The 47900-nt window shown below is 72.9% G+C and carries 34 protein-coding genes, 2 tRNA genes and 1 pseudogene; 25 read left to right on the forward strand and 12 right to left on the reverse strand.

Features of this window, described 5'->3' with window-relative positions:
• Positions 1–587 precede the first annotated feature (587 nt).
• From IG02_RS0130100 to moeZ, 3 genes are all read left to right on the forward strand, one after another.
• A complete protein-coding gene (locus tag IG02_RS0130100; protein ID WP_030754864.1) occupies positions 588–1592 on the forward strand; it encodes an NAD-dependent epimerase/dehydratase family protein in 1005 nt (334 codons plus the stop codon).
• The gene (locus tag IG02_RS39945; protein WP_030754866.1) at positions 1580–2497 is read left to right on the forward strand and encodes a spherulation-specific family 4 protein; all 918 of its coding nucleotides are present in this window, start codon (positions 1580–1582) and stop codon (positions 2495–2497) included. Before IG02_RS0130100 ends, IG02_RS39945 begins: the two co-directional genes overlap by 13 nt.
• Before the next feature lie 73 nt (positions 2498–2570).
• Positions 2571–3749, forward strand: a complete 1179-nt coding sequence (gene moeZ, locus IG02_RS0130110) for an adenylyltransferase/sulfurtransferase MoeZ (RefSeq protein WP_030754872.1) — start codon at positions 2571–2573, stop codon at positions 3747–3749.
• 224 nt (positions 3750–3973) lie between these two features.
• On the opposite strand, the gene IG02_RS0130115 is transcribed toward moeZ, so the two are convergent.
• Positions 3974–5584, reverse strand: a complete 1611-nt coding sequence (locus IG02_RS0130115; protein WP_078854949.1) for an alpha/beta hydrolase — start codon at positions 5582–5584, stop codon at positions 3974–3976.
• Positions 5585–5795: 211 nt separating this feature from the next.
• Positions 5796–8561: a lysylphosphatidylglycerol synthase domain-containing protein gene (locus IG02_RS0130120; protein WP_420707806.1), complete on the reverse strand. Its 2766-nt coding sequence runs from the start codon at positions 8559–8561 to the stop codon at positions 5796–5798.
• A 455-nt stretch (positions 8562–9016) separates the two neighbouring features.
• On the opposite strand from IG02_RS0130120, the gene IG02_RS0130125 reads away from it, so the two are divergent.
• Both IG02_RS0130125 and IG02_RS0130130 read left to right on the forward strand, forming a co-directional pair.
• On the forward strand, positions 9017–9412 hold the full coding sequence (locus IG02_RS0130125) for an MGMT family protein (protein ID WP_030754879.1): 396 nt from the start codon (positions 9017–9019) through the stop codon (positions 9410–9412).
• A 429-nt stretch (positions 9413–9841) separates the two neighbouring features.
• The gene (locus IG02_RS0130130) at positions 9842–13375 is read left to right on the forward strand and encodes an ATP-dependent helicase (RefSeq protein ID WP_063756871.1); all 3534 of its coding nucleotides are present in this window, start codon (positions 9842–9844) and stop codon (positions 13373–13375) included.
• 92 nt (positions 13376–13467) lie between these two features.
• Here the strand turns inward: IG02_RS0130130 and IG02_RS0130135 are convergent, their stop codons facing one another.
• Positions 13468–13878 (reverse strand): type II toxin-antitoxin system VapC family toxin, encoded by a 411-nt coding sequence (locus IG02_RS0130135; protein ID WP_234314962.1) that lies wholly within the window; start codon positions 13876–13878, stop codon positions 13468–13470.
• Positions 13872–14150 carry a type II toxin-antitoxin system Phd/YefM family antitoxin gene (locus tag IG02_RS0130140; RefSeq protein ID WP_030754888.1) on the reverse strand — a complete coding sequence of 93 codons (279 nt, stop codon included), beginning with the start codon at positions 14148–14150 and terminating at the stop codon, positions 13872–13874. Before IG02_RS0130140 ends, IG02_RS0130135 begins: the two co-directional genes overlap by 7 nt.
• A gap of 178 nt (positions 14151–14328) precedes the next feature.
• On the opposite strand from IG02_RS0130140, the pseudogene IG02_RS0130145 reads away from it, so the two are divergent.
• The 3 genes and pseudogenes from IG02_RS0130145 to nudC form a co-directional block, all read left to right on the forward strand.
• Positions 14329–18150 (forward strand): annotated as a pseudogene (locus tag IG02_RS0130145) (UvrD-helicase domain-containing protein); the annotation flags it as partial.
• Positions 18151–18355: 205 nt separating this feature from the next.
• Entirely contained in the window at positions 18356–19750 is a 1395-nt protein-coding gene (locus IG02_RS0130150; protein WP_030754894.1) for a dipeptidase, read from the forward strand.
• 97 nt (positions 19751–19847) lie between these two features.
• Positions 19848–20783 (forward strand): NAD(+) diphosphatase, encoded by a 936-nt coding sequence (nudC, locus tag IG02_RS0130155; RefSeq protein WP_420707807.1) that lies wholly within the window; start codon positions 19848–19850, stop codon positions 20781–20783.
• A 151-nt stretch (positions 20784–20934) separates the two neighbouring features.
• On the opposite strand, the gene IG02_RS0130160 is transcribed toward nudC, so the two are convergent.
• Positions 20935–21177: a mycoredoxin gene (locus IG02_RS0130160; RefSeq protein ID WP_030754899.1), complete on the reverse strand. Its 243-nt coding sequence runs from the start codon at positions 21175–21177 to the stop codon at positions 20935–20937.
• A 250-nt stretch (positions 21178–21427) separates the two neighbouring features.
• Between IG02_RS0130160 and IG02_RS0130165 the strand changes: the two genes are divergently transcribed.
• The 4 genes from IG02_RS0130165 to IG02_RS0130180 all read left to right on the forward strand — a co-directional run bounded on the left by IG02_RS0130165 (position 21428) and on the right by IG02_RS0130180 (position 25043).
• On the forward strand, positions 21428–23650 hold the full coding sequence (locus IG02_RS0130165) for an ATP-dependent DNA helicase UvrD2 (protein ID WP_030754902.1): 2223 nt from the start codon (positions 21428–21430) through the stop codon (positions 23648–23650).
• A 185-nt stretch (positions 23651–23835) separates the two neighbouring features.
• Positions 23836–24180 carry a hypothetical protein gene (locus IG02_RS0130170; protein WP_030754905.1) on the forward strand — a complete coding sequence of 115 codons (345 nt, stop codon included), beginning with the start codon at positions 23836–23838 and terminating at the stop codon, positions 24178–24180.
• Positions 24181–24351: 171 nt separating this feature from the next.
• Complete coding sequence (locus IG02_RS0130175; RefSeq protein ID WP_030754908.1) at positions 24352–24720, forward strand: WhiB family transcriptional regulator; 369 nt, start codon at positions 24352–24354, stop codon at positions 24718–24720.
• Positions 24717–25043: a hypothetical protein gene (locus IG02_RS0130180; protein WP_030754911.1), complete on the forward strand. Its 327-nt coding sequence runs from the start codon at positions 24717–24719 to the stop codon at positions 25041–25043. Before IG02_RS0130175 ends, IG02_RS0130180 begins: the two co-directional genes overlap by 4 nt.
• Before the next feature lie 88 nt (positions 25044–25131).
• On the opposite strand, the gene IG02_RS0130185 is transcribed toward IG02_RS0130180, so the two are convergent.
• Together IG02_RS0130185 and IG02_RS0130190 are read right to left on the reverse strand one after the other, a co-directional pair.
• Complete coding sequence (locus IG02_RS0130185; protein WP_030754914.1) at positions 25132–26541, reverse strand: ABC1 kinase family protein; 1410 nt, start codon at positions 26539–26541, stop codon at positions 25132–25134.
• A 136-nt stretch (positions 26542–26677) separates the two neighbouring features.
• A complete protein-coding gene (locus IG02_RS0130190; RefSeq protein ID WP_030754917.1) occupies positions 26678–27838 on the reverse strand; it encodes a TOMM precursor leader peptide-binding protein in 1161 nt (386 codons plus the stop codon).
• A gap of 226 nt (positions 27839–28064) precedes the next feature.
• Between IG02_RS0130190 and IG02_RS37090 the strand changes: the two genes are divergently transcribed.
• From IG02_RS37090 to IG02_RS0130210, 4 genes are all read left to right on the forward strand, one after another.
• On the forward strand, positions 28065–28697 hold the full coding sequence (locus IG02_RS37090) for a M48 family metallopeptidase (RefSeq protein WP_037804687.1): 633 nt from the start codon (positions 28065–28067) through the stop codon (positions 28695–28697).
• Positions 28698–28838: 141 nt separating this feature from the next.
• Complete coding sequence (locus IG02_RS0130200; RefSeq protein ID WP_030754923.1) at positions 28839–30536, forward strand: TerD family protein; 1698 nt, start codon at positions 28839–28841, stop codon at positions 30534–30536.
• A 13-nt stretch (positions 30537–30549) separates the two neighbouring features.
• On the forward strand, positions 30550–31230 hold the full coding sequence (locus IG02_RS0130205) for an AIM24 family protein (protein WP_030754927.1): 681 nt from the start codon (positions 30550–30552) through the stop codon (positions 31228–31230).
• Positions 31231–31249: 19 nt separating this feature from the next.
• The gene (locus IG02_RS0130210; RefSeq protein ID WP_030754930.1) at positions 31250–32008 is read left to right on the forward strand and encodes an AIM24 family protein; all 759 of its coding nucleotides are present in this window, start codon (positions 31250–31252) and stop codon (positions 32006–32008) included.
• 178 nt (positions 32009–32186) lie between these two features.
• Here the strand turns inward: IG02_RS0130210 and IG02_RS0130215 are convergent, their stop codons facing one another.
• The gene (locus IG02_RS0130215; RefSeq protein ID WP_030754933.1) at positions 32187–32729 is read right to left on the reverse strand and encodes an NUDIX hydrolase; all 543 of its coding nucleotides are present in this window, start codon (positions 32727–32729) and stop codon (positions 32187–32189) included.
• Entirely contained in the window at positions 32726–34237 is a 1512-nt protein-coding gene (locus tag IG02_RS0130220; RefSeq protein WP_030754935.1) for a zinc-dependent metalloprotease, read from the reverse strand. Before IG02_RS0130220 ends, IG02_RS0130215 begins: the two co-directional genes overlap by 4 nt.
• 399 nt (positions 34238–34636) lie before the next feature.
• Between IG02_RS0130220 and IG02_RS0130225 the strand changes: the two genes are divergently transcribed.
• From IG02_RS0130225 to IG02_RS0130240, 4 genes are all read left to right on the forward strand, one after another.
• The gene (locus tag IG02_RS0130225) at positions 34637–35749 is read left to right on the forward strand and encodes an SDR family oxidoreductase (protein WP_030754939.1); all 1113 of its coding nucleotides are present in this window, start codon (positions 34637–34639) and stop codon (positions 35747–35749) included.
• Between the two features lie 117 nt (positions 35750–35866).
• A complete protein-coding gene (locus tag IG02_RS0130230) occupies positions 35867–36325 on the forward strand; it encodes a molybdenum cofactor biosynthesis protein MoaE (RefSeq protein WP_030754942.1) in 459 nt (152 codons plus the stop codon).
• 235 nt (positions 36326–36560) lie between these two features.
• Complete coding sequence (locus IG02_RS0130235; protein ID WP_030754945.1) at positions 36561–36743, forward strand: hypothetical protein; 183 nt, start codon at positions 36561–36563, stop codon at positions 36741–36743.
• A 97-nt stretch (positions 36744–36840) separates the two neighbouring features.
• On the forward strand, positions 36841–37929 hold the full coding sequence (locus IG02_RS0130240) for a PDZ domain-containing protein (RefSeq protein WP_030754948.1): 1089 nt from the start codon (positions 36841–36843) through the stop codon (positions 37927–37929).
• Between the two features lie 106 nt (positions 37930–38035).
• Here the strand turns inward: IG02_RS0130240 and IG02_RS0130245 are convergent, their stop codons facing one another.
• Positions 38036–38608, reverse strand: coding sequence for a PPA1309 family protein (locus IG02_RS0130245; protein WP_078854951.1), 573 nt, complete (start codon positions 38606–38608; stop codon positions 38036–38038).
• 162 nt (positions 38609–38770) lie between these two features.
• Between IG02_RS0130245 and IG02_RS0130250 the strand changes: the two genes are divergently transcribed.
• The 4 genes from IG02_RS0130250 (at position 38771) to IG02_RS0130265 (ending at position 44880) form a co-directional block, all read left to right on the forward strand.
• Positions 38771–41818 carry a UPF0182 family protein gene (locus tag IG02_RS0130250; RefSeq protein WP_030754953.1) on the forward strand — a complete coding sequence of 1016 codons (3048 nt, stop codon included), beginning with the start codon at positions 38771–38773 and terminating at the stop codon, positions 41816–41818.
• A gap of 42 nt (positions 41819–41860) precedes the next feature.
• Positions 41861–41934 (forward strand) — tRNA-Met (locus IG02_RS0130255).
• 364 nt (positions 41935–42298) lie between these two features.
• Entirely contained in the window at positions 42299–44671 is a 2373-nt protein-coding gene (locus IG02_RS0130260) for a tetratricopeptide repeat protein (RefSeq protein ID WP_420707804.1), read from the forward strand.
• 135 nt (positions 44672–44806) lie between these two features.
• Positions 44807–44880, forward strand: a tRNA-Met gene (locus tag IG02_RS0130265).
• A 132-nt stretch (positions 44881–45012) separates the two neighbouring features.
• Here the strand turns inward: IG02_RS0130265 and IG02_RS0130270 are convergent.
• Entirely contained in the window at positions 45013–45429 is a 417-nt protein-coding gene (locus IG02_RS0130270; RefSeq protein ID WP_030754959.1) for a Fur family transcriptional regulator, read from the reverse strand.
• A gap of 157 nt (positions 45430–45586) precedes the next feature.
• On the opposite strand from IG02_RS0130270, the gene IG02_RS0130275 reads away from it, so the two are divergent.
• Complete coding sequence (locus IG02_RS0130275; RefSeq protein ID WP_030754962.1) at positions 45587–47038, forward strand: catalase; 1452 nt, start codon at positions 45587–45589, stop codon at positions 47036–47038.
• 113 nt (positions 47039–47151) lie between these two features.
• On the opposite strand, the gene IG02_RS0130280 is transcribed toward IG02_RS0130275, so the two are convergent.
• Positions 47152–47553: a cyclic nucleotide-binding/CBS domain-containing protein gene (locus tag IG02_RS0130280; RefSeq protein ID WP_030754964.1), complete on the reverse strand. Its 402-nt coding sequence runs from the start codon at positions 47551–47553 to the stop codon at positions 47152–47154.
• Between the last annotated feature and the right edge of the window lie 347 nt (positions 47554–47900).

The raw sequence follows: 47900 nt of genomic DNA on the forward strand, positions 1-47900 counted from the left end.
CTGTATCCGCATACGGTCGTCCCGCTGTTGGTCGTCGGACCAACGACGGCCGTTCACAGGGGAGATCGGGGGTGCGCGCGTGCGGACCGGACTGCTCACGGACAGTGGGTGTTCATTCTCGAAGGGTGATTCCGGGCTCCGGTGTCACCGGCTCGTGCGCGGGCTCGCGCCCGCGGGCGCTTCCCGCGGAGGCGGTGCCGCGGTGCCGCCCCCCGTGTCCGGTGGCGGTGGCGGTGGCACGGCACCGCCCGGCCCGCCGACCACCACACTTCCGCGCGGCGCCCCGGGGCCAAACGCTTCTGCGCGGTGCCCGGGAGAGCGGGGCGCCCCGGGTGGCGGGGCTGCCCGGGGCGCCCGCTCTCCCGAACGGACCACCGCGTCCGGGTCCGCCGCACCCGGGCCGCCGCGTCCGGACCCCTCGGCGTCCCCGCCGTCACCTCCGGCACCGTTCCCAGGACCCTGCGCACGCCTGAACACACCCGAAACCTGACAAGGAGAACGACACAGATGAACCCGCCCACCCCGGCACCGGCCTCCCGGCCGGCCCGCCGGCGGCTCCACGCCCGTCCGCACGGAAGGGCCGCACGATGAGGGTCCTCCTGCTCGGTGCCAACGGTTTCCTCGGCCGCTTCGTGGCCGACCGGCTGCTCGCCGACCCCGCCGTGCACCTCACCGCGCTCGGCCGCGGCGACGACGCCGACGTACGGTTCGACCTCGCGAGCGGCAGCCCCGGCGCGCTCACCCGGTTCCTGGACGCCGTCCACCCCGGGGTCGTCATCAACTGCGCCGGGGCCACCCGCGGCGGCGCGCGCGACCTGACCCGGCACAACACGGTCGCCGTCGCCACCGTCTGCGAGGCGCTGCGCCGCAGCGGCTGCGGCGCCCGGCTCGTCCAGCTCGGCTGCTCCTCCGAGTACGGCCCGTCCCAGCACGGCTCCTCGACCGCCGAGGACGCCGTACCGCGCCCCGGCGGTCCGTACGGCGTCAGCAAGCTCGCCGCCTCCGAGCTCGTCCTGGGCTCCGGTCTCGACGCCCTGGTCCTGCGGGTGTTCTCGCCCGTGGGCCCCGGCACCCCCGCCGGGTCCCCGCTCGGCCGGCTCGCCGAGGCCATGCGCCGCGCCATGCAGTCGGGCGACGGGGAGCTGAAGCTGGGCGGGCTCGGCGTGCAGCGCGACTTCGTGGACGTGCGAGACGTGGCGCGCGCCGTGCACGCCGCCTCCCTCTCCGCCGCCCAGGGCATCGTCAACATCGGCAGCGGACGGGCCGTACGGCTCCGGGACGCCGCCGCCGTGCTGGCGCGCGTCGCCGGCTACGCGGGCGCCCTGCACGAGATCGACCTGCCCTCCGGCCCGCTCAGGCCCGGCCACGTGCCCGGGCACGGCCACGCGCCCGGCCATGCCGCCATCGGCGCCCCGCGCGGAGAGTCCGTGGCGGAGCAGCTGGCGGCGGGCCCCTTCCCGTACCCCGACGGCTGCGGCGGCTGGCAGCAGGCGGACGTCCGCACCGCCCGGGACCGGCTGGGCTGGCGGCCCCGGATCAACCTGGAGGAGTCCCTGGCCGACATCTGGATGGAGGCCGCGTGCCGCATCTGACGAGCACGGGCGGCCGGCTCTCCGCCACGGAGGAGAGCCGGCTCGGCTTCGGCGTACCGGGATACGCGCACCCCTTGCTCGCTCCGGCCGAATGGGCCGAACTGACCCGGCCGGGCACGCCGCTGCACTGGGCCGTCCTCAATGTGGCGGACGGCCCCGGCGCCTGCCCCGACCCGCACTGTCTGGAGGCGGTGGGCCGGCTCGCCAACGCGGGCGCGCGGGTGCTCGGACATCTGGACCTCGCGTACGGGACCCGGCCCCTGGGGGAGCTGGTCGCCGACGCGCAGCGCCATCTGGACTGGTACCGGGTCGGCGGCTTCTACCTGGACCGCTGCCCCGCCGGGCGGGACGGGCTCGACGGGGTGCGCAGGACGGCGGAGGTGCTGACCACCCTGCGCCCGGCGAACGCGGCGCGGTGGTCGGCCGCCTTCCCGGCCGACGCGCCGGACGCGGGCCCCGCCCCGGAGGGTGCCGCGGACGCCGCCCCGGAGGCCGCCCGGGGCGCCGCGCCGAACCCGGCGGGCGCCGTGCGGCAGGTCAACGCCGTACGGCGGGCGGGGGCACGGCGGCCGTACCTCGTCCTCGGCCACGGGACCCATCCGTACCCCGGCTACGCCGAGACCGCCGACCAGCTCGTGACCTTCTCCGGTCCCTGGGCGGACTACCGCTGGTCCCAGGCGGCCGAGTGGACCGCCGCCCATCCGCCCGAGCGCTTCGTCCACCTCGTCCACGGGATACCGCGCCACCATTTGGAAGAGGCGATGCGGATCGCCCGCTGGCAGGGCGCGGGCACGATCTTCTTCACCGACCGTGAGGACCGGACGGGGCAGAACAGCTCATTCGAGACGCTGCCCGGCTTCTGGGACGAAATTGTCTCGCGCCTCGGACCGGGTGTCTCGGAATGAGAAGGGCCGTGGCAGTGTTACAGGGAACGCACCATCCGTATTGAATGACCGACCAACCCCTGTTGAGGTCCCTGTGTCGCTGCCACCCCTGGTCGAGCCCGCTGCCGAGCTCACCGTCGACGAGGTCCGCAGGTACTCCCGTCATCTGATCATCCCGGACGTGGGGATGGACGGGCAGAAGCGGCTGAAGAACGCGAAAGTGCTGTGCGTGGGTGCCGGCGGGCTGGGTTCCCCGGCGCTGATGTACCTGGCCGCGGCCGGTGTCGGCACGCTCGGCATCGTGGAGTTCGACGAGGTGGACGAGTCGAACCTCCAGCGCCAGATCATCCACAGCCAGTCCGACATCGGCCGGTCGAAGGCCGAGTCGGCGCGGGACTCGGTACTCGGCATCAACCCGTATGTGAACGTGATCCTTCACGAGGAACGGCTCGAGGCCGAGAACGTGATGGACATCTTCGCGCAGTACGACCTGATCGTGGACGGCACGGACAACTTCGCCACCCGCTATCTGGTCAACGACGCCTGTGTCCTGCTCAACAAGCCCTACGTCTGGGGCTCGATCTACCGCTTCGACGGCCAGGCCAGCGTCTTCTGGTCCGAGCACGGCCCCTGCTACCGCTGCCTGTACCCGGAGCCGCCGCCCCCGGGCATGGTCCCCTCCTGCGCCGAGGGCGGGGTGCTGGGCGTGCTGTGCGCGTCCATCGGCTCCATCCAGGTCACCGAGGCGATCAAGGTCCTGGCGGGCGTCGGCGAGCCGCTGGTCGGCCGGCTGATGATCTACGACGCCCTGGAGATGCAGTACCGCCAGGTCAAGGTCCGCAAGGACCCCGACTGCGCGGTCTGCGGCGAGAACCCCACGGTCACCGAGCTGATCGACTACGAGGCGTTCTGCGGCGTCGTCTCGGAGGAGGCCCAGGAGGCCGCGGCCGGATCGACGATCACGCCCAAGCAGCTCAAGGCGTGGATCGACGACCAGGAGAACATCGAGATCATCGATGTCCGGGAGCCGAACGAGTACGAGATCGTCTCGATCCCCGGCGCGAAGCTGATCCCGAAGAACGAGTTCCTGATGGGCTCGGCCCTCGGGTCGCTGCCGCAGGACAAGAAGATCGTCCTGCATTGCAAGACGGGTGTCCGCAGTGCGGAAGTCCTCGCGGTGCTCAAGTCGGCGGGCTTCGCGGACGCGGTGCACGTCGGCGGCGGTGTGATCGGCTGGGTCAACCAGATCGAGCCGGACAAGCCGGTCTACTGACCCGGGCACCCGTCCCGGCCCGGGCACCGGCCTCCGGAACGTACGGCTGGTTGTGCCGGAGCAGTCCCCGGCACCTGACGCCGGCGGGCCGGTCCGGGGTGCGTGAGGACCCCTCATGCACCCCGACCGGCCCTGCCGTGCGTGGTGCGGAGAGTCCGGACCGGCCCCGCCGTGCGTGGTGCGAGGAGTCGGCCGCCGCGGTGCGGTGCGGTCCGGGAGGGCCGTCAGCGGCAGACCGTGCCCGCCGCCGGCACCTTGCCGTTCAGCAGGTAGTCGTTCACCGTCCGCTGCACGCACGGGTTTCCGCTGTCGTACGCGCCGTGGCCCTGGCCCTTGTACGTGAGCTCGACCCCCACCCCCTTGCCCAGCGCGTTCGCCATCGCCCTGGCGCCCGCGTACGGGGTGGCCGGGTCGCCGGTGTTGCCGATGACCAGGATCGGGGCCGCGCCCGGCGCGTGGACGTCCGGTGTCCTCCACTGGCCGGGCACCGGCCAGTTCGAGCAGCCCAGCAGCCCCCAGCCCAGGAAGTCCCCGAAGACGGGCGACGCGCTGCGGAACTCCGGGAGCTTCGCCCTGGTCTCGTCGAGCGTGTAACGCTCCTTGGAATCGACGCAGTTGATGGCCGCGTTGGCCGCCTGCACGTTGCTGTACTGGCCCTTCTCGTTCCGTCCGTTCATCGAGTCGGAGAGCGCCAGCAGCAGTGCGCCGTTGCCGCCGTCCGCCTCGTCGATGCCCTGCTCCAGCAGCGGCCAGAACTCCTTCGAGTACAGCGCCTGGGCCATGCCGTTGGTCGCCTGCGGCTCGGTCAGCTGACGCGCGCCGATGCCCGCGACGGGCTGTTTGTCGAGCCTCTTCTGCAACCGGGTGATGAACGACTCGACCTCCTGCGGGGTGCTGCCGGGCAGCTTGCAGGCCGAGCCGCGCGCGACGCAGTCCTTCGCGAAGTTGTCCAGCGCGAGCTGGAAGCCCTTCGTCTGGCCGAGCGAACCCTGCTCGGAGTCCTGCGTCGGGTCGACCACGGCGTCGAAGACGGCCCGGCCGACGGACTTCGGGTACAGGTGCGCGTACACGCCGCCCAGCTCCGTACCGTACGAGATCCCGAAGTAGTGGAGCTTGTCGTCGCCCAGGACCCGGCGCATCAGCTCCATGTCACGGGCGGCGTTCTGCGTACCGACGTAGGGCAGCTCCGGGCCCGAACGCCGCTCGCAGGCCGCGGCGTAGCTCTTGAGGCTGTTGACGTACGACGCCTCCTCGGCGGGGGTGTCGGGGGTGGAGTCCTGCGCGTAGAACGCGTCGAGCCGCTTGTTCGTCTCGCACTCCACGGGTCTGCTGCGGCCCACCCCGCGCGGGTCGAAGCTGACCAGGTCGTAGCGCGAGCGCAGCTTCTCGTAGTCGTTCGCGAAGGACGGCAGACCGGTGACGCCGGAGCCGCCGGGGCCGCCGAAGTTGAAGACGAGCGAGCCGATCCGCCTGGCCTGGTCGCGGGCCCTGGCCCGGATGAGGGCCAGACCGACCGTGTCGCCGTGCGGCTTGGCGTAGTCGAGCGGGACCTTCATCGTGGCGCACTCCCAGCTTCCGCCGCCGGGCAGCGGGGACGGCGAGGGGCCCCCGCCCTCGGCGACCGAGGGGGCCGGGCACGCCGTCCACTCCAGCCGCTGGGACGCCAGGTCGGAGGGCGTGTCCCGGACGTTCACGTTCCCGCCGGCCGGGTTCTCGCCCGAGTCCCCGCCGCCGGAGCAGCCGGCGGCGGTCAGCAGGGCGGCGGCGGTGGCGGTGGACACGGCGGCGAGGAGGGTGCCGCGCCGGGCGGGGAAGGACGTCGGCAGGGTCGGCATGGCCCCATCGTGCGCCCCGACGGCACACGCCGCGCGGGGCCGCGGTCCATGCGGGTGGCGCCGGGCGGCCCGGGGGCACCCCGCGCCGGCACACGTCCGGCACAGGTGCGCCGCGTGCGCCGCGAGGAGTTCGCCCGGACCGCCGCGCCGGGCGAACGGACCGTGCCGGTGGAACGGACCGTGCCGGTGGAACGGACCGTGCCGTTCCGCGCTACAGCGCGCCCTTGCGCGTCAGGTGATTGAAACTCAGCCACCCCGGCAGCACCGGCAGCCACAGCGTCAGCAGCCGGTACAGCAGCACCGCGGGCGCCGCCACCTCCTTCGGCAGGCCCACCGCGAGCAGACCCAGCGTCAGCGCGCCCTCGACCGCGCCCACCCCGCCCGGCGTCGGCGCCGCCGAGCCCAGCGCGTTGCCGGCGAGGAAGACGACCGCGATGCTCGCGTAGCTGAGCTGCTGGTTGCCGTTGTCGAACGCCCGGATCGAGGCGTCCAGGCACATCACGAACACGCCCGTCAGCAGCAGCATCCCGCCGATGCCGGTGAGCAGCTTCCCCGGCCGCTGGAGCACGTCGAGCATGCGCGGCACCACTCCCGCGAACAGCGACCGCAGCCGCGTCACCACGAACTTCCGCAGGAACGGGATCGCGGTCACCACCAGCACCAGCACCGCGACCGTCAGCAGCCCGGCGATCACCGTCCGGGACGGGGTGAGGGACGCCGTCTTCTCCGTACCGGTGAGGTAGCCGAACGCCAGCAGGAGCAGGATGTGCGCCCCGAGGCTGAACAGCTGCGACGCGCCCACGCTCGCCACCGCGAGCCCCGGTCGCACCCCCGCGCGCTGGAGGAACCGGGTGTTCAGCGCCACCCCGCCGACCGCCGCCGGGGCGACGATCTTGACGAAGGACCCGGCGACCTGCGCGAGCACGGTCCGCCCGAAGGACACCCGCTCCGGTACGAAGCCCAGCAGGCTCATCGCCGCCGCCACATAGCTGAGCGCCGAGAAGGCCACGGCCGCGGCCACCCAGCCCCAGGACGCGTCGCTGATGACCGTGCCGAAGTCGACCTGGGTGATCTGCGTGAGCAGGAAGTACGCGGCGACTGCCCCGGCGATGAAGCTGACGAGCGTACGGGGCTTGATGCGCTCCAGCCGGACCGGTTCGACCGGGGCCTGCGGCCTGATCAGCAGCACCTGCTTGCGCATCTGGGAGAGCAGGTCCTCCTCGCGCGCCTCGTCCAGGGCCTCGTCTATGGCCCGCTTCTCGGCCTGCTTCTCCGCCCGGAGGGACTTGCGCACGGCCTTGCGGTCGCCGTCGGCCGCGGCGGCCTCCGCGAGCTTGGCCCGCTTGTTCGTCTCGGACGCGGTGAGCACCGCCTCGCGCTCCCGCTGCGACCGTTCCCTGGCGAGCCGGCGGAGCGTCGCCCGGGTGGTGCGGCTCAGCGCGATCGGCTGGAGCAGCGGCAGGGCGTCCGCGACGGCGTCGGGGCCGAGCACCTCCACCGCGGCGGCCACCGAGCGCTCCGCGCCCACCCGCAGGCCGATCGTGGTGAGCAGCTGGGCGGTGTCCATCCGCAGGACCAGGTCGCCCGCCGCGATCTCGCCGCCGCGCAGCTCCGTGAGGATCACGGTGCCCGACCGGTCCACGGCGAGCGCGTCACCCGTCAGGCTGCGGTGCGCGATCCGCCGGGACTGGAGGGCTCCGAGCTGGCGCCAGGCGTTGCGCACCAGTTCGTCGGTGATCTCCTCGTCCGCCAGCGAGTCCAGGGACCGGGCGCCCAGGTGTTCGTAGACGAGCATCACGGCGTCGGGCCCCAGCTCGGAGGTGGCGATCAGCTTGGGCGCGTTGGCGCCGGCGGCGATGGCCGCGTAGGCGAGGAGCGCTTCCTGCTCCAGGGCCTGGCGCAGGGACGGGATGGAGCGGCGGGTGGTGATGGTGCGCAGCGTCAGCCGGCGCCAGACCCGGTAGAAGAAGCCCTGCGCCTGCTGCTCGCGGTCGACGACGGTGACGTCGAGCGGCGGCCCGTCCTCCAGGGTGACCAGGTAGCGCCGACCCCGGTCGCCCTGGTCGGTGGCGTCGCCCCCGGTGTCCTCGGCGCGCATGGCGCTGACCGGGCGGAAACCGACATGGCGCAGACCCGCCATCAACGTCTGTCCTGTGGGCCGCACGTTGGGCGAGCCGACCGTGTAGAGCGTGCCGTACGCGACGGTCCAGCCGATCAGCACGGTCAGCATGATCGAGAACGGTGTGGTGTACCCGGCGACGAGCATGGCGAAGGCGTCGAGCAGCAGCACCACCCACAGCACCACGCGCCAGCGGGGTCTGCGGGCCATCCCCACGGCCGTCATGTAGGCGATGACGGGCGCGAGGTAGCCGTGGACGGGATCGGTCAGCCCGCCCCCGCCGGCCTGTGGCCGGGTCAGGGCGTCCTGGATCGGCCCGGGGGCGGCCCTCGCGACCCAGAGGTCGGTCGCGAGCGTCACCCCGTGGGCCAGTACGGCGGCGAGCACCCCGTCCGCGATGCGCAGCCCGTCGCGCTTGATCAGCCGCTCGATGGCGAAGGCGACCGGGACGAGCAGGACGGCGATGCTGGAGACCAGGCCGGCCAGTTTGACCATGAGGTCGGGGGTCTGCTCGGTGCCCTTGCTGATGTCCTGCTCGAGGCCCGAGGTGGTGCCGTGCGCGAAGGCGGAGAGGCCGAGGACCAGCGCGATGGCCAGGACGCCGATGAGCAGGCGCAGGAGGTCGGAGGGGCGGTGGACGCGGGCGGCGAGGAGAGGTTCGTCACCGGAGACCCGGTCGGCGCGGGTGGCGCCGCCGTCCGGCGGACCGGGAGGCGTGCCGGGGGGCGTGCCGGGGGGCGTGCCGTCCGGAGGGCCGTCAGGGGGGCCGTGGGGCGGGCCGCTCCGTGGGGTCTCGCGCCGGGCGTCCCGCGAGGAGTCCCGCGGACCGTTCGGAGAGTCGTTCGACAGGTCGTTCAGCGGGGCGTCACGCGGGTCGTCGCGTGGGTCGTCGCGTGCGTCGTCCGGCGGGTCGTCCCGGTGTCCGTCCCGCGGATCGGCGGGCGCGACGGGCGCGTGCCCGTGGGCCCTGTTCTCCGGCACGGCGCGAGCCGCCGTTTCCCCTGCCGCTTCACCTGGTGTGCCGGGACCTGTGTCCGGGCGCGATTCAGCGCCAGAGGTACCCGCCGCCGTCGATGGCCGCACGGCCCGCTCCTCCGCCGAATCCGTCTCTTCTTGGTCTCGTATCACCAGTCACCGCCCGGATGATGGTGGCATGCGCCGCTGACAGAGGCGGGCATCAGGGTGCGTTGCGGGGAAACGGGGCAGGGGAGATCCATCCCCTCGCGGGTGCCCGCGCCGACGGCCGTCGCGCGGGAGCGCCCCGCCGCCGGCGCCGTGGGCGGCTGTCGGTGGCGTGCGGCAGGATGGACCGGATGACGAACGACGAACCGGCCGGGGGGCTGGTGGCCGGGGACCCGCACCGCCTGCCCGAGTACGCGGAGCGGGTTCTGGACGTCGCCGAACTGATCCCGCCCGGCCGGGTGATGACGTACGGCGATGTCGCGGAGTGGCTCGGCGAGGGCGGACCGCGCCAGGTGGGCCGAGCCATGGCGCTGTACGGAGGGGCCGTGCCCTGGTGGCGTGTGGTGCGGTCCGACGGTGTGCTCCTGCCCGGCCACGAGCTGCGGGCCCTGGACCACTACCGCGAGGAGGCCACCCCGCTGCGTGAGGCGCCGCGCGCCGCGCAGGGGCACCTGCCGCGCCTGGACATGAGGCGGGCGCGGTGGGACGGCACGGACCCGGGCGATGGCGATATGGCTCACATATGACAGCTTCGGCCATCGGAAGGCGGGACGGGAGATCCGGTGTCCCCGTCGGGGCGGGTACGGACCCGACACCGTACGGAACACGCCAGGACAGCCCGGGGGCGTACGGCCCGGACCACGCGACGAGGCGCGCGCCGCACCCGGCGGCGCCCGCAGCGGGCCGCCCGCCGGCACGCGCGCCGCGGCGCGCACGGACCCGCGCGGTGCGCCGGGCGCTCGCCACGGTGACGGGCGGCGACGAGGCGAGTGGCGCGGGACGCGGCCCGGGCCGCGGACCGGAACGGCGACCGGAACAGGTTCCCCGCCCATGGCTGTGTGATCGGCCACGGCGCACGGGTGCCATGAACGCGTAGCGTCGCCGACGGCGGCCACCGGCGTCCCGCGCGCGTTGCCCCAGAACCACCCTTCCAGCCTCCAGGACCGGCGATCCACGTGAGTTCCTCCTCTTCCACCGGGTCTTCCACCGCGCGTACCCCGTACCGCCGGGGACGGCAGCGGACCCCGGGCGCGTACCGGCTGGTGCGCACGCCGCCGGTCGCGGTGGGGCCCCCTGAGCTGGACGCGACGCAGCGCGCGGTGGTTGACCACGGCGCCGGGCCGTTGCTGGTCCTGGCCGGCCCCGGCACCGGCAAGACGACGACCCTGGTCGAGTCGGTCGCGCACCGGGTCGCCCAGGGCGCCGACCCCGAGCGCATCCTGGTCATCACCTTCAGCCGCAAGGCGGCGGTGGAACTGCGCGACCGGATGGCCGTCCGGCTCGGCGGCACGCGCGGACCGCAGGCGACGACCTTCCACTCGTTCTGCTACGCCCTGGTCCGCGCGCACCAGGAGGCCGATCTCTTCGCCGAACCCCTGCGGCTGCTGTCCGGACCCGAGCAGGACGTGGCCGTACGCGACCTCCTCGCCGGCCAGATCGACCTCCAGCGCGAGGGGCGGGGGCGCGTGCGGTGGCCGGACGAACTGCGCGCGTGCCTCACCACGCGCGGCTTCGCCGACGAGGTACGGGCGGTGCTGGCCCGCAGCCGTGAGCTGGGCCTCGCCCCGGACGAGCTGGGCGCGTTCGCGCGGCGCACCGGGCGGCCCGACTGGTCGGCCGCCGCGTCCTTTCTCGCCGAGTACCTGGACGTCCTCGACATGCAGGGCGTGCTCGACTACGCGGAACTGGTCCACCGGGCGGTCCTGCTCGCCTCGCGGCCGACGGTCGCGGCTCGCCTGACGGACCGGTACGACGCCGTCTTCGTCGACGAGTACCAGGACACCGATCCCGCGCAGGTGCGGCTGCTCCGCGCGCTGGCGGGCCAGGGCCGCACCGTGGTCGCGTTCGGCGACCCGGACCAGTCGATCTACGCCTTCCGGGGGGCCGACGTGAACGGCATCCTCGACTTCCCGTACGCCTTCCCCCGGGCCGACGGCCGCCCCGCACCGGTCCGGGTGCTCACCACGTCGCGCCGCTCCGGCGCCGCGCTGCTGGCGGCGACCCGGCTGCTCACCCGGCGGATGCCGCTGCCCAGGCTGCCCGCCGAGCGGGTACGGGAACACCGCGAGCTGGCGGCGGTGTGCGAGGGCGGCCGGGTCGAGACGTACACCTTCCCGACGCCGTCGACGGAACTGGACAACATCGCGGACATCCTGCGCCGCGCGCACCTGGAGGACGGCGTTCCCTGGAGGGAGATGGCGGTCCTGGTGCGGGCCGGAGGCCGCTCGATCCCGTCGGTACGGCGTGCCCTGACCTCGGCCGGGGTGCCACTGGACGTGGACGGCGACGACCTCCCGCTGCGGTACGAACCGGCGGTCGCGCCGCTGCTGACGGCGCTGAGGGCGGTGGCGGAGGCGGCGACGGGCCGTACGATCACCCCGCCCCCGGCGGGCTCCCGCCCGGTGCCCGACCGCGAGCCCGGGCCGGCGCCCGATTCCGCTCCGGCGGCCGACCACGAGCCCGGCCCGGGGTCGGAGGCCGCCCCCCGCCCGGCGGCCGGCCGCGAGCCCGCCCCGGCGTCCGAGGCCGGCCCGGTGCCCGCCCACGAGCCCGGCCCGGCGCCCGCTCCCGGTCCGGCCGCCGGCCGCGAGCCCGCCCCGGCGTCCGGACCCGCGTCCTGGCTCGACGTCGAAACCGCCCTGGCACTCCTCGCCTCTCCCCTCGGCGGCATGGACACCGCCGACCTGCGGCGGCTCGGCCGGGCGCTGCGGGACGAGGAGCGGGCCGCCGGGAACCGGGCGCCCGCCGCCTCCGACACCCTGCTCGCCCGGGCGATCGCCGAGCCCGAGCGGCTCGTGACGCACGACCCGGCGTACGCCCGGGGCGCGCAGCGGCTCGCCGGGCTGCTGCGGACGGCACGCGAACTGCTCGAACACGGCGGCACCGCCGAACAGGCCCTCTGGGAGCTGTGGCGGGGCACCCGCTGGCCGGAACGGCTCGAACAGGCCGCCCTGCGCGGCGGCGCGGCCGGCCGTAACGCCGACCGGGACCTGGACGCCGTCTGCGCGCTGTTCGACGCGGCGGCCCGCGCCGAGGAACGCACCGGCGGCCGGGGCGCGCTGAACTTCCTGGAAGAGCTCGACGCGCAGGACATCGCCGCCGACACCCTCAGCCGCCGCGCCGTACGCCCCGACGCCGTACGGCTGATGACCGCGCACCGCGCCAAGGGGCTCGAATGGCGGCTCGTCGTCGTGGCGGGCGTCCAGGAGGGTCTCTGGCCCGACCTGCGCCGCCGCGGGTCCCTCCTGGAGGCCGACCGGATCGGCCGGGACGGACTCGCCGAGCCGCTCACCCCCGGCGCCCTGCTCACCGAGGAACGCCGCCTCTTCTACGTCGCCGCGACACGCGCCAAGGAGCGCCTGGTGGTCACCGCCGTCAAGGCGCCCGCCGACGACGGGGACCAGCCCTCCCGCTTCCTCACCGAACTCGGCGTCGAGCCCAGGGACATCACCGGCCGCCCGCGCCGTCCGCTCGCCGTGGCCGCGCTCGTCGCCGAGCTGCGCGCCACCACGGTCGACCCGCAGGCGAGCCCGGCGCTGCGCGACGCCGCGGCCCGCCGCCTCGCCCGGCTGGCCGCGCTCAGCGACGAGGACGGCCAGGCGCTGGTGCCGGCCGCCCATCCGAACCGCTGGTGGGGGCTGTACGAGCCGACCCACAGCGCGGTCCCGCTGCGCGAGAAGGACCGGCCCGTGGCGCTCTCCGGCAGCGCCCTGGACCAGTTGGCGAACACGTGCGCCCTCCAGTGGTTCCTGGGGCGCGAGGTGAAGGCGGACGCGCCGGCCACCGCCGCCCAGGGATTCGGCAACGTGGTGCACGTCCTGGCCGACGAGGTGGCCTCCGGCCGTACACCCGCCGACCTCGACGTCCTCATGGAACGCCTGGACTCCGTATGGGACGCGCTCGCCTTCGACGCCCCGTGGAAGTCCCGGCAGGAGAAGGACCACGCGCGCGCGGCGCTCGAACGGTTCCTTCGCTGGCACGTCACCGACCGCGGCAGCCGTTCGCCCGCCGCGACCGAGCACGCGTTCGACGTCACGTTGGCGGCGGGCCCGTACGAGGTACGGATCCGGGGCTCCATGGACCGGGTCGAGAGCGACCCGGCGGGCCGTGCGTACGTCGTCGACTTCAAGACCGGCAGGCAGGCCCCCACCAAGGACGAGGTGGCCCACCACCCCCAGCTCGCCGTCTATCAGCTCGCCGTCCGCGAGGGGGCCCTGGACGAGGTCTTCGACGGTCACCGCCCCGAGCCCGGCGGCGCTGAACTCGTCCACCTGCGGCAGTCCGCGCCCAAAAAGGAAGGCGGCGACGCGCTCCCCAAGGTCCAGGCCCAGGAACCCCTGACGGGCGAGTGGGTGACCGGCCTCCTCACCACGGCCGCCGGCCGGGTCCTGGACGAACGCTTCACCCCGACGACGGGCGGCCACTGCGCGAACTGCGCCTTCCGCGCGTCGTGCAGCGCGCAGCCGGAGGGACGCCAGGTGGTGGAGTGAGCCACCGGGCCGAGCACTCGTACCGGGGACGGGCCGAGTTCTCAGCCCGGGAGCCGGGCCCGGGACTCCGACCAGGAAACCCCTGGCCCCGGTCATGCTCCGGGAGCCGCGACCTCCAGGCCCGCGTCCTCCGCCGTCTTCAGGAGACGACGGTCGTACGTCACGAACACGAGCGGCTCGGCGCCCGGCTGCCCTGCGATCAGCCGTGCGGTGGCCAGATGCACCGCGTCCAGGGAGCGCAGAGCCGGATCGGCGTAGGCGGCGGCAGTGGCCCGTACCGTCTGATCGATCTCCAGGCGGTAGAGCCGTGTCAGCACACCGGGCACACCGGCGAGAGCCTGAGGTGCCGCGCGGCGCAGAGCGCGTGGTACCTCCACCTCGACGAGAGCCGAGGACACGAGTGCTTCACCGGGGCGCTCGCCGAGCCAGGCCACCAGATCCGCGCTCGCGTGTTCCTGGCGGATCAGTTTGACGAGGGCCGCCGAGTCCAGGTAGATCACCATCGCTCCTCGTCGCGCATCGCCTCGACCTCCGCGCCGGCGTCGACAGCGGGATCACCCAGCGCGGGCGGCATCGGGAGCGGGCCGCGCATGCCCGGCGCGGTCGCGCGGCCTTCGGCGACGAGCCGGTCGAGCAGCGACTGCGTACCGGTGATGGGGACGAGCCGGGCCACAGCTGTTCCGCTCACCGTCACCTCCAATGACTCGCCGCGCTGCACCCGCGCGAGCACGGCACTCGTGTTCTGGTTCAGTTCCCGCACGGGGATTCGCTCCATGTTGGCAGCGTAGAACGCAACGTTCTACGCCGGTAGGGAAGGAGCACCCGAATGAGTGAGGGGCAGGCCGGTCGTCCTGCCCGGGCGAGGTTGCCGGGATACCCGGGGCCGACGGGTCCCGAGCCCGGGCGATTCCCGGAACCCGCCGGTGTCGGTGGCGGCCGATAGCCTCTCCAGGGTGTCCGCGCATCTCACCGATCCCGAGCAGCTCAAGGAACTCCTCGGGATCCCCTTCACCCCGGAGCAGACGGCCTGCATCACCGCACCGCCCGCCCCGCAGGTCATCGTGGCCGGGGCCGGGTCGGGGAAGACCACGGTGATGGCCGCCCGGGTGGTCTGGCTGGTGGGCAGCGGGCAGGTCGCCCCCGAGCAGGTCCTCGGGCTCACGTTCACCAACAAGGCGGCGGGCGAGCTCGCCGAGCGGGTCCGCACGGCGCTCGTACGGGCCGGGGTCACCGACCCCGACGCCCCGCCGCCGGTCCCCCGTACCGCCCGGGCCGCCATGCCCCCCGCCGGCCGTGCCGCCGGCCCCGACGGTCACCCGAGCCCCGACGGCCAGGCACGTTCCGACGGCCGTCCGCGCCCCGACGGTCACCCAGGCTCCGGCAGCCGTCCGCATACCGGCAGCCGTCCGCATCCCGACGGCCATTCGCACGGCCATTCGCACCCCGACGGCGACGCGCCCGGCGAGCCCAGCATCTCCACGTACCACGCCTTCGCGGGCCGGCTGCTCACCGACCACGGCCTGCGCATCGGGCTCGAACCGACCGCCAGGCTCCTCGCCGACGCCACCCGCTTCCAGCTCGCCGCCCGCGTCCTGCGGGACGCCCCGGGGCCGTACCCCGCCCTCACCAAGACGCTGCCCTCCCTGGTCAGCGACCTGCTCGCGCTCGACGCCGAACTGGCCGAGCACCTCGTGCGGCCCGCGAGGCTCGCGGCGTACGACACGGACCTGCTGCGCGCCCTCGACGGCGCCCCGCTCAGCAACGCCGAGCTGCGCAAGATCCCCGAGACCGCCGCCGCGCGCCGCGAGCTGCTCGACCTCGTCGGGCGGTACCGCGCCGCCAAGAGCGCCCGCGACCTGCTCGACTTCGGCGACCAGATCGCCCTCTCCGCCGAGCTGGCCGCCACCCGGCCGGAGGTCGGAGCCCTTCTGCGCGAGCAGTTCCGGGTCGTCCTGCTCGACGAGTACCAGGACACGTCCGTCGCCCAGCGGCTCCTCCTCTCCGGCCTCTTCGGCGGCGGCACCGGCCACGCCGTCACCGCGGTCGGCGACCCCTGCCAGGCGATCTACGGCTGGCGCGGCGCTTCCGTGGCCAACCTGGACGACTTCCCCGAGCACTTCCCGCACGCCGACGGCACCCCCGCCGCCCGCTTCGCCCTCAGCGAGAACCGCCGCAGCGGCGGCCGCCTCCTCGACCTCGCCAACGGCCTCGCCGAGCCGCTGCGCGCCATGCACGAAGGCGTCGAGGCGCTGCGCCCCGCACCCGGCGCCGAGCGCGACGGCACGGTCCGCTGCGCGCTGCTGACCACCCAGGCGGAGGAGATCGACTGGCTCGCCGACTCGATCGCCCACCTGGTCCGTACGGGCAAGGAGCCGGGCGAGATCGCCGTCCTGTGCCGCACGGCCGGGGACTTCCCGCAGATCCAGGGCGCGCTGGTGGCCCGTGACGTGCCCGTCGAGGTCGTCGGCCTGTCCGGACTGCTCCACCTCCCGGAGGTCGCCGACCTCGTCGCCGTGTGCGAGGTGCTCCAGGACCCGGGGGCCAACGCCTCCCTCGTACGGCTCCTCACCGGCCCCCGCTGGCGCATCGGCCCGCGCGACCTGGCCCTGCTGGGCCGCCGGGCGCGGCTGCTGGTCCACCGCGAGACGGGCCCGGACACGGCCGGTGACCTCGCCGCCCGGCTCGCCGCCGCCGTCGAGGGCACCGACCCGGCCGAGGTCGTCTCGCTCGCCGACGCCCTGGACACCTTCCTGGACCCGTCGAGCGCCCCGGAGGACGGGCTGCCGTTCTCCGCCGCCGCGCGCGTACGGTTCGCCCGCCTCGCGGCCGAGCTGCGCGACCTGCGCAGGTCGCTGGCCGACCCGCTGATGGACGTGCTGCACCGCGTGCTGGCCACCACCGGCCTGGAGGTCGAGCTGTCCGCCTCCCCGCACGCGCTGGCCGCCCGGCGCAGGGAGACGCTGAACAACTTCCTCGACATCGCCGCCTCCTTCGCCGCGCTCGACGGGGAGGCCGGCCTGCTCGCCTTCCTCGGCTTCCTGCGCACGGCCGCGCAGTACGAGAAGGGCCTGGACAACGCGCTGCCGGGCGGCGAGAACACGGTGAAGGTCCTCACCGCCCACAAGTCCAAGGGCCTGGAGTGGGACGTCGTCGCCGTCCCGGGCCTGGTCGCCGGGCAGTTCCCGAGCGGCCGGGCGCGCGAGGCGTGGACCTCCCAGCCGAAGGTTCTCCCGCACGCGCTGCGCGGGGACGCCCCGACGCTGCCGGAGATCACCTCCTGGGACGCGAAGGGGCTCAAGTCCTTCAAGGCCGCCATGAAGGAGCACCAGCACACCGAGGAGCTGCGCCTGGGCTACGTCACCCTCACCCGCCCGCGCACCCTGCTGCTCGGCTCGGGCCACTGGTGGGGCCCCAGCCAGAAGCGTCCCCGGGGCCCGTCGGACTTCCTGCACGCCCTGTACGCCCACTGCGCGGCCGGGTACGGAGAGATCGAGGCATGGGCGGACGCGCCGGACGAGACGGACGAGAACCCGTCCCTGGGCGCGGAGACGACGTCCCACCCCTGGCCGCTCCCGCTCGACGAGGAGTCCTTGGAACGCCGCCGCGCGGCGGCGGACACGGTCCTGGCACACCTGGAGGCGTTCCGGACGGGCGAGGCGGACGCGGCGGCGGCCGACCCGGAGCCCGACCTGGAGCCGGAGCCGGAGCCGGAACCCGACCCGGAGCCCGAGCCGGATGCCGGCCAGTACGACCCGTCCGGCCAGTACGACCCGTCCGGCCAGTACGACCCGTCCGACCTGGCCGACTGGGACGCCTGGGACACCGCTCGCCCGGCAGCCCACCCCCGTACGACCACGTCGACCCCGCTCCCCGACCTCGGCCCGGGCGGCCCTCGCCCTCCCGGGGAGGAGCACCACCCCCGCGAGGAGCACCACCCCGGAGAGGAGTCGGCCGCCGGGGCCGGTCCGCGCGTCCCCGGCCCCCGTGGCGCCCCGGACGCCGCTCCTGGACCGTCCGCCGTGGACCCACGCCGGACCGCTCCGCACCCACGCCGGACCGCCGCGGACCCGAGCCTCACCCCCGAGGAGGCGCGCACGCTCGCTTCCTGGGACCGGGACCTCGACGCCCTCGCCGGCGAGCTGCGGCGCGCCCGCGCGACCGTACGGGACGTGCTCGTGCCGCCGTCCCTGACCGCCTCACAGCTGCTGCGGCTGGCCGCCGACCCCGACGGCTTCGCCCAGGAACTGGCCCGGCCCATGCCGCGCCCGCCGCACCCCGCGGCCCGTCGGGGCACCCGGTTCCACGCCTGGGTGGAGTCCCGGTTCGAGGAGCTGCCGCTGCCCATGCTCGGCCCCGACGAGCTGCCCGGCGGCGCGGAGGACGAGCCGGAGATCGCCGACGAGCGTGACCTGGCGGAGCTCAAGGCCGCCTTCGAACGCACGGCGTACGCCCGGCGCACGCCGTACCGCGTCGAGGAGCCGTTCCACCTGACCCTCGCGGGCCGGCTCGTCCGGGGGCGCATGGACGCGGTCTACCGCCGGGCGGAGACGGACCCGGACACCGGCGAGGAGACGTACACGTACGAGATCGTCGACTGGAAGACCGGTCGCCCGCACACCGCCGACCCCCTCCAGCTGGCCGTCTACCGGCTGGCCTGGGCCGAGCAGCACGGCCTCCCGCTGTCATCGGTCGCGGCCGTGTTCCTCCATGTCCGCACCGGAGAGGTCGTCCGCCCCGACCGCCTCCCGGGCCGGGCGGAGCTGGAAAGCATCCTCACGGGCGCGTCTTCCGATCACCAGGCCACCCTCGGTCACCAGGCCATCCTCGATCAGCCCGCCGACGGTTCCCGGGCCGGTCAGGACGACGCCCATACCGGCAGGGACGCCCACGACGGCGCCGAGAGCGATGATCTACCCACGGACGAGGGATCCCCGCGACCGGCGGACAAGACCGCTCGCCGACCCCGTTAGGCTCGATGTCATGAGCGACACTCCGGACAGCGTCGTCCACACGTACATCCAGGCCCACCGCGGGACCTTCCTCGACGACCTCGCGGAGTGGCTGCGCATCCCGTCCGTGTCCGCGCAGCCCGACCACGACGCTGACGTGCGGCGCAGTGCCGACTGGCTCACAGCGAAGCTCAAGGAGACCGGCTTCCCCGTCACCGAGATCTGGGACACACCCGGCGCCCCCGCCGTCTTCGCCGAGTGGCCCTCCGCCGATCCGGACGCCCCGACCGTGCTGGTCTACGGCCACCACGACGTGCAGCCCGCCGCCCGTGCGGACGGCTGGCTCACCGACCCCTTCGAACCGGTCGTGCGCGACGGCCGGATATACGCGCGGGGCGCCGCCGACGACAAGGGACAGGTGTTCTTCCACACCCTGGGGGTACGGGCGCACCTCGCCGCGACCGGCCGCACCACCCCCGCCGTCCATCTGAAACTCCTGGTGGAGGGCGAGGAGGAGTCCGGCTCGCCGCACTTCCGCGCCCTGACCGAGCGGTACGCCCACCGGCTGGCCGCCGACGCGGTGATCGTCTCCGACACCGGCATGTGGTCCGAGGACACCCCGACCGTCTGTACCGGCATGCGCGGGCTCGTCGAGTGCGAGATCGACCTCCGGGGACCCGACCAGGACATCCACTCCGGCTCCTTCGGCGGGGCCGTGCCCAACCCGGCCACCGTCGCCGCCCGCCTGGCCGCGGCCCTGCACGACGAGGACGAGCGGGTCACCGTCCCCGGCTTCTACGACGGCGTGGCCGACCTGTCCGCCGCCGAGCGCGCGCTGATCGCCGAGCTGCCGTTCGACGAGTCGGAGTGGCTGCGGACCGCGAAGTCGCACGCCACTCTCGGCGAGGCGGGGTACAGCACCCTGGAGCGCGTCTGGGCCCGGCCCACCGCCGAGGTCAACGGCATCGGCGGCGGCTACCAGGGCCCCGGCGGCAAGACGGTCATTCCCTCGTCCGCTGTGCTGAAGCTCTCGTTCCGGCTGGTCGCGGGCCAGCGGCCGGAGAGCGTCGAGCGGTCCGTACGGGAATGGGCCGGGGCCCGCGTCCCGGCCGGGATCCGGCACAAGATCACCTTCGCCGGGGCCACCCGCCCCTGTCTGACCCCGCTGGACCACCCCGCGCTCCAGTCCGTCGCCCGTTCCATGGGCCGCGCGTTCGGGCGGCCGGTCGGCTTCACCCGCGAGGGCGGTTCGGGACCGGCCGCCGACCTCCAGGACGTGCTCGGGGCGCCGGTGCTCTTCCTGGGGATCTCCGTACCGTCCGACGGATGGCACGCGCCGAACGAGAAGGTCGACGTGGACCTGCTGCTCAAAGGTGTGGAGACCACCGCCTACCTCTGGGGCGACCTTGCCACCGCGCTCCGCTGACGAGCCCTTACCCGGGGCTCCCGGGGACTGCCCCGCCGAACACCTTGCTGAACCGAATCCCGAGCACCCGGGGGAGTTGGAAGTACCTGTGACCACCATCGACAGCGACGCCACCGCACACCGTCCCATCGGCCTCACGGCCCCCAGCGGGATCGACCGTGCGGCGCACCACCGCCTCGACGAGGCGTGGCTGGCGGCGGCCTGGAGCCACCCCACCACCCGGGTCTTCGTGGTGTCGGGCGGGCAGGTGCTGGTCGACGACGCCCCCGACGGCCGTACGGAACTGGTGATGACGCCCTCCTTCGAGGCACCCCTCACCGAGACCCACCGCTACTTCCTCGGCACGGACGAGGAAGGCGTGCGCTACTTCGCGCTCCAGAAGGACTCGCTCCCCGGCCGCATGGACCAGTCTGCGCGGCCGGCCGGCCTGCGCGAGGCCGGGACGCTGCTCTCGGCGCGCGACGCGGGCCTGATGGCGCACGCCGTGGCCCTGGAGAACTGGCAGCGGCTGCACCGCTTCTGCTCGCGCTGCGGTGAGCGCACGGTGATCGCGGCAGCCGGTCACATCCGCCGCTGCCAGGCCTGCGGCGCCGAACACTACCCCCGGACCGACCCCGCCGTGATCATGCTCGTCACGGACGAGGAGGACCGCGCCCTGCTCGGCCGGCAGGTCCACTGGCCCAAGGGCCGGTTCTCCACCCTGGCGGGCTTCGTGGAGCCGGGCGAGTCGATCGAGCAGTCGGTCGTCCGCGAGGTCTTCGAGGAGGCGGGGGTGACGGTCGGCGAGGTCGAGTACATCGCCAGCCAGCCCTGGCCGTTCCCGTCCAGCCTGATGCTGGGATTCATGGCCCGCGCCACGTCGTCCCGGATCACCGTGGACGGCGAGGAGATCGAGGAGGCGCGCTGGTTCTCGCGCGAGGACCTGCGCGGCGCGATCGAGTCGGGCGAGATCCTGCCCCCGGCGGGCATCTCGATCGCCGCACGCCTGGTGGAACTCTGGTACGGCAAGCCCCTCCCGAAGCCCGCGCCCTGATCCTCGCGCCCCGACCGCCGCCCGGGCGGCGGTCGCCGGGCCCCGCACAGCACGAAGCCCCTGCCGGCCGCCGGAACTCGAGCGGCCGACAGGGGCTTCCCCCTGCTGTCGCGCCGGGGCGCGCCCCGGCGTACCGACGCGACGGCGTCGGTCAGGCGCCGAGCGTCTGCTTCACCTGCGCGAGCGACGGGTTCGTCAGCGTCGTACCGTCTGGAAAGAGCACGGTCGGCACGGTCTGGTTGCCGCCGTTCGCCTTCTCGACGAAGGCCGCCGACTCCGGGTCCTGCTCGATGTTGATCTCGGTGTACGCGATGCCTTCGCGGTCCATCTGGCCCTTGAGCCGACGGCAGTATCCGCACCATGTGGTGCTGTACATCGTCACAGTGCCCGGCATGGTCGTATGCGCTCCTCTGGTATCGGTCTCGCCCTGTGCGCCGGACGCCGCATCCGTCCTTCGGATACGGCGTACGCCGCCCGCGCTCTGTCGAACGTACGTGACCCGGCGGTCATTCCCGACGGCGGGCGGACGCCGGCCCGGCCCCCGGGCAGGCACCTCGGCGGCTCCCGAAATGTTCATATGACCGATATGGCTGCCCTGTGGACAACCGCCGCACGCGTCCCGAGCGACCTGGCAGCATGGCGGGGTGACAGCAGCAACGCACTCCTCACTGTTCCCGCTCGACTCCGGCGGCGGCCGGTCCGGCGACGGTCAGATCGTGGCTCCGCCGCGCGACGCCGACGCGGTGCTCGACGGGCTCGACCCCGAGCAGCGCGAGGTGGCCACCTCGCTGCGCGGCCCGGTGTGTGTGCTGGCCGGGGCCGGCACGGGCAAGACGCGCGCCATCACCCACCGGATCGCCTACGGGGTGCGCGCGGGGATACTCCAGCCCGCGAGTGTCCTGGCCGTCACGTTCACCAACCGCGCGGCGGGCGAGATGCGCGGGCGGCTGCGGCAGCTCGGCGCGGGCGGCGTGCAGGCGCGCACGTTCCACGCGGCGGCGCTGCGCCAGCTCCAGTTCTTCTGGCCCAAGGCGGTGGGCGGTGACCTGCCCCGGCTGCTGGACCGCAAGGCGCAGCTGGTCGCCGAGGCCGCGGCCCGCTGCCGGGTCCGGCTGGACCGCAACGAGCTGCGGGACGTCACCAGCGAGATCGAGTGGGCGAAGGTCACGCAGACGGTGCCCGCCGACTATCCGGCCGTGGTGGCGAAATCCCACCGCGACGCCCCGCGCGACCCGGCCGAGACCGCCCAGATCTACGGCACGTACGAACAGCTCAAGCGCGACCGCTCCGTGATCGACTTCGAGGACGTGCTGCTGCTCACGGTCGGCATCCTCCAGGACCGGCACGACATCGCCGATCAGGTACGGCGCCAGTACCAGCACTTCGTGGTGGACGAGTACCAGGACGTCAGCCCGCTCCAGCAGCGGCTGCTCGACCTGTGGCTGGGGGAGCGGGAGAGCCTGTGCGTCGTCGGCGACGCCAGCCAGACGATCTACTCCTTCACCGGGGCCACCCCCGACCACCTGCTGAACTTCCGCACCCGCCATCCGAACGCCACGGTGGTGAAGCTCGTCCGGGACTACCGCTCCACACCGCAGGTGGTCCGGCTGGCCAACGGGCTGCTCGCCCAGGCGCGCGGCCGGGCCGCCGAACACCGCCTGGAGCTGGTCTCCCAGCGCGACCCGGGTCCCGATCCGGTCTGTACGGAGTACGGGGACGAGCCCGCGGAGGCGGAGGGCACGGCCCGTCGGATCCGGGATCTGATCGCCGCCGGCGTGCCGGCCGGTGAGATCGCCGTGCTCTACCGCGTCAACGCCCAGTCGGAGGTCTACGAGCAGGCACTCGCGGATGCCGGGGTGCCGTATCAGCTGCGCGGTGCCGAGCGCTTCTTCGAGCGGCAGGAGGTACGGGAGGCGGGCGCGGCCCTGCGCGGGGCGGCCCGGTTCGGGGGGAACGACGCGCTGCTGGACGACGTGGAGGAGCTGCCCGCCCAGGTGCGGGCCGTGCTCTCCACGAAGGGCTGGACGCCGGAGCCCCCGGCGGGCTCCGGCGCGGTGCGGGACCGCTGGGAGTCCCTGGCCGCCCTCGTCCGTCTCGCCGAGGACTTCGTCCGGGCCAAGCCGACGGCGACGCTGGCCGATCTGGTGGCCGAGCTGGACGAACGTGCCGCCGCCCAGCACGCGCCGACCGTCCAGGGCGTCACCCTCGCTTCCCTGCACGCGGCGAAGGGGCTGGAGTGGGACGCCGTGTTCCTGGTGGGGCTCACCGACGGCATGATGCCGATCACCTACGCCAGGACCGAGGAGCAGATCGAGGAGGAGCGCCGCCTCCTCTATGTGGGGGTCACCCGTGCGCGGGTGCATCTCTCCCTCTCCTGGGCGCTCTCGCGTGCGCCGGGCGGCAGGGCCTCCCGGCGGCCCACGCCCTTCCTCAACGGGCTGCGCCCGGGGTCCACGGTTCCGGGTGCGCGGGGCGTGGCGGCGGGCATGGGCAGTGCGGTGGAGCGCGGGGGCGGCGCCAGGCGCAGGCAGCGAGGGCCCGCGCGCTGCCGGGTGTGCGGCAAGACGCTCACCGACGCCGGCGAGATGAAGCTCATGCGCTGCGAGGACTGTCCCTCCGACATGGACGAGGCGCTGTACGAGCGGCTGCGGGACTGGCGCGCGACGCAGGCCGAGCGGCTGAGCCAGCCGACCTATTGCGTGTTCACCGACAAGACACTGATGGCCATCGCCGAGGCGGTACCGGCCGACGCGGGTGAGCTGGCGGGCATCTCCGGCGTGGGCCGCCGCAAGCTGGATCGCTTCGGCGCCGACGTTCTGGCCATCTGTGCAGGTGAGGAGGGTGCGGGGCAGGACGGGGACGGCTGATGCGAACTCGTCGGAAAAATAGTTTGCGCCCGCCCCGCACATCCCCATAGGTTCTTAACCGACGGAAACGACGGCTTCTCGAAAGCCTCGTTTCCGTGCTGTACTGACCGAAGCGGTACGGCAACCAGATTACGCGCGACTGGCCTTCGGGCCGGTCCCCGAGACGCCGAGAGGAGGCGATTCCAGTGATCAGCATCAACAGCAGCTTCATCAGCACCGTCAAAATGACCGATCGCTCGGTCGTCTCCGCATGCACGCTCGGCTTCTCCGGTTGCGAGCTCATCGCCAGTGGTCTGTCCGGCGTCCCCGCCGCACGTCCCGCTGCCGCCCTGTCGGGTCTGCCCGTCCGGGAGCGCGCCCTCGTGGAGCGCGGCAATGAGCGACCGACCAAGGCACTGGAAGCAGGAGTAGCGGCGGCACAGGCCCTGGCCTATGCCTTTGCGGCGACCGGTGCCGAAACGAAGCAGCAGACGCAGCACCACTCGATGTGGGCCTTCCGTGGGCTCGAACCCTGGAGTGATCCAGCCTGATCCATGATCAGGCCGGCGCCTTCAGGGCCGCGGAACCCCACCCGGGATCCGCGGCCCTTCTGTTTGTCCCGAACGGGAGAGACGGAGCGAAGGAGCCTCGGAACAAGCACCGCCCGGTACCAGCCGAGAGCCGGCCAACAGGCCGGACCGAACAGACGAGGAACGACACCCGTGCAACTCGAAGCGCACGCCCCGTCCGTACCGCCTTCCGAATCGATCGACCCGCCCGGCTCCACGGAGGACTCCACCTTGACCCCGCTCACCGCGCTCACCGCGCTCGACGACGCCATCGAGAACCTCGGCGTCCCGGTTCCCTGTCGGGCCTACGACCCGGAGGTCTTCTTCGCCGAGTCCCCGGCCGACGTCGAGTACGCGAAGTCGCTCTGCCGTACCTGCCCGCTGGTCGAGGCATGCCTCGCCGGCGCCAAGGAGCGGCGTGAGCCGTGGGGCGTCTGGGGTGGCGAGCTCTTCATCCAGGGGGTGGTCGTGGCCCGCAAGCGGCCGCGTGGCCGTCCGCGCAAGAACCCGGTCACGGCATGAGCCTCATCGCCGGAACCATCGACCGTCCCTTCACGCACGATCCCAAGAAGCAGGCTCCGATGACCTCTTCCCCGAGCGAGCCCCATGGCTCCGCCACCCCGGCAGTCACCACCACGGACGCGAACGACTCGCGTCAGAACAGGACCCGCGAAATGCAACTCATCCCAGAAGCCCTGGCTCGTGCGCATATGGAGCAGCGCATCCGCGAGGCCGACGCGGAGCGCCGGGCGGTACGTCTGGTCGCCGCGCGGCGGATGCAGCGCCGGGCCGAGCGCGTGTCGCTGCGCGCCCGCCGCGCGCTGGCCATGGCGGTCATGCAGTGATCAGGTCAGGTCCGGCCGGACCTGACCCCGTCCGAGAGCCCGCCCCTCGGGCCCGGCCCTGACGGGCGGGGCCCGGCGGGCCGTCGCTTCACCCCGCGGGGGCCGGTCCTGTACCAGGGCCGGCCCCCGCCGCCATGGCCTCCCCGTCGTCCGGCTCCCCCGCGAAACCGGGCAGCCAGTCCTCCAGTTCGTCCCGCAGCCGGACCGTCGCGTTCAGCTGGCACAGCACCCCGATCGTGCTCAGCGTGACGCGGTGGATCAGCAGGTACGACGGCGGCAGATTCAGCTGCTTGCCCAACTGGTAGGCGGGCGACCGGGGATCGGCGATCCGGGCGGCCTGGTCGCGCATCCAGCCACGGGTGAACGTGAACTCCTCCACCGCCGCCGGTTCGATGATCGGCAGCAGGTAGTCCAGCACCGCGTCCGGGTCGAGTTCGATGGACTCCCGGACGAAGCCCTCGCCGCGCAGCCGGTCGTAGACCGCCTCGGCCTCGCCCACCAGCGACATCCGCAGCGCCTCGCCTATCGTCTCCGGCAGTCCGCCCGGCAGCCGGTCCACGGTGCCGAAGTCCAGCACACCGAGGCGGAACTCCCCCGCCGGCCCGTCCTCCTCGGCGTCCCGAGGGGGCAGCAGCCGGAAGTTCCCGGGATGGGGATCGGCGTGCAGCAGGCCCGTGCGCGCCGGGCCCGAGAAGAGGAACCTCGCCAGCAACTGCCCCGCCCGGTCCCGCTCTTCGGCCGAGCCGTCGGAGATCACCTCCGCCAGTGGCACGCCTTCCATCCATTCCGTCACGATCACCTGCTCGCCCTGGTACACGACCTCCGGCACCACGACGTCGGGGTCGTCGGCGAACTCCGCCGCGTGTGCCCGCTGCGCCTCGGCCTCCAGCCCGTAGTCCAGTTCCTCGGCGACCCGGTCCCGCAACTCCGTGATCAGCGGCTTGATGTCCATGCCGGGAATCAGCGGCCCCAGCAGCCGTGCGAACCGGCCGAGCTGGGCCAGGTCCGACAGCAGCGCCTCCCCGGCCCCCGGATACTGCACCTTGACCGCGACCTCGCGCCCGTCGTGCCACACGGCCCGGTGCACCTGCCCGATCGACGCCGCGGCCGACGGCTTGTCGTCGAACTCCAGGAACAGCTCCCGCCACTCCTCGCCCATCCGCTCCGCCAGCACGGCATGGACCGTGCGGACCGGCATCGGAGGGGCGGCCTCCTGAAGTTTGGTGAGGGCCGCCCGGTAGGGGCCGGCGATCTCCTCGGGCAGCGCGGACTCGAAGACGGACAGCGCCTGCCCGAACTTCATCGCACCGCCCTTCAGCTCTCCGAGGACCTTGAAGAGCTGATCGGCCGTGCGCTGCTGCAGCTCCCTGGTGACGATCTCCGCGGACCTTCCGCCGATCCGCTTCCCGAGGCCCCAGGTGGCCCGTCCCGCGAAGCCCAGTGGCAGCGTGGCCAGCTTCGCGGTACGGGTGACCGCCTTCCGGGGAAGATCAGACATAGTGCCCCTCCTAGAGTGCCCCTCCCGGCAAGGTCCGTCCCGTCGTGCCGCTCCTTGACGGGCGAACCTGCCGGTCGCGGCACCGACCTGGACAGCCGTGCCGCGTGTGCCTGACGGCATCCTCCGTCGATGCCGGTTACCCGGCCATTGTGTCCTGTGTCGCCCCCGTTGCCCCGAGGCGCTCCCGGCCCGGGCGCCCGGCCGCTCCGCACGGACAGTCCGGGTGCGGCGCGAGTCGCTCCGCGCGCCAGTCGAGCAGTGGCAGGGACGCCTCCCATCGTGCGCCCGTGCTGGCGGGCAGTTCCCCGTCCAGGAACGACAGGGCGTGCGCGGCGGCCAGCCCCGCCACCGTCGTGGCCAGCCCCAGATCGCAGGCCGGCACGGTCGCCGGACCGTGTCCCGAGCGCCACTGGGCCAGCATCCGGGGCCAGCCCGGATCGCGGTCCGCGCGCGTCCCCGCGAGGCATCCCGCGCAGGCCGTGCCGCCGGGCAGCACCAGCGGCCCCACCACACCCGTGGCCTCGATCACTCCGGCGTACAGATGGGGCGTGCCCGCGCTGACCCAGGGCTCCGCGGCCGCGGGATCGGGGACATAGGCGGCGAAGCCGTCCCGGGGCGCGAGGATCACGAGCGAGAGAGGCGGCTCGCCCTCGCCGGGCGGCTCCGCCCGCCGCGCCCGGTCCGCCGCGGTCCTCGGGGCCGGGCCCGGCGCGCTGTGCCGCACCAGCCGACGGGCCGCCGCGTCTCTGCGCTCGCCGACGGACCGCTGCGGCAGGCCGCCCGGTGACACGTCCCAGGCCTGGGCGTGACCGCCGTCCAGCACGTCGACCCGGCCGACCCCCGACGCGGAGAGCACCGCGGCCAGCGCCGCCCCCACCCGGCCCGCGCCCCGGACCTGGACCCGCAGCGACCGCCGGGCCCCGAGCCGCCGCATCCCCGCCCCGGGCTCCCGGTCGAGGACCGACAGCGAGGCCAGATCGGGCCGCAGCCGCTCCAGGTCCGCCGGCCGCTCCCGCAGCGCTTCGGCCGCCGGGCCGCCTCCGCCCGGGTCATCGATCAGCCCGGCCGCCGTCAGCCGCCGCACCAGTTCGTCGGCCACCGACTCCGGCAGCCCCATGGCCCTGGCCTCCTCCCGTAACAGCGGCAGCCCCCGTGTCCCGTCGAGCAACTGGAGGAAACTGCCCGTGGCCGTGTCCACCGGGCCCACCGTCACCGCGTGCGCGGGCGTGACCCCGAACTGCACGGTCTGCCGCTCCCGCCAGGCGCGCCGCAGCGCGGGCTTCACCGTCGGACGCATGTCGTCCACCCCGTTCCCCGTCGAGTTCGTCGTGCTCCGTCGAGTTCCGTCGTTGATCTCGTGTTGCGCTCTCCTCGATCAGGATGCGGGGGGACGCGCGCTCGCGCCGAAAGTTATCCACAGCGATGGGCGTTAATCGTTCAAATACGGACCGGCAGGGGAGGGAACAAGCTCGAACCATTCCGGAGCCGGGACTTCCCCCGTGCCTACCGGGTAACGTCATGGCGTGTCCGCCGATCCTTCTCCTCGCCTGGCGGGGGAGGCCTCCTCCTCGCGCGCCGAAAACGAGCAGGGCAGCGCGGCCAGGCGCCCGGAGCGCCTCCCGCGCTCCCCGGCGACGAGTGCTGTCGAGGTGCGCCGGAGCGCGCGCCGGAGCAGAACGGTTTCCGCGTACCGCGAGGGTGACCGGACCATCGTGCTCATCCCCGCTCGGATGTCGGAGGCGGAGGAGCGGCGCTGGGTGTCGGTGATGCTCGACAAGCTCGCCGCGCAGGAGAGCAGGCGCCTGCTCGGCGACAGTGAGCTGACCGAGCGCGCCGAGCGGCTCTCCGCCCAGTACTTCGAGGGCCGGGCACGGCCCGTCTCGGTCCGCTGGGTGACCAACCAGAACACCCGCTGGGGCTCGTGCACCCCCGCGGAGGGCAGCATCCGGCTCTCCCACCGGCTCCAGGGCATGCCGGAATACGTCGTCGACTACGTACTCGTCCACGAGCTGGCGCATCTGCTCGTCCCCGGGCACGGACCGCGGTTCTGGCGGCTTCTGGAGGCGTATCCCCGTACCGAGCGGGCCCGTGGCTATCTGGAAGGTGTCGTGGCCGCCGACCGGCTGCCGCACCTGCCCGTCGCCCGCGCCGAATGACGCCGGGTGACGTCCGCAGCCGTCGAATGTGACGGAAGCGGTGATCGTGTACCGAGTGTGTACCGGCTTGGCCTCCCGTCCGGCACAGCCGTTAGCCTGGCGCGACGCGAGCACAATCCGGATGGGGGACGGTCGTTACGCATGGCCAGGGAATTCCAGCGCGGCCACAAGGCCAAGGTCAGTGATCTCACGGCGGGGACGGATCTGTACGTGGGCGTGCAGATTTCCGGACCCGGGCTGACCTTCGACATCAGTTGTTTCGGTCTCGACGCCGACGAACGGCTCTCGGACGACCGCTATTTCGTCTTCTTCAACCAGCCGAAGTCACCTGAAGAATCCATTCAGTTGCTGGGCGCGCAGGCCGGGGACACCGAATCCTTCCGGGTCACGCTGGACCGGGTTCCGGACGCCGTTCACAAGCTCTCGTTCACCGCCGCTCTCGACGGCGCGGGGCAGATGTCCCAGATCGGCCCCGGCTACATCCGGATCGTCGCGGGCGGCGAGGAAGTCGTCCGGTACTCCTTCACCGGCTCGGAGTTCAGCACCGAGCGGGCGGTGATGCTCGGTGACTTCTACCGCAAGGACGTCTGGCGGTTCGCCGCCGTGGGCCAGGGCTTCGACGGCGGGCTGGAAGCGCTCCTGAAGAACTTCGGTGGCGAGGTCGCGGAGGAGGAGCAGCCCGCGCCGCAGCAGGCCGGGGTCCAGCCCCCGGCCTTCGCCCCGCCGGCGCAGAGCACGCCTCCGCCGGCCTTCGGCGTCCCGGCCGCGCCACAGGAGCCCCAGCCTTCGCCACCGCCCCAAGCGCCACAGCCCGCGCCGTCGTTCGGTGCCCCGCCCGCACCTTCCGTGCCCGGCCCGGCGCCCGCCTCGCCCGTGTCCCCGGCCCAGCCCGTGCACGCCGCGCCGACCCTCGCCGCCCCCGTGGCCCCGGCCCCGTCCGGCGGTACGGTCCCGCCGCCCGCGCCCTCCCCGTACGGGCAGCCCCCGCACGGCGCGTACGGACAGCCCGCGCCGGCGGCGTACGGGCAACCGGCCCCGGCGCCGTACGGGCAGCAGCCGCCGGGAGCGTACGGACAGCCCGTCCCGGCCCCCTACGGCCGGCAGCCGCCGGTTCCGCCGCACCAGGGGGCGCCGACGGGCGCCCCGATGGGAGTCCCGCAAGGAGCCCCGCCGGGCGGTGGCGGCCTTCAGGCGGCCCTCCAGCCGTACAAGGAACTGCCCACGGGCCAGCGCTGGACCGCGCAGAACGGCCAGCTCGTCCGGGTCGACCTCGGCACGGACGGCACCCCGGTCCTCGCCCGGCAGGGCAGCATGGTGATGTACCAGGGCAAGGTCGACTTCGGCTACAAGGGAGCGGGATTCACCGGCCGGATCGTCGGCAACGCCACCGGCCAGGAGATGCAGCTGATGCGCTGCACCGGCCGCGGCCAGGTGTTCCTCGCCGAGGAAGGCGCCCACCTGCACCCCGTCGAACTGCAGGGCGACGGCATCTGCGTCTCCGCGGAGAACGTGCTGGCCTTCGACGAGAGCCTGACGTACGAGGTCCGCCGCATCGAGGGCCACGGCATCCCCGGCGGCGCCCTGTTCACCATGCTCTTCCAGGGCACCGGCACCGTCGTGGTCAAGACCCACGGCACCCCCGTGGTGCTGCCCGTCACGCCCACGACCTTCGCCGACAGCAACGCCGTGGTCGCCTGGTCGGCCGCGGCCCAGGTGATCATCTCCAGCCAGGTCAGGCTGCGCCGCAACGCGTACCCGGGCCACAGCGGGGAGACCGTGAACCTCCAGTTCCGGGGAGCCCCCGGCAACTTCATCGTCGTCCAGCCGTACGAGGTCTGAGGGAGCCCGGACCATGAACCAGCAGCTCGCGGGCTACGCCCCGACCCCCGTCGCGGCCCGGATGGAGAACCACGGCCGCGCCATGCTCAAGGTCGCCATGGCCTCGGGCCAGGACCTCTTCGCGCGCACCGGCTCGATGGTCGCCTACGAGGGATTCATCCAGTACGAGCCCAACCCGCCCGCCATCCGGCAACTGGCCTCCCAGTGGGTCACCGGCGAGGGCGCGCCCCTGATGAAGTGCTCCGGTGACGGCCTGCTCTACCTCGCCGACTACGGGGCCGACGTCGTCGTCATCAACCTCGACAACGACGCGATCTCGGTCAACGGCACCAACCTGCTGGCCTGCGACGCCCACCTCCAGTTCGGCGTCGAGCGGGTGAAGGGGCTGGCCAAGTTCACCGGCCAGGGCCTGTGGAACGTGCAGATCGGCGGGACCGGCTGGGTCGCCCTGACCTCGCGCGGCACCCCGGTCGTGGTGGACTGCGGCCGGGGCGAGGACGAGACGTACGTCGACCCGGACGCGCTCGTGGCCTGGTCCCCGACGCTCAAGGTGAAGGGGAAGCGCAGCTTCAAGGCGTCCTCGCTGATCGGCCGGGGCAGCGGGGAGGCCTACCAGATGGCCTTCTCGGGCCAGGGCATCGTCGTCGTACAGCCCAGTGAGGACAGCACCGACCGCCTGCGGGCGCGGGGCTGAGGGGGAGCGGGAACACACCATGCAGAGTCCACTTTTCGCCTACGCGGAACAGCAGTCCCAGGACCGCTACACCATCCAGAACCCGCAGCTGCTGCGGGTCGCCCTGGGCGGTCATGACGACGTCCTCGCCCGCAAGGGCGCCATGGTCGCCTACCAGGGGCTGATCGAGTTCGACGGGGAGTACGAGCCGCACGAGCGGCGCCGCGGCCGGGCGCGCACCGGCGAGGGACTGGACCTGATGCGCTGCTCCGGGCAGGGCACGGTCTACTTCGCCAACCTCGCCCAGTACATCCATGTCGTGGACGTCGACCACGAGGGCCTGACCGTCGACAGCGCCTACGTCCTGGCGCTCGACTCCGGGCTGCACACCGAAGTCATCGCCGTGGACAGCCAGTACGGCATCTCCGGATCCGGCAAGTACCAGCTGAACATCTCCGGCCAGGGGAAGGTCGCGCTGATGACGTCGGGCCTGCCGCTGATGATGCGGGTCACGCCCGACACGTACGTCAGCGCCGACTCGGACGCCGTCGTCGCCTGGTCCGCCTCGCTGCGGGTGCAGATGCAGGCGCAGACGCACTCCGCGAACGTACGGCAGCGGCGCGGCAGCACCGGCGAGGGCTGGGAGCTGAGCTTCCTCGGGGAGGGGTTCGCGCTCGTCCAGCCCAGCGAGGTCATGCCACCGCAGCACGCGGAGATCGGACAGGGGCTGGCCGCGCAGTTCGGGGCGGGCCGGCACGGTGCGCACGGCCAGAACCGGGCCAACGACTGGAGCAGGTGACCCGGGCCCCAGGAGCTCTCCCGACCCTGGCGACGGAACGGGACGACGACACGGGACGAGGACACGCTGTAAGGGGTGGCCGCCCATGGTGGCCGCCCCTTACATCCGCTTACATCCGCGTCGCCCGCGCCCGCGTCGCCCGCGTCGTGTCGTTCCTCGTGCCGGGACGCCTCACGCCTCAGCCGTCGAGCGCCGCGCGCGTACGGTCCACCAGCCGGGCCACCGAGCCGTCGGCGACCCGCGCCACGTCGTCGTAGGGGAACCAGCGCAGGTCCAGGGACTCCTCGCTGATCTCGGCCACCGCGCCGGCGGGCGCCAGCGCCGCGTACTGGACGTCCAGATGCCAGTGGCAGGGCGCCGGGATGGCATGGCGGTCCAGCTGTACGGGGCCGCCGGGCAGCAACGAGAGCCCGTGGATCCCGGATTCCTCGGTGGCCTCCCGCAGCGCCGCGCCCGCCACGGACGCGTCCCCGGGCTCGCAGTGGCCGCCCATCTGGAGCCACATGCCGAGCTTCCTGTGCAGGGTCAGCAGCACCCTGCCCCGCGCCGGGTCGATCACCAGCGCGCTGGCCGTCAGATGTCCGGCGCCGCACGCCTTCCACATGCCGTCGGGGTGGGTGTCGAGATGGTCGAGGTAGACCTCGCGCAGCCGGAGCTGCTCCTCCTCCTGCCGTCCCTCGTACCGCTTCAGTACGAGGACGGCGTCATCGTGCAGGCTCACCGGTCGGTGTCGCCCTTGTCGTCCTTGTCGCCCGCGCTCTCCGGACCCCCGGTGTCGCGGGTGTCCCGCGTGCCGCGCTCGCCCGCGTCGTCCTTCGCCGGACCGGGCTGCGTCGGACCGTCCTTCGCCGGTCCGGGACCGCGGCCGGCGGCCTCTCCGAGCATCTTGTCCAGCTCCGAGAAGTCCGGCTGCTCGTGATGGACGAAGCCGTCCGGGTCGTCCAGGTCCGAGGCCGTCGGCAGCATGTCGGGGTGCTCCCACAGCCGGTCGCGCCCGTCGACGCCGCGCGCGTCCGTGAGCGAGGCCCACAGCCGCGAGGCGTCCCGCAGCCTGCGCGGACGCAGCTGCAGCCCGATCAGCGTGGCGAAGGTCTGCTCGGCCGGGCCGCCGGTGGCCCGCCGCCTGCGCAGCGTCTCGCGCAGCGCGTCCGCCGCCGTGAGCCTGGACTTCGCGGCCTCGTGCACCACCGCGTCCACCCAGCCCTCGACCAGCGCCAGGGCCGTCTCCAGCCGGGCCAGCGCCGCCTTCTGCTCGGGGGTGTCCTCCGGCTGGAACATGCCCTGCTGGAGCGCCTGCTGAAGTTCCTCGGGATGGGTGGGATCGAACTGGCCGACCACGTCCTCCAGCTTGGTCGTGTCGACCTTGATGCCGCGCGCGTACCCCTCGACCGCGCCGAACATGTGGGACCTCAGCCACGGCACATGGGCGAACAGCCGCTGGTGGGCGGCCTCACGCAGCGCCAGGTACAGCCGGATCTCCTCCTTGGGCACCCCGAGGTCGCGGCTGAACCCCTCGATGTTCAGCGGCAGGAGCGCGGCCTTGCCGGCCGGTCCCAGCGGCAGTCCGACGTCGGTCGAACCGACCACCTCACCGGCCAGCACGCCCACCGCGTGACCGATCTGCTGGCCGAACATGGCGCCGCCCATGGAGCGCATCATGCCGATCAGCGGACCCGCCACGGACTGCATCTCCTCGGGCAGCACCTCGCCCATGGCCGTGCCCACGCGCTCGGCGACCGGGTCGACGAGCTGCTGCCACGCGGGCAGCGTCGCCTCGACCCACTCGGCACGGCTCCACGCCACCGCCGTGTTCGCCCCGGAGGGCAGGGAGGTCACGCCGTCGAGCCACAGGTCGGCCAGCCGTACCGCCTCGTCCACCGCGGCGCGGTCGCCGGGCCCGACGCTCGCGTCCTTCGTGCCGTCGGGCGTGCCCTGCGCGACCGTCTGCCGCGCGATCTGCTTGGCCATGTCCCAGTTCACGGGACCGCCCTCATAGCTGAGCATCTGGCCCAGCTGCTGGAAGGCCGCCCCCAGGTCGCTCGGGTTCAGCGAGCCGAACATCGCGGCGAACGGATTGTCCGCGCCGCCCGGGAGCCCGAAACCGAAGGGATTGGCGGGACCGCCCTGGCCACCGGCACCCTGACCACCTCCGGCGGGGTCCTTCTTCTTGCCGTCGCCGTCCTCCGGCTCCTCCGGCGGAAGGCCGAATCCGAATGGGGTGTCACTCACGGGGTTCCTCGGCTCGTAGGGCCACCGGCTTCCTGCCGGTGGCGGCTGCCCACTACACCACCAGCCTAGGCCCTGTGCCCCCGGTCCTCGTGGGCCCGGAACGCCTGGCGGACACACTCGCCCGCGGAGCGTCGGAACCGGCCACGCACCTCCGCGGTACGACGCCGGCTCCGCCGCCTCGCGGGCGCACCCACCGGACGACCCGGGCCCACGAGGACCGGGGCACAGGGCACCCGGGACGCGTGGGCAGCGGTGGCGTCCCGGAAGCCGCCCGCGCCGACACCCGGTCGGCTTCCGGGCTCGGTGCTCCGTCGGCTGCCGGCCTGCGGCAGGATGGACGTCACCTGGTACGTACGCGTCATTCACGTACGTATGGAAGACAACCGCTGGAGACACCTGGTGAGTTCCCGAGATCCGCAGGTTCGCGCAGCGCGAAACCGCTCAACCACGCACCCCTCGCGCGGCCCCGTCGTCGCCGTCACGGGTGCCGCCACGGGCGTGGGCGACCTGCTCACCCGGCGCCTGGCCGAGTCCGAGGAGATCAAGCAGGTCATCGCCATCGACGAGCGCAGAGGGGACGTCTCCGAGGCGCAGTGGCACCTGCTGGACGTCCGGGACCCGGCCATCGCCGAGAAGCTGCGCGGCGTGGACGTCGTGGTGCACCTGGCGCTGGACCTGGATCTGGAGACGGACCCGGCGGCTCGCACCGCCTACAACGTGCGCGGCGCCCAGACCGTGCTCACGGCCGCCGCCGCGGCCGGGGTCCACCGGGTCGTGCTGTGCACCTCGGCCATGGTCTACGGCGCGCTCCCGGACAACGACATCCCGCTCTCCGAGGACGCGGAGCTGCGGGCGACCGCGGAGGCGACCGGGGTCGGCGACCTGCTGGAGATCGAACGCCTGGGCCGCCGCGCGCCCCGCGCGCACCCCGGCCTGAACGTGACCGTCGTACGGCCCGCCATCCTGGTCGGCGGCACGGACACCGCCCTCACCCGCTACTTCGAGTCGCCCCGGCTGCTCGTCGTCGCGGGGTCCCGCCCGACCTGGCAGTTCTGCCATGTCGACGACCTGGTGAGCGCCCTGGAGTACGCCGCGCTGGAAAAGGCCGACGGCGAGTTCGCGGTCGGCTGCGACGGCTGGCTGGAGCAGGAGGAGGTCGAGGAACTCAGCGGGATCCGCCGGATGGAACTGCCGTCCGCCGTCGCCCTCGGAGCCGCGGCCCGGCTGCACCGGATCGGCCTGACCCCGTCGCCGGCCGGCGACCTCGCGTACACGATGCACCCGTGGGTGGTCAGTGTCAGCAGGCTGCACGACGCCGGCTGGCGGCCGCGCTGGACGAACGAGGAGGTCCTCGCGGCGCTCCTGGAGGAGGTGGAGGGCCGGCACACGGTCGCCGGCCGCCGGCTCGGCCGCAAGGACGCCACGGCGGCGGGCGCCGCGGGTGCCACGGTCGCCCTGCTCGGCACGGCCGCGCTGGTACGGCGGGCACGCAAGGCCAGACGAAGGCTGTAGGCCCGGGGCCCGGCAGGGCAGGGGCAGGGGCAGGGAGGGGGCCGACGGCGGCGACGGCGCCCGCGTGTGCCGGGTGCGCGTTCCGGTACGTCGGGGGCGTACGGCACGATGGACCGCATGGTGAACACCCATTCCGGTCCCGGCGAGCAGGCGGCGGACGATCCCATCAGGCTGCTGGCGATCCGCGACACCCCGCTGAGCGTCGACGAGGTCTTCCGTGCGGTGGGAGACGACGCGGCGGGCGGCACGGCGCTCTTCGTCGGCACGGTGCGCGACCACGACGGGGGTGCCGGGGTCGACTCCCTCGGCTACTCCTCCCACCCCTCGGCGGAGGCCGAGCTGCGCCGGGTCGCGGAGAAGGTCGCGGCGGGTTTCCCGGTGCGCGCGATGGCCGCCGTCCACCGAGTGGGCGATCTGGAGGTGGGGGACCTCGCGGTCGTCGTCGCGGTCTCCTGCCCGCACCGGGCGGAGGCGTTCGAGGCGTGCCGGCAGCTGATCGACGACCTCAAGAGCGAGGTCCCGATCTGGAAACACCAGAAATTCTCGGACGGCACAGAAGAGTGGGTGGGCGCGTAGCGCCTCGTTGAGGGGTGGTGGTCGGGTGACGGGTGGGCGGGTGGGCGCGTAGCGCCTCGTTGTGGGCGTCCCGCCTTCGTTGATTCGCCCGTGAGTTGGGGAGGAAACGGAAAGCCTTTCAGCCCCCGTTCGGCCCGATTTGCGTAACCGCCGCCCGGACCGCAGCGTTGGATCGGCAGATGGTTAATCTGCTGATCGGTCAGTTTCAGACGCTCACTGCGCTCCGGAGGTCGGTATGGCCGCACTTGTCTGGTTGCTGATTCCGTTCGTCGCCGCCGTCGGCGCGGCGATATGGGGGAGCTGGGCCGCGAGAGACCGCACGATGGGCGACATAGCCGAGCTCAACGGCTACGCCCGCTTCCGCGACGCGATGGAGAAGGCGCCCTCCGGTTCGGACGTCGGTTCGGACGTCGCCTGACCCGGCCGGTCCGTACGTGGCCGCCGGGGTCCTGCCCCCGGCCCGTACGGACCGGCCCCAGGGGTGTACTGACAGACCCTTCCCGTACTGTCGTTCCATGCCACGCCGCACCGCGACGATGCTCGCCTCCACCCTCGTCCTCATCGCGCTGCTCTGCGCGGGAGTGCTCATCAAGGTGCCGTATTCGGAGATGAGCCCCGGGCCCACCGTGAACACACTGGGCGACGCGGGCGGCGAGCCGGTGCTGCGGATCTCCGGTCACAAGACCTACCCGACCTCCGGTCATCTCAATATGACAACGGTCAGGGTCACCGGCGCGGACTACAACATGAACGTCGCCGAGGCGCTCTACGGCTGGCTCGCGCACGACAACATCGTGGTGCCGCACGAGACCCTCTACCCGGACGGCAAGACGGAAGAGCAGTCCTCGCAGGAGAACGCCGAGGAGTTCAGCCAGTCCCAGGAGAGCGCCAAGGTCGCCGCCCTGAAGGAGCTCGACATCCCGGTGGCCTCGCGTGTCGTCGTCGCCTCCGTCGTCAAGGATGGCCCCGCCGAGGGCACGCTGCACGCCGGCGACGTGATCAAGGCCGTGGACGGGACGGCGGTCAAGGCGCCGCAGGACGTCGCGAAGCTCGTCACGCGGCACAAGCCCGGTCAGGAGGCCGCCTTCACCATCGTCCCGGCCAAGGAGGCGCAGGCCGCGGAGAAGGCGGGCAAGGAGCCGGAGGGCACGGAGGAGGTCACGGTCACCACGAAGAAGTCCGACGAGGGCGACCGGGCGATCGTCGGCATCCAGGCGGGGACCGATCACACCTTCCCGTTCGAGGTGGACATCAAGCTGGCCGACGTCGGAGGCCCGAGCGCGGGGCTGATGTTCGCCCTCGGCATCGTCGACAAGCTGACGCCCGGCTCGCTGACGGGCGGCGCGTTCGTCGCCGGGACGGGCACGATCGACGACGACGGAAGGGTCGGCCCGATCGGTGGCATCCAGATGAAGCTCGTCGGCGCGCGGCAAGCGGGTGCGAAGTACTTCCTCACGCCGGAGGGGAATTGCGCGACAGCCGCCTCGGACACCCCCGCGGGTCTCACGCTGATCAAGGTGAAGACGATCGACGACGCCACGAAGTCACTGGCCAAGGTCCGCGCCGGGGACACGGCCGGCCTGCCGAGCTGCTCGACGGGCTGACCGTGCGGCGCGCGTGCCGGAGGGCGCGGCGCGTGCCCGGCGGACGGACGGCGGGGAAAGGTCCGGACCGCCCGGAGGGTCCGCCCCGGGCCGTCCGGCCCCCGGGTCACTCCTCGAAGGTGGCGGCGAGCGCCTCCGCCAGACCCGGGACCAGGCCGGACCCGGTCAGGACCTCGTTCGGCGAGTCCTTCTCGCGCAGCCGCAGCGCGGATTCCCGGGTGCCGTCACGCAGCACGGCGACCGTCATCCGTACTTCCTGGCGGTCCGGGTGGGCGGAGACCCACTCGGTGAGCGCGGTCTCGTCCAGGCCGTCCGGTACGGACGTCTCGGCGGACGGCGGCAGCATCAGCCGCTCCACCGTCAGCGCGCAGCCCGCCACCGCGCCCGGCCAGGCGATGGTGCCGAGGAACTCGTCCAGCGGTGTGCCGGCGGGGATCTCGTCCTGCTCGATCGGGGTGAGCGGGGCGGTGGCGCCGTCGTCGACGAGGCCTAGCTGGGCCGCCAGCTCCGGTTCGTCGGCGCGCAGCCGTTCGGTGTCGACCAGGGCGAACAGCCGGGCCGGCTGGTCCCAGCCGAGCCCCGACGCGTATTCGTCGATCTCGAGGACCGCCCGGGTCAGCGGACCGGCGGCCATGGGGGTGCCTGATGAGTCTGATGAGGGGGGAGAGACATTGGACATGGTCAATATCCTGCCTCCTTCGGACCCGGATGCGGGAACTAGGTAAAGACTCAGTAAGTTGCATCATTGGGCCCTACGATCGCGGGGCCCGCTGTACACGCTGAAAACACACGCTGAAAACACACGACCGCGAACTTCGAGGTGCGCACGTTGGCTTTCCAGATGCCGGACCGCGGCGGAGGCCCGACCGGGCCACGGATCAGAGTGGGCCGGCCGTCCCGTCGGGCCCGGACCCTGCTGATGACATTGGGCGTGCTGGCCGTGCTGGCCATGCTCTTCGTCATGTTCGCGGGGTTCTGGACCGACTGGCTCTGGTACCGCTCGGTGAAGTACTCATCGGTTTTCACCACCACCCTGTGGACCAAGATCGGTCTGTTCGCGGTCTTCGGACTGCTGATGGCGCTCACCGTGGGGCTGAACATCTGGCTGGCGCACCGGCTTCGGCCGCCGCTGAGCGCGATGTCGATGGAGCAGCAGAACCTCGACCGCTACCGGATGGGCATCGCCCCCTACAAGAAGTGGGTGCTGCTGGCGATCACCGCGCTCGTCGGGCTGATCGCCGGTGCCTCCGCCGCCGGCCAGTGGCGCACCTGGCTGATGTGGCTGAACGGGGTGCCCTTCGGGCAGAAGGACCCGCAGTTCAAGATGGACGTGGCCTTCTACGCGTTCGATCTGCCCTGGTACCGCTTCCTGCTCGCGTTCGGCTTCGCGGCCACGGTGCTGTCGCTGATCGCCGCCGCCCTGACCCACTACCTCTACGGCGGGCTGCGGGTCACGAGCCCGGGCGCGCGCGCCACGGGCGCTGCCACCGGCCACCTGTCGGTGCTGATCGGTGTGTTCGTGTCCCTGAAGGCCGTGGCGTACTGGCTCGACCGGTACGGCCTGGCCGTGAAGTCCAGTGACTTCAAGGCGGCGGGCAACTGGACGGGGCTGCGGTACGTCGACGCCAACGCGTACCTCCCGGCGAAGACGATCCTCTTCTGCATCGCCGTGATCTGCGCCCTGCTGTTCTTCGCGACGCTCTGGCGCCGCACCTGGCAGCTGCCGGTGATCGGCTTCGGGCTGATGGTGCTGTCCGCGATCCTGATCGGCGGGCTCTACCCGGCGATCGTGCAGAAGTTCCAGGTCGACCCCAACGAGCAGGCCAAGGAATCGCCGTACATCCAGAAGAACATCGACGCCACGCGCAGCGCGTACGGCATCGACGATGCCAGCGTGCAGGACTACGGCGGCAAGGGCGACCCGGACAAGAAGTCCGAGCAGCGCCAGGCGGCCGACACGGCGGCCAGTTACCGGCTGGTCGACCCGAATGTCGTCTCGCCGGCGTTCCAGCAGCTCCAGCAGGAGCGCAAGTACTACCAGTTCCCGTCCACGCTGGACGTCGACCGCTACAAGGACGCCGACGGCAAGCCGCAGGACACGGTCGTCGGTCTGCGTGAGCTGAACATCACCGGCATCCCGAAGCGGAACTGGATCAACGACCACTTCACGTACACCCACGGCTACGGTCTGATCACGGCCAAGGGCTCGAACACGGTGACCGACGAGAACGACGGCACGGTCGGCGCCCCGGACTTCACCGAGTCCGGACTGCCGACCTCCGGCCAGTTCAAGTCGTACGAGCAGCGCGTCTACTACGGCGAGAAGACCGAGCAGTACTCGATCGTGGGCGGGCCCCAGAAGGAGCTCGACTACGAGAAGAACGGCGAGCGGACCACCAGTTACCGGGGCAAGAGCGGGGTGGACCTGTCCAACCCGCTGAACCGCGCGGCCTACGCCGTCGCCTTCAGTGAGCCGCAGATGCTCTACTCCGGCGCCATCGGCGACGGTTCGCGGATCCTGTACAACCGCACGCCCAAGGAGCGCGTCGAGGCGGTCGCACCCTGGCTGACGATCGACGGCGACGCCTATCCGGCCGTGGTCGACGGGCGGATCAAGTGGATCGTCGACTCCTACACGACGACCAACGGCTATCCGTACGCGTCCCGTACGACCCTGGGCGACACGACGGCGGACTCGCTGACGGACAACCAGCGCGCGGTGGTCGCCCAGCAGAACCAGGTCAACTACATCCGCAACTCGGTGAAGGCGACCGTCGACGCCTATGACGGCACGGTCGAGCTGTACCAGTGGGACGAGAAGGACCCGGTCCTGAAGACCTGGATGAAGGCGTTCCCCGGTTCGGTCAAGCCGAAGTCCGACATCGCGCCCGACCTGATGGACCACCTGCGCTACCCGCAGGACATGTTCAAGGTGCAGCGGGAACTGCTCACCCGCTACCACGTCACGGATCCCGCGCAGTTCTACAGCGGCAGTGACGCGTGGCAGGTGCCGGACGACCCGACCACCAAGGACAGCAACTCGGTCCCGCCGTACTACCTCAGCCTGAAGATGCCGGGGCAGGACGATCAGAAGTTCTCGCTGACGACGACCTTCACTCCCAACGGGCGCCCCAACCTGGGCGCGTTCATGGCGGTGGACGCCGATGCCACGAGCCCTGACTACGGCAAGATCAGAGTTCTGAGGGTGACGTCCACCGTGCAGGGCCCGCAGCAGGTGCAGAGTGAGCTCAACGGTGTGCCGGAGGTCGCCGAGTTCGTACGGAACCTGCGCGGAACCGACTCGGACATCGAGTACGGCAACCTGCTGACGGTGCCGCTCGAAGGCGGGTTCCTGTACATCGAGCCCGTGTACGCGCGCGGTGGCAGCGCCAACTACCCGCTCCTGAAGAAGGTGGCCGTGTCCTACGGCGGCAAGCCCGTCTTCAAGGACAGCCTGCCCGAGGCGCTGAACGCCGTGTTCGGGTCGGAAGGCGGGGAAACGACGCCTCCGCCGGGCGAGACGACCAAGCCGCCGGCCACCGGTGACAAGGCGCAGGCCCTCCAGCAGGCCATCGACGACGCCCAGAAGGCGTACGAGCAGGGCGAGGAGGCGCTGAAGAAGCAGGACTGGGAGGCGTACGGCAAGGCCCAGAAGGACCTCCAGGACGCCCTGGAGAGGGCCGCGCAGGCGGAGTCCGCCGCGGGGTCCGGCGGTTCGGGCCAGGGCGGTTCGGGCTCCGGCTCCGGCGCCGGTGACAAGGAGCCCGGCTCGGGCTCGGGCTCCGGTGACACGGGCTCCGACGCCGGTTCCGGCTCGGCGTCCCAGGCGTCCGCACGGCCGTCCGAGGGAGCGCCCGAGCGGCCGTCCGAGGAGGCCGCGAGCGGCTGAACGAGCCCCACCCCGCGCCGTGATAGTGTGGCCACACAACGACGCGGGGTGGAGCAGCTCGGTAGCTCGCTGGGCTCATAACCCAGAGGTCGCAGGTTCAAATCCTGTCCCCGCTACGGCGAGAACGAGGGCCCGGATCCATCAGGATCCGGGCCCTCGTCGTGTGTCCGCATCAAGTGCGTTTCGAGACCGCCCTCTTGGCCCCAGTCGTGTTTGACTTGTCTCTCTGTGGGCATGTCGACAAAACGCTGAAGTGATGTCGCGGGGGTGCGGTATACCAGCTGTACGTGGGTAGCAGGTGGTGCGACGATGGAAAATATGGGGGATAGGGCAACTCTGTTGGAGACAGGGCGGTATGTGCGGCTGCACCTAGAAGAGCCTGCCGAGGCTGTTGAGACCGCCGAGGCGACCGGGGCTGTCGGTACCCCCGGAACCGCCCCGGCCGCGAGTACCGCCGGCACCACCGATACCGCGGCCGACATGGGTCCCGCGGGCAGCGGCAGCGCCCTGCGCGCGGCCGACGCCGGGGACCCCGCGGACACCGAGGCCGAGACCGAGGCGCGCCACCGGCGCGCCGCCGACGCCGGGGACACGGCGTCGATGAGCGTGCTCGGTGCGCTCCTGCTGCGCCGGGGCGACCTGGACGCGGCCGAACCGTATCTGCGCTCCGCCACCTCCGCGGGGGAGCGTGCCGCCGCCAACAACCTGGGCGTCCTCCTGCACCAGCGCGGCTACAAGGACGAGGCGGCCGGCTGGTGGCGCGTCGCCGCCGTCGCCGGTTCCGCAGCCGCCGCGCACGCCCTCGGCCGCTACCACCGAGAGCTCGGAGACGATCCCGCCGCCGAGTACTGGCTGCGCCAGTCCGCCGAGCAGGGGCACGCGCTCGGTGCCTACGCGCTGGCCGAACTGCTGGAGCACCGCAGCGACGTCGGAGCGGAGCGGTGGCTGCGCGCCGCCGCCGAGCAGGGGCACCGCGAGGCGGCCTACCGGCTCGCCCGCTCGCTGGAGCGCCGTGCCCGCGAGGCGGCCCGCACCGGGGCCGACGCCGTCTACCGGCGAACGGCCCTCGGCGTCCGCCACGGGGGCCGAGGCGGGCGCCAGGGTCCGGGCACCGCGCCGGCCCGCTTCCCGGACACCGGCGCCCGCCTGCGCCCCGGCCGGGCCCCGGGAAGCCGTGGAACCGCCGGCAAGGGCATCGACTGGGACACGGAGACCGGCCGGGTGACCGGCGCGGGCCGCGACCAGGACACCGGTCACGGCAGCGGCACCCGTTGGCACACCGCGGCGCGCGGATCCCTCGGCTCCGGCACCGAAGCGGACACCGGCACCCGCATGGGCACCGGCCCCGGCGCCGACCGGTACCCGGGTGCGGGTACGAGTGCGGGTACGGGGACGAGGTGGCGCGACCGTAACGGCGCGGGCCCCGACACGGGTACCGGCCGTCACACCGGCACGCGCCGGCGCCCGGACTCCGGTACGCGCTGGACCGCGGACGACACGGGCACGGACACGGGCACGAGCTGGGCGACCGGTACCGGCAGGGCCGGCGGGGCCGCGCCGGGCGACGTCGACTCCGGCACCAGGTGGACCACCGGCACCGGCGCGTGGTCCACCGGCACCGCCCTGCCCACCGCTTCCGCCCTCATCAGTGAGGCGGCGCAGTGGTACCGGCAGGCCGCCGCACGCGGGCACCGCCGCGCCGCGTTGCACCTCGGCGCGATCCTGGAGAAGCGCGGCGAGCTGAAGGAGGCCGGCCGCTGGTACCTCTCCTCCGCCAAGGAGGGCGAGCCCCGTGCCGCCTGCGCCCTCGGCTTCCTGCTGCGCGACGCGGGCGACGAAGAGAGCGCCGCCGTCTGGTGGCTGCGTGCCGCCCAGGAGGGCGACGGGAACGCCGCCAACGCGCTCGGGGCGCTGCACGCGGCCCGGGGCGAGCAGCAGACCGCCGAGCGCTGGTACCGCGCGGCCATGGACGCGGGCGACGTCAACGGCGCGTACAACCTGGGGCTGCTGTGCGCCGCCCAGGACCGCACGGCGCAGGCGGAGCAGTGGTACCGCCGCGCCGCCTACGCCGGGCACCGCGAGGCCGCCAACGCGCTCGCCGTCCTGCTGCTGCAGGCCGACGACCCGGTGGGCGCGGAGCCCTGGTTCTCCAAGGCCGCGGAGGCGGGCAGCGTGGACGCCGCGTTCAACCTCGGCATCCTGCACGCCGGACGCGACGACGACCGGACGGCTTTGTACTGGTACGAGCGCGCCGCGGCCGCCGGGCACACGGAGGCGGCCCTCCAGGTCGGCATCGCCTGCCTGCGGGACGGCGACGAGCAGTCGGCCGAACGGCATCTCCGCTGCGCGGCCGGTGGCGGCAGCGCGGAGGCGGCCTTCCGGCTGGCCACCGTGCTCGACTCGCGCCGGCCGCCGCCCGGCGCGCCGGCGCTGGGTGAGCCGTACGGTGGCGTGAAGAGCGAGTGCGAGCAGTGGTACGAGCGCGCGGCCGAGCAGGGCCATCGCCGCGCCCAGGTGCGGTGCGGGATGCTCGCCGCCGAGCGCGGGGACATCGCCGACGCGGGCCGCTGGTACCGGGAGGCCGCGGAGGCGGGCAGCCGCAACGGCGCCTTCAACCTCGGCCTGCTGCTCGCGCGCGAGGGCGGCGAGCGCGAGGCCGCCCTGTGGTGGACCCGCGCCGCGCAGGCAGGGCACGGCCGGGCGGCCCTCCGCCTGGCGCTGCTCGCGGCCCGCAGGGGCGAGCTCAGCGAGGGCCAGCGCTGGTGCGCCCGGGCGGTCGAGCTGGGCCCGGCCGAGGTGGCGGAGCGCGCGGCCCGGCTGCGCGAAGCCCTCCACCAGGAGCTCACGGCATGAGGCGGCGGGGCGGTAAGGACCGCTGAGGGCGGTGGCAGCGGGACGGCCGCCAGTCACCGCCGCCTCGTGCCCGCCGCCTCGCGCGGAAGGAATTTGCACCGGTCGGTGGGTGTCACGTAATGTTGCATTCACCGACGCGGGGTGGAGCAGCTCGGTAGCTCGCTGGGCTCATAACCCAGAGGTCGCAGGTTCAAATCCTGTCCCCGCTACTGAAAGCCGGAGGGCCGGATCTCGGAAGAGATCCGGCCCTCCGGCGTTTTTCCGTACGTACCCGGCTGTCGCCGCCCCGGGCCCCCGGCCCCGGTGCGCGCGAGTGCCGGGACCGGGGCGGGTCGCCGGGATCAGGCCGAGGCGCACTCCGGACAGACGCCGCGGTACGTCACCTCGACGTCCGAGACCATGAACCCGAAACGCTCGCCTGCGGGCAGGTCGGACAGCGGGTCGCCCGTCGGGCGGACGTCGCGGATCGCGCCGCACCGGTCACAGACCAGGTGGTGATGCGGCCGGTGCGCGTTCGGGTCGTAGCGCTTGGCGCGGCGGTCCGTCGTCACCTCGATCACTTCGCCGAGCGTCACCATTTCGCCCAGCGTGTTGTAGACCGTCGCCCGGGAGATCTCCGGAAGCCTGGTCACGGCGCGCGCGTGCACCTCGTCGGCCGTCAGGTGTACGTGGTCCCCGTCGAGGACCTCGGCCACGACACGCCGCTGGGCGGTCATGCGCCAGCCGCGTCCGCGCAGGCGTTCCAACAGGTCACTCATGGAAACCAGCCTAGCAGTGAGGGGGCCCGGGCCCCGAACGAGTGTGACTTTGGATGTCCGCTTGACTTAGACAAAGTCCATCGTAGGATCGAGTTCGGCGCAAGCCAAGGGCACGAGCCAAGGGCCGGAACGGCCACAGACGACGCAGGAGGCGCACGTGACGCAGGGACCGCTCACCACGGAGGCCGGCGCGCCGGTCGCCGACAACCAGAACAGCGAGACGGCGGGCGTCGGTGGTCCCGTCCTGGTCCAGGACCAGGCTCTGCTGGAGAAGCTCGCGCACTTCAACCGTGAGCGCATCCCGGAGCGCGTCGTCCACGCCCGTGGGGCCGGGGCGTACGGCACCTTCACGCTGACCCGTGACGTCTCGCGGTGGACGCGTGCCGCGTTCCTCTCCGAGGTCGGCAAGCAGACCGAGACGTTCCTGCGTTTCTCCACCGTCGCGGGCAACCTCGGCGCGGCGGACGCGGTGCGCGACCCGCGCGGCTTCGCGCTGAAGTTCTACACCGAAGAGGGCAACTACGACCTCGTCGGCAACAACACCCCGGTGTTCTTCATCAAGGACGCCATCAAGTTCCCGGACTTCATCCACACCCAGAAGCGCGACCCGTACACCGGTTCGCAGGAGGCGGACAACGTCTGGGACTTCTGGGGCCTGTCGCCCGAGTCCACCCACCAGGTGACCTGGCTCTTCGGCGACCGCGGCATCCCGGCCTCGTACCGTCACATGGACGGCTTCGGCTCGCACACGTACCAGTGGAACAACGAGGCGGGCGAGGTCTTCTGGGTCAAGTACCACTTCAAGACCGACCAGGGCATCAAGAACCTGACCTCCGAGGAGGCCGCGGTCCTGGCCGGCCAGGACCCGGACTCGCACCAGCGCGACCTGCGCGAGGCCATCGAGCGCGGGGAGTTCCCGAGCTGGACGGTGCAGGTGCAGATCATGCCGGCGGAGGAGGCGGCGGCCTACCGCTTCAACCCGTTCGACCTGACCAAGGTCTGGCCGCACGCGGACTACCCGCCGATCGAGATCGGCAAGCTGGAGCTCAACCGCAACCCGGAGAACATCTTCGCCGAGGTCGAGCAGTCCATCTTCTCGCCGGCCCACTTCGTGCCGGGCATCGGCCCGTCCCCGGACAAGATGCTCCAGGGCCGCCTCTTCGCGTACGGCGACGCCCACCGCTACCGCGTGGGCATCAACGCCGACCACCTGCCGGTGAACCGCCCGCACGCCACTTCGGCGCGCACCAACAGCCGTGACGGCTTCCTGTACGACGGCCGCCACAAGGGCGCGAAGAACTACGAGCCGAACAGCTTCGGCGGCCCCTTCCAGACGGACCGGGCGCTGTGGCAGCCGGTGCCCGTCACGGGTGCCACGGGCACCCACGAGGCCCCCCTGCACGCCGAGGACGACGACTTCGTACAGGCGGGCAACCTGTACCGGTTGATGTCCGAGGACGAGAGGGAGCGTCTGATCGGAAACCTCGCCGGGTTCATCGCGAAGGTCTCGCGCGACGACATCGCCGAGCGCGCGGTGAACAACTTCCGCCAGGCGGACGGTGACTTCGGCAAGCGGCTGGAGACCGCGGTCCAGGCCCTGCGCGGCTGACGGCCCTGCCGGAACGACAGGGGCCGGACCCTTCGGGGCCCGGCCCCGCGTCGTACGCCGTACGGGACTCATGCGCGCCCGCCCGGGGGCTCACGGGCCCGGTGCGAGACCCCTCAGCCGGTCAGTACCGCCGCCTCCCGCCGCGCCGGGGCCCAGCAGCGGATGATGTCGCGGACGGAGACGATGCCGACGGGCTCGTGGTCGCCCAGGACGATCAGATGCCGGAACCCGCCGTGCGACATGGCCGCCGCGGCTTCGGCCAGCGTCCACGACGGGGCGGCGAAGACGACATCGTTCGTGGTGTGGGAGCCGGCGGTCTCGGTGTCGGGGCTCTGGCCCGCGCCGACCGAGTTGAGGATGTCCCGTTCGGTGAGGATGCCGATGCCGCAGTGGTCGGTGTCGAGGACGACGGCGGCGCCGACGCGGCGCGCCGACATCAGCCGGGCCGCCTGGCGGAGCGTGTGCGTGGGGCCGATGGTGAGGACCACCGAGCTCATGGCGTCACGGACAAGCATGGGATGGGGCCACCTCCTGGGTGAAAGCGTCTTCCGGAGCTCCTGGGGACGGGCAGAAGCGCCAGGAGAAACGTTTCACAAGTTCACAAATGGGGGGACTCTCAGAGTGACACCGTTGGGGGAAGTCAACAAGGGGGCGGTAGGGGGTGGCCCCGGAGCGTGCAAAAAACCGATAAACGCCCCCGGGGCGCGCCATGAATCCCGGGTGTCCACGCCCCCCGTCCCGGGTTCCCGTGACGTCCCGGCCGGGCACGTCCGCCGGCGAGTGAGCCGAAGGGGGCGCGGCCGCTGTCGAAAGGGAGAGCGCGCGGAGGTTTGTGAGGTACGAGCAAACCGAGCACGGTCGA

The sequence above is a fragment of the Streptomyces sp. NRRL F-5135 genome, assembly GCF_000719775.1.
Taxonomy (GTDB): Bacteria; Actinomycetota; Actinomycetes; order Streptomycetales; family Streptomycetaceae; genus Streptomyces; species Streptomyces hebeiensis.

What these genes read in the sequence shown, in the direction of transcription:
- IG02_RS0130100 (WP_030754864.1), top strand. Translation starts at nt 588, where the DNA reads ATGAGGGTCCTCCTGCTCGGTGCCAACGGTTTCCTCGGCCGCTTCGTG.
- IG02_RS0130115 (WP_078854949.1), bottom strand. Translation starts at nt 5,584, where the DNA reads ATGCCGACCCTGCCGACGTCCTTCCCCGCCCGGCGCGGCACCCTCCTC.
- IG02_RS0130125 (WP_030754879.1), top strand. Translation starts at nt 9,017, where the DNA reads ATGACGAACGACGAACCGGCCGGGGGGCTGGTGGCCGGGGACCCGCAC.
- IG02_RS0130135 (WP_234314962.1), bottom strand. Translation starts at nt 13,878, where the DNA reads ATGGTGATCTACCTGGACTCGGCGGCCCTCGTCAAACTGATCCGCCAG.
- IG02_RS0130140 (WP_030754888.1), bottom strand. Translation starts at nt 14,150, where the DNA reads ATGGAGCGAATCCCCGTGCGGGAACTGAACCAGAACACGAGTGCCGTG.
- IG02_RS0130150 (WP_030754894.1), top strand. Translation starts at nt 18,356, where the DNA reads ATGAGCGACACTCCGGACAGCGTCGTCCACACGTACATCCAGGCCCAC.
- IG02_RS0130160 (WP_030754899.1), bottom strand. Translation starts at nt 21,177, where the DNA reads ATGCCGGGCACTGTGACGATGTACAGCACCACATGGTGCGGATACTGC.
- IG02_RS0130180 (WP_030754911.1), top strand. Translation starts at nt 24,717, where the DNA reads ATGAGCCTCATCGCCGGAACCATCGACCGTCCCTTCACGCACGATCCC.
- IG02_RS0130185 (WP_030754914.1), bottom strand. Translation starts at nt 26,541, where the DNA reads ATGTCTGATCTTCCCCGGAAGGCGGTCACCCGTACCGCGAAGCTGGCC.
- IG02_RS0130190 (WP_030754917.1), bottom strand. Translation starts at nt 27,838, where the DNA reads ATGCGTCCGACGGTGAAGCCCGCGCTGCGGCGCGCCTGGCGGGAGCGG.
- IG02_RS0130200 (WP_030754923.1), top strand. Translation starts at nt 28,839, where the DNA reads ATGGCCAGGGAATTCCAGCGCGGCCACAAGGCCAAGGTCAGTGATCTC.
- IG02_RS0130205 (WP_030754927.1), top strand. Translation starts at nt 30,550, where the DNA reads ATGAACCAGCAGCTCGCGGGCTACGCCCCGACCCCCGTCGCGGCCCGG.
- IG02_RS0130210 (WP_030754930.1), top strand. Translation starts at nt 31,250, where the DNA reads ATGCAGAGTCCACTTTTCGCCTACGCGGAACAGCAGTCCCAGGACCGC.
- IG02_RS0130230 (WP_030754942.1), top strand. Translation starts at nt 35,867, where the DNA reads ATGGTGAACACCCATTCCGGTCCCGGCGAGCAGGCGGCGGACGATCCC.
- IG02_RS0130235 (WP_030754945.1), top strand. Translation starts at nt 36,561, where the DNA reads ATGGCCGCACTTGTCTGGTTGCTGATTCCGTTCGTCGCCGCCGTCGGC.
- IG02_RS0130240 (WP_030754948.1), top strand. Translation starts at nt 36,841, where the DNA reads ATGCCACGCCGCACCGCGACGATGCTCGCCTCCACCCTCGTCCTCATC.
- IG02_RS0130245 (WP_078854951.1), bottom strand. Translation starts at nt 38,608, where the DNA reads ATGTCCAATGTCTCTCCCCCCTCATCAGACTCATCAGGCACCCCCATG.
- IG02_RS0130250 (WP_030754953.1), top strand. Translation starts at nt 38,771, where the DNA reads ATGCCGGACCGCGGCGGAGGCCCGACCGGGCCACGGATCAGAGTGGGC.
- IG02_RS0130260 (WP_420707804.1), top strand. Translation starts at nt 42,299, where the DNA reads ATGGGTCCCGCGGGCAGCGGCAGCGCCCTGCGCGCGGCCGACGCCGGG.
- IG02_RS0130270 (WP_030754959.1), bottom strand. Translation starts at nt 45,429, where the DNA reads ATGAGTGACCTGTTGGAACGCCTGCGCGGACGCGGCTGGCGCATGACC.
- IG02_RS0130280 (WP_030754964.1), bottom strand. Translation starts at nt 47,553, where the DNA reads ATGCTTGTCCGTGACGCCATGAGCTCGGTGGTCCTCACCATCGGCCCC.